The following is a 56237-nucleotide window of genomic DNA, read 5'->3' as shown; positions in this document are numbered from 1 at the left end:
ACGAACTAAGCAGAATAATTGCTCACCTTATTTTAGTTTTATATAATACCCCTACGAAGTATAGGTAATCTTTTAGAGATTTAATTGTTTACACGTAGACTGTTGCGGAAACAACAGTCTAGTTTATTAGTTATGTTTAGACCCTTGATTAAACAGGAATCGAGGGACCTTTTTATTTTGGCAAAAATTTCTGACTTAAAAATGAACTTTCTTATTAAGCTCAAAAGTGACAATGAGCAAAAAAAAAAACAAACCTTCTTCAGATTCGTAAGGAATAAGGGGCTTCACAATGGTACTCAATCAGTTCAAGTTACATTGTCTGTTGAAAACTATCCCCTATGACTCTGAGAAGTGTTTATCACTTCTGGAATCTTTTTGATTGATCGGTTTGAATTTATTTTATCTCTCCAATAAACTTTTCCATTATAGCTTTATATTTAGTGAAACTAAGGTACAACATACAGGAACATACGTTCTCTAAAAAAGACAAATAAACTCAGAAGGAATGTCCATATGTTTTCCCACGAAGAACGTGTAAAAGCAATTCAGTTATTTTTAAAATATGATTGTTCCTATGCTGCTACCATTAAGAAATTAGGTAATTTTTCCGTTGGAGCACTACACTAATGGTATAAGGAATATTTGGTATCTGGAGAGCTCCATCAGGAGTACCGAAAGAAGTTAAAGTATTCCGAAGAACAAAAACGAACAGCCGTGAATCATTATTTTGAATATGGGAAATGTTATGCCCGAACCATTCGGATGCTTGGTTACCCAAATAGAGAGCCATTACGGCAATGGTGTGAAGAACTTGCACCAGGTGCTAGAAAACTACGAAAAAGTACAGTAAAGTTAAACCAAGATCAAAAAGATGACGTGTTGAGAAAGTTCTATAAACCTCAAACCAATAGAAAAAGTTTAGCTGAAGCCGAAGGCATCAGTAGAGTTGCTCTATACCAATGGAAAAATACATGTCTTGGAAAGGATTTCCCATTGCGCATGACTTCAAAAAATCAAGGAAAACGAAAAGAATTCCTTTTAAAGAAAGTAGAAACAAGTACACCAATTACAGCTTGAGAAAGCATTACTCGAAGGGGCAGCTGAACTGCTAAAAAAAGAAAAAGGCATCAATCTTCTTCATCTATCAAATCAAGAAAAGACAATATTGATTGATGCCTTACGAAATCATTTTAACTTGAAAGAGCTTCTTCAACAGCTCCAGTTGTCTAAAAGTAGCTACTTTTATCAAAAACATCTACTTGATCAACCGGATAAGTATTTCGAAGAGCGACTATTAATTGTCACGATTTTCAACAGTAACTTCTGCGCTTATGGTTACCGCAGAATTCACCAAGCTTTAAAAAATATGGGTAAAATACTTTCTGAAAAAACCGTGCGTAGGTTGATGTTCGAGGAAAATCTAATTGTTAAATTATCTAACTGAAAAAAATACTCTTCATATGTTGGAGAGATTACTCCTGCACAACCAAATTTATTGAATCGTAACTTCAAAGCAAAAAATCCAAATGAAAAATAGCTAACAGATATTACCGAGTTTAGAATTCCCGCAGGGAAAATCTATTTGTCGCCACTTGTCGATTGCTATGATGGTGCGATCATTAGTTGGACCATTGGAACAAATCCTGATGCAGAATTAGTAAATTATATGTTGGATACTGGAATGACTATATCCATTGGTATAATAATTAACGGATCAAGTTATCTCTGGGAGGACTAAGTCCTCTTCAATATCGGAAGAAACAAGAATGTATTTGTTAAAAAAGGTCCAGAAAAACATCCGCACCCCTTTACTACATTTTATCGTGGCCCTTTACAGAATATGCAGTGTACACTATCATTAGCTACGATCTTAAAGGAAATAAAGAGACTTTAAAGGCGTGGTTAAATCAAACAGAATCTAAAAATCGATTGATACAATTATTTGATGAATTGAAATCTCGAGGTGTAGAAGATTTTTTTTTAATTCGATGGATGTTGTTTCTGTTCTCGAAAAAGGAGCGAAAGAAATCTTTCTGTCCGTCATTGTTCAACGTTATATTGTCCATCTTGTTCAAAATGTACTGAGTTATATTCCAACTAAAGATTACACAGAAATCTGCAGAGATAAGAAAAAATTTTATGGCATACCTTCTCTTAGGGCTGCCAACACCGCCTTCGATAGTTTTAAAATCGATGGTCATACTATTCTGATGCGGTAGATATTTAGAAATGAAACTTCGCTCATGTTGAATATTTATTTGATTACGGCAGTGCCATTCGAAAAATCATATACACAACGAGTGCTACAAAGATTGTCACTTCGAGCTTTAGAAAAGTCACCAAAAAAGGAGCATTCTCGTTGGAGAATGCTCCCAAAAAATTCCTCTATTTACTTATGAAAGAATTCCACACTAAATGGCCAGATGGTCGTATCCAAAACTGGGCTATGATTCTCAATCATCCTAACATCAACTCGTCTACTGCATGTTCGGTTTAAAGTTCATATATAACTTTGTTTATTGTTTGTTGACTGAGATTTTTAATAATCACTCCAACAGACTGGCCCGCGTTCTACAACAAAAGCAGCATCCAAACTCATTAACTTGTTCATATCAGAACATTCCAAGCGGCCTGCATCGTAAAGTCTTCTAAATGTCGTGGCACCAACAAAAACTGAGCTAAAATCCGACAAAGTCAAAGCGATTCTCAAACCAAAAGTCTTTTTCGTTTGTTCTATTCCAATATCACCATCTTTTATCACAATATTATATGTTTGATTCCTAGAACTCTCTATTAGTGTTAACGTAAAGCAAATGTTCTGATTGTTATATTTTCTGTGCTCTACATGCTTCAACATTAAAGGCAGATCCAGTATTTTATACATGTTCCCAATATATTGAGTATTCGTTTCAAAATAGCCATAATCTGTGGCATTCTCTGAGCAACTTAAGGGATTGGAGAATAAATAATGGAAGTCTTCTTCATAGGTTTTGATCTCAATCGTTTGCGCTTGATCGCCTTGGTTTGCAAAAAAACCAATTAATTTAGACAATACTTCCCGATTTGTATAAATTAACTCCCTCACTAGAATCTGTATTTTAGTATAATTGTCAGGATGTGTACTCTTGAATTTGAAAATAGCATAACCATCAGTCTCTCCTTGTTGATCAATACTTTTAATAAACAGATTTTCTGGATCAGCAAAATTATTCTCCCATTCATAGGACATCTTTTCTGCCATTCCATGTGTTTGGGCCATCATTTCTGAATGAGCTTTTTTCAGTTTAGATAAATCTTTCTTTGTGGCAAAATCACATGTGTTTTCACCTGCATATCTAGGCAAAACGCTAGTTTGCACAATGTATCTGTTCATTTTAGTGCCATAGCCATAGCCTTTGTTGTAATAAAAAGGAGGTGAAAAAGGAAGTAAGGCAACCAATGGAATTTTTTGATCTAAGAAATATTTTTCGCAGAAATCGATCATTTCACGAGCAATCCCCTGTTTCTTGTATAGTAAATGAACAGCTAACGATCCTAGTCCCCCTACTCGAATGGTTGCATTCAGAAAATTCATTTCAAAGATCAACAGTCTCATTTGAGCAATTAATTTTTTCCCTTCAAACATCCCATAAAATTTAATATCTGGATCATGCTTTCTTATAAAAAGCATTTCATGGATAAAACCCTTCTTTCCTTTATCAGAAAAATCCTTAAAGCTAGGGTAAGAATGAAAAGCTATCTCACAATATTGATCCATTTCAACGATTTTTATTTCTCTAATCTCCCTCATTTTTTAACACTCCCCCAATTCCAAATTTTTAATAAGGGCTTACATTTCGTGTTCAATTAGAATATACAAAATCAATATGTTTTTTTTCAATAAAAATGGCATACTTACTATTCCTTTTCTGTTTGGATAGAAGCTGAAAGTTTTGTTACCTTTCAAAATGTCAGATAAGTAAAATATTGGGAAGAAATTCGCTTCCTACGCGCTTTAAAGAAGAACTTTCTCTTCCCTCTATCTTGTACTGAGGAATAATATTTATTATTTTTAATCTTATTCATACTAGCCTTTTCAATCATTGCATGCCTATACATGAGTGTTTCTTTATACTATAATAAGAGTAATGTTAAAAAGTACTTTTGTTAATACTGTTTTTTTATGAGAATTATTTTCAGAAAAATTTTTGGAGGGAGATTATGGAGCTTCGTACATTGCAAACATTCCAAGTTGTCGCTGAAGAACTAAATTTTACCCGAGCTGCTATTAAATTGAATTATTCACAGCCAACAGTAACCAAGCACATCAGAAGTTTAGAAGAAGAAGTTGGTACCCTTTTATTAGAGAAACGTGGAGGAAAATATGTATTAACATACGCCGGAGAACAATTATATAAGCGTGCCATCAATATTTTAAAAGAAGTGAATCTTATAGAAGGAATTCCTAGTGAACACGGAAAGAATCATCTAATTCATCTTCAAGGTCACGACTACTATTGTTTTCACTATTTTTTACCTGCAATTCGTAAAATAAGCAAAAAAAATCCGACTGTTTCTTTTGAATTGCATGGTTCCAGCAATGAAGAGACAATCAGTCAGTTATTAAAAAATGAGATTGACATAGGGATTATTTCAGGTAATATCGCATCCTCTGATTTACGATACGATACGATTGATTATGAAAGCGTTGTCTTGTGCGTCAATTCAAACCATTACCAGCCTAACTTTCAGTTAGAGGACTATTTCGAACGCTATCCAATCGTTGTAGATCAATCCGAATATTATAATTATCATAATTCGTTTCAACAATCTCTCAACACACCTCAGATTATTGACTCTACCAGTGATGAGGTCGTACAAGAGGCCGTCTTAAACAACAGTATGTTAGGAATCGTTCGAATAGGAAGAATCCGCCATTTGATTGACTCAAAACAGATTTCAATAATTAAAGAACTCTCCACTAATGAACCAGTAAACGTAGTAATCAATAAAGCAAGCAGCAACCATGAAAGTATACAATATCTGTATTCGATTATTCGTCAGCAAAGTCAGATTCACTCAAAGACCGCCAAAGTCCAGTGGATCTAAATTACCTAATAGGATTAAAAAGATTGGGGAATCTTTTTAAAACAAAAAAGCCGCTTTGTTATGAGACAAAGCGGCTACTTTCATGGTTATATAGCCACTTTCTTACTCCCGAAAAAGTGATTGAGTACTCACGATGTTCCTGACTTAGACACGTTCGTCCTTACAGTTGCGGGTACAGTGTTGGACTTCCACCAACTTCCATCATAATCATTACGATTATTTACATACTCAATTGTATTAATCTACTATCAGTCTAACATAGAAGCGCTTTATTGAGAAGGAGTCAGGTTGGGATTTGTCCCTTCCGAAACCAACAAGTGTCCCAATGAATCTTCTAATAGATTTAACGCTGCATCTGGATATTTACATGCCAATACACCTAGAGAAGACATGATATAATCATGATCGATCAAAATCTTCGGAATACCTGTCGGTAATAATTTTGTTTCCGAATCTTCTTTTCTTATTTTTTTTAAAATATCCAGTCCATTATCCAAGCGTGTCAACGCTCCTCCGGTACCGATTACATATCGAATGTTTGAAAGGTCTTTTCCTTGAGCTAACGTGTCTCTTCCAGATGGTCCGTAAACATATCGAATCGCACCGACATGCCGATCAACTGCCGTCGTCACTGCTGCTTCTGTCATACGTTGGACGAATCTTTTTTCTGCATCATTCTTAGGAATGGAGTGATACTCTTGACGCAAACTGTTTAGATCATGTCCTTCTTTGATAAGCTGCTCTTCACCGATAATCTCAATAACATGCTCCATATTTACGAACATCCCCAAGTCACCTTCGACTGTCCGTTTTGCGACTGGTTCGGGTGCGACCTGAATCTTTGAAATAGCCTCTGTGCCTTCTGTTACTGAATAAACATCCGTTGTAGCACCACCCACGTCCACTACTAATACATCACCGATCTTTTCATATATCAATTGACTGATGTTCATCACTGCCGCTGGAGTCGGAGTGATCGTTTCATTAACTAAATCATGAATGTGCTCCATTCCAGGTGCATGAACTATATGCTTTTCAAAGGCATTTTGAACCACTTTTCGCGTCGGCTCAACATTTAATTCATCAATTTTTGGAAAAACGTTTTCGACAATATAGATTTCTTGCTGACTGTTTTCAAAAATCAGCTTAATTTCCTCATCGTTCTCAATATTTCCTGCATAAATAACTGGAATTGTCAGTCCTAAATCAACGATTTTTTCTGCATTATCTAGTGCAGTTTCGCGTTCACCATAGTCAACGCCTCCAGCAATAAGAATAATATTAGGAGAGGAATCGGCTATTTTTTTAATATCTGTTCGACGCAGCCTACCTGCTGTAACCATATGGACGATTGCACCCGCCCCTAGAGCAGCCTCTTTGGCTGCACGAGCAGTCATATCAAAAACTAATCCATGAACCGTCATTTTTAATCCGCCAGCAGCACTAGAAGTCGCAAACATTTCATCATAGGTTAAACTGTCGATTGCCAAGCGTTTTTGTAAATCTTTGATACTGTTTTCTAGACCAATCCGAACATCACCTTCTAGAACAGTTGTTGCTGCTTGACCTTGTCCTAAGAAGACTGGCTGTTCACAATGAATACCTTGAAAGGCATTGACTACGGTTGTCGTAGAGCCGATTTCTGCTACTAAGATATCAATTTTCATTAGCCTTCTTCTCTTTCCATTTCTCTCCTGCGTTCAACTAATGCCGTTGCAACGTTCGCTCCGTTACTTCCACGTCCGAAACCAGCGTCCATTCCATTTTGAACAGCGATCTCTGGGATAACTTGAGTTCCGCCTGCCATAATCATGATTTTTTCGCGAATTCCCTTCTCAATCGCTAGCTCATGGATACGTTTCATATTACGGTAATGAATATCATCATGACTGATAATCGTTGAAGCCAAAATGGCATCAGCATTTAATTCAATCGCTGCGTCAACTAATTTCTCGACTGGTACACTAGTTCCTAAGTAGTGAACTTCCATTCCGTATTTCTCAATTCCACCATGTTTAATATCGATGATTTCACGCAATCCGACAGAATGCTCGTCCTCACCTACTGTTCCAGCTACGAGCACCATTTTTTTACGCTTTACTTCTTCTCGAATCTCATCATCTGAAAGGATTTTTGGTTCTTCAGGAATCGTCAAAGTTGATTTATCAATCGTAAACGGTACACGACCTTTTAGCTCGATCCGCGTTCCTTCAGCAGCTTGCATTACTTCCTTATTGATGACTTCGCAGTCGACCATCCCCATCTTTTTGCCGATCTCCAATGCCGCGAATTCGGCTACGCGTTTTGATTCTGGAATCATCATCGTCAGCAGAATAATGCCATCACCCTGCCATTCTGCCTCTGGTTTGATTAGTTCGTTTTCACGCAGTTCCTTGTTTTCTTCCAACCGAACATTCACATTATCGTTTTCATCTAACTCATCAATAAAAATGATTTTCTCTGGTTTTTCAAACGTTGAACCGTCGATCAACTTAGATGGCTCTTCGATTGCAGTTTCATCATATTGAGCAACATTATTATAGCCATAATGTGCGGTAACTGGCGCCAAATAATCCTCATCCCGTTCATAAACTGTGTTGTCACCAACGCCTCCATTGATTTTACGAGAAATACCATCGTCATTTCGCTCTGGATAATTTCCAGAATCAACGAAAAAAGCATCTTCAACTGCTTGGAAGTATCCTCCTGCTTCAATGATTCCTTCGAAGAACAGGACAGCCCGTTCTTTGATTTCACGTGCAGTTTCACGCAATGGTCCATCATCAAGCAGTTTTACCATATCACCAAAACCGTCTAGTCCTTGAAATACTTGTTTAGCAGTATCTACAGCTTCAATATTGTAAATGTGCCACGGAACATTTCGACCCTCGTCTGGCGTGATTGTCGATTGAATATCTGCACTCGTCAATTTTGAGATTAACAAGTTCAAGACGTGCGTCACAGTCGCTTCACGAGTAGATGCTTCCATATATTTGGTGTTTTGCTGCGCACGCATCCGATAGTCACTGAAAAATTCCCGTAACGCTACGGCATATGGCAAGTCTAAATACATCGAAGGAGCAGGAGGTGCTGTCGGCGGTACTGTCGACAAACAAATATCAGCCTTTTCCATCCCCACTTTATAAGAGAAAATTGAATTGATCGCATGCTGAACCATTAATTCAGGCATTACCTTCCAAGCTTCTCTTGCAGTCGCATTGGCGTTATGAGCACCATCTATTTGAGCGATACCAGCCCAAGCCATTACTTTTTTTGATTCACAAGCATCAACAAATGAACGAATCATATTTATATTTCGATATAAAACGTTGTATTGCGGATCTTGGTGTGCACCGTTTACGCCTTCTTCAGCAAACATTACAGCAACCTCAGGTCCAGCTATACCAGAAACATAGCTATGATAATTAATTGGACGTCCTACTTCATCCTCAATAGCATCCAGAGCTTTCCTTTGCGCCCGTACTTGTTTTCGAGTAATCGGAATACCACCGATTCCTTGAGGTGTTCCTTCAATCAATCCTTCAAAATGAGATTGACCTGCTGTACGAATGACCATTAAATGATCTGCTCCATGCCATGCAGCCATTCGCATCCTACGAATATCATCTTCAAAGCGGCCAGAAGCAATTTCTGTCGTGATTGAAGAGGTTCCTTGAGGATCAATATTGTCAAAATATTTCGCTGAGGGTAATGGAACATATTTTTTTAAAGATTCTGCCATATCTTTATATTCAAAACTATGCATCTTATATCTCGGCACAGGTGTCCGCCAAGTCCACCCGCGGCGTCTCGGATGATAATTTGCTAAATCATCTAAGATCTCGTGAATATCTAACTTTTTATTTTCATCTAGTTTGATTTCTTTTGACATATTAGTTTGCCTCCTTGAAGATACTATCTACTTGATCCCAAAGCTCTCCGTCTGCTAATTTTAATCCAGCATCTCGGATGCTCATCGCATTTTCTTTAGCAATACGATAAACAATGTGTCCAGCCCCTTTGCCCATTAGCTCATGTGATAGCACACGCTTTACGATTTCAGTCGCTTCAATTGAGGAAAAACCCATACGCAGCAAAACAGATCGTTCAATGGATGGAGATGTATATTTTTTCCCCATCTCCAGCATCGGTTCAACCACTTCTTCAGCTAATTGCCAAAAACGATTTTTCAGTTCATCATCACTTAAAGAAGCCAGATGTTTTCTAGCCTCTTCAAACTTCACGTTCTTTACTTTATTTTCCAATTCCGTCACCTCTTATTTCAAATTTTCAATAATTTCTTTTACTTGTTCGACCGAACCGTTGATCTCTTCAGCTAAATAATTCAGTTCTATCTCTGATAACGGCTTATTAGTTGTTTTCAAAGCATTTTTTACAAGCGACTGTCTTAAATAAGAAAGGTCGATATCATTAACCGAGATTTTTGCTGGTGAAGAAGGTAAAACGATTGATTTACCAGGAATTTCCTCTTCTGGTTCCCCAAAATAGATATCGATTCCATTGTCTCTTGCAAAGGACAGTTGCGGCTGAACACTTTTCCCAGCTCCGGTATATTCAGTCTCTTGTACCAAAATGATCTGATCCTCCGGCATTTCCTGTGCTAGAACAAAAGCGGCTGCTAAAGAGGTGTTTCCAGCTGGACCCTTTTCCAGTCCCTCTATGTTTGCTAAGGCTTCCGTTATAAAGAACACTTCTCCTTGACGAATTTTTACGTAGCGATCCATGTAACGTAATGGTCGTGCCGCTGATCGTGGAACATCTGAACGATCCGGAGAAGTAGTAAACGGTACGCCAAATCCGGTGTGGCCAGTAGTAAACGATTTGCGATTGAAATCTAAGTCTGATGCCATGTGCAGCCCTTGCAGATCTACACTGGCACCAACGATTTTTGTTGTAGTATTTCCAGCTTTACGCATGCCGCGAGCAGTTCCTGTCAAATTCCCACCGCCAGCATTGGTTGCGACAACAACATCCGGCTGCTGTCCGATCTGCTTAAATTGCTGAACAATCTCATAGCCTAAGGTTTCCACACCAGCAATACCAAACGGTGTATATAATGAGGCATTGAAATACTGTGTCTTTTCGATTAATTTTAGAAATTGATAAAACAGCTCCGGTCCTACTGTTAACTGAACCACCTCTGCTCCTAAAGCTTCACACTTCCGCGCTTTTTCGACGATTTCTGGTTGTCCAATCCCTTTAGAATCAAAGCATTCTTGAACAACGATACATTTCAAACCGAATTTTGCTGCGTGACAAGCGACGGCTGCACCATAATTTCCGCTAGTCGCTGTAACCACCCCTTTGTAGCCTAATTTTTTGGCATGGTAAACAGAGATTGCTGCGCGTCGATCTTTAAAACTCCCTGATGCATTAGCTGCTTCATCCTTCACAAATATGCGAGCACCTCGTCCTTGCGGGGCATACTTTCGTGCTAATTTGGTCAAGTTTTTTAATTCAACGACCGGAGTATTCCCTACTCCTAATGATCGTTGAATCTCGATCATCTCTTCCATTGAATAGGCTGCTTCTGACATCATTTTTTCATAGTCAAAAGCAATACCCGGCAGCTCAAAATCTTCGTAGTTGATTTTTAGGGAGGCTTCCATCAATTCTCCACGTCGTGCCATAACTGCTTGATAACTATCATCTCTCACTAGGCTTCACCTCCATAAAGTTCCTTCTGCAACATTTGGTCTATTTCTAAGATTTCCGGTATAAATTTTCCAAAACTATGTGTAAACGCTGGTTCTACCTGAACCAATTTTCCTTTTTCCACTCGGCCTGTGATTGTTTTAATCTCGACCTCTTCACCTAGTTGTGCCTCTGCTGTTAAAAAACCTTTAACCAACATTTCTAGAGGAACATTTTTTGTACTTTCTGGTACTTGAGGAGCGCGTTCATTCGTTGTCAATACGACCGAATGTATCTGCACCCAGCTTCCTTTTTTCACCATATCTAAGAATCCTTCCTTATCTCTAAATGATTTTTGCCTCTTCATGGATTTGATCTCTGAAATCACCTAAAATAGCGTGAGGAATTGGTAAATCGATCATGCTGACTAGTCCTGGACGAGCGTTGATCGTCTGCGGTATCATATTGACGCACATCGCGATTGTTCCCACTCCGCCTTCGATTTCTGGTGAATTCACTAAATTTATTTGTGGATTTCCGTCAATAATCACATAATCACCAGTCTTTACTCCTACTTGCTCTGGCTCGATTTGTTGCGGATGATCCATCTCAATCAATTCTTTCCCATCTTTGATACCGCTCGCCTTCATTGAAACACCTGCAACAGACCCTGCTTTAGCTTCGCCATACGGAGCTGTACGCTCAACATCAGTAACGATCGCATCCATTGACTGCTTAATATTATCTAACTCGACACCCAAGGCTTTAGCGATCATTAAAATAGATTCTGGGAAACCTACATGTCCTGCTAAAGTACCGTCTTTTTTCCCTTGTTCAAATTCTTCTACGGAAATACCTATGCCTTGTTCTTCCATTACTGCTTTTCCAAATGGAGAAAGTGAATTTACTCGGCGAGAAGTAATATGGTTGATATCCTCACAGGCACCGGTCATCACCAATACTAAAACATCCATAATTAGACCAGGATTGATGCCAGTTCCGAGAATTGATACACCATTGTCTTTTGCCAATTTATCTAATTGTTCTGCTAACACTGGATTTTGAGCCATAGGAAAAGCCATTTCTTCAGCACTAGTAATCACATTGATTTTGTTTTCAACCACTTTCTTGATCTTGTCAAAGGCTTTAACTGTGAAAGAATCCGTACAAATCAAAACAATATCTGCTGCTTTTTCCTTTATAACTTCATCTGCTGTATTGATTTTTATATTTTCATTGTTTGGGAATTCTTCTCCCAGTACTTCAAAGATTGGTTTTCCAATTTTCTGTCCGATATCAATAGCTCCTACAACATCGACTCCTGTTTTTTTCATCAGCATTTTTGCCATGCCACTGCCCATAGCTCCCATTCCCCAAATAATAACTTTTACGTTTTTCAATTTAATTCCTCCTATTATTTTCTTTATACTAATCGTTTACCAATTTATTCAGCTGAGTCATCCGGTGCTTTCTCTTTTTTCTTCATATTTGCCCATAAAGTACTTCCCACAAATAATGCAATAAATACTGGTGCTCCCATAGTTAATGCTCCACGTTGTGTTGGTTCTAAAATCATTCCTGTAGCGACTAAGATACATAAAATGACCAATAGTATGGGCACGAATGGAAACAGCGGGATTCGGAATTTTAAATCGGAAATAGTATTGCCCGCTGCTAAAAAATGCTTTCGATGCTTCAGAGCACATAACCCGGTTATTGAGTAAACAACTAATTCTGCAGCCCCGATAAACGAAGTTAGAAATAGATATACAACATCTGGTGAGATAAAGCTTGATGCTACTGCAAATACAGTAAATATCATCGTTACAATCAGCGCATTCATCGGTACTTTTCGTTTATTGACTGTCTTTACAAAGCCTGGTGCCTGCTCATAATGTCCCATTGACCATAGTGTTCGTACAGCTGCAAACACGTGGGCATTAGCTGAAGATAGAGCAGATGTCACGACAACTAAGTTTATGATCATTTCTGCTGATGAAATACCTAATTTTCCGAATACATAAGCAAATGGACTACCCATTAAATCTGCTTCTCGCCATGGCAAAACAGCAATTAAGACAAACAAGGTCAATGCATAGCTGATAATGATACTTAGAGAACTGATCTTAATTGCCCGCGGAAGGTTTTTCTCAGGGTTTTCACTTTCTCCAGCGGCAGTTGCAAACATATCAGCTCCGCTGTATGCAAAAACTGCTGTCATCATCGACATCATTATCGGCTTAAAGCCCGTTGGAAATAACCCACCGTCATTAGTGTAATTGGCTAAACCAACACCATTGCCACCAACTCCTAAAATCATTCCAATACCGACTAATACAAACACAACTATTAAGATTACTTTGATACTACTGAAGAAAAAGGATGAGGAGCCATATTCTTCATTTGAACGAGAATTTAAGAAAAATAGTAATAAACCAAACCCAATGATCCAGACAAGTGATGGTACCTGTGGAATAATGTTTCTCATAATAATGGAAGAAGCCACTATCTGTGTTGGCACCGTTACCGCTAATTGCAGCCATTTCACCCATCCAACCGTAAAACCTGCTCCATATCCTAAAAACTGCGATGCATATGCCTGAACATTTCCTGCGACTGGAATTTGCACAAGCATTTCTCCCATACTAAGCATCATTAGAACCATAATTAATGCCCCGAACCCATATGCAATAAATGTTCCTCCTGGGCCAGATTGCTGTACAACATAACCTGTTCCTAAAAATAGTCCTGTTCCGATTGTTCCTCCGACACTAAGCATTGCAACGTGGTGGATTTTCATTCCCCGTTTTAAAGTTCCTGAATCCGTTGATGGGGTCTCTTGCTGTTCCTTGGTTGACATCGTTTTCCCTCCTATTATCGAATAAATTCTTTTTTTACGTATTTACTGGTAAACGTACTTAAAACTGAACCATAGGACATCAAAAATTCAATTTCATCGCCAACTTTATATTCCTGTTTAGTATGAGTCAGATCCAATAGCAAATGATCTGAGCTTGCTCCCAATAGTTCAATTGACTTATCTTTCGGAGCGATATCATCGAGTGCAACATCTTGTTGACCGATTGCTACGATACATCGCTTCATGTTTCCCTTATCAACGTAATGCGGCTTTTTACCGAAAGCGTCCACTCCAATTTCTCCGATTGGATAAGAAGGTTTTACCTTGATTTCAACGATTTCAGCTACCAAGGTAAAAGCATCTTGATGCATTTGCTCATATTCGCCTCCATATGCTGTCTCTCTTCCAAGTACAAAGCTTTCGCCGATTCTCAAGTTATTTATTCCCTTTGGAAGAATATCTTTTGGCGAGTCCAGCAAGTACAAAGAACTGGAATTGCCGCCAGATATCATCTCCAGAGTCAGGTCATAGTGTTGCTTGATTTCATTTTGAATATCAATCAAATTACCTAAATTTTTCGAGCTGGGAATAATTGCACCATAACAGGTTAAATTGACTCCCAAACCATAAATTTGAATATTTTCTAGCTTCAGAACTGCTTGAATACACTCATACAGTTCCTCTCGCTCAAAAAATCCTTCACGCAAATCACCCAAGTCAACCATCAAGACAATCTTATGTTTCTTCTTTTGCTTTTCTGCTTCTTGATCAAGTTGTTTTATCGTCTCCAGTTCAGAATTAAAACTGATATCCGCATATTGAACCACTTCAGGAATCTCACTAATCATTGGCAATCGAATCAATACTTTTTGCTTTTTCGAGTCCTGATAACTCATCAAATTCTCAATGCGTGAATCACCATAATATGAAATTTCAGGAAATTCATCGTACAAAGCGATCACTTGTGGATGTGCATTGAATACCTTTGTTACAGCCATGATCGAAAGTTCGTGATTCTTCAATTTTGAAGCAATAAATGAAATGTTCTCTCTCAACTTTGTCCGATCAACTACTATTCTCGGATTTTTCATAGCATTCGTCCTTTCTTTTTGTAAATCGCTTACAAAACAAATCATACGTTTTCTTTTGGACAAATTTTTCACAAATAAGCATAGTTACTATTCAAAAATCGACTATTTTAAATTTTTAATCTTTCCTTCGATAAATAATACAAATTAGCATAGTAAACATTCGTTTTTAGAATACTTATTCGTGAATGATCTGTTATTTTAAATGTATACGCTTCCTAAATTTTCTTAGAAAGGTTTTGGTGCAATGAAAGTTTATACTCGAAGTGGTGATAAAGGAAAAACTAGCGCTATTGGTAGACCTCGTCTTATGAAAAATTCCCCCCGTATTGAAGCATACGGAGAGGTGGACGAATTAAACTCACTAGTCGGCTTAATTATCAGTCAACTAGAAAAAGATCAAGAAATATCCAATAAATTAGCGATTGAACTTATCGAAATACGGCACTTGTTGTTCGATGTAGGAACGGACTTAGCCAATTTAGAGGAATGTTTCCCATTACGAATCACAGCAGATGCCACAAAATGGCTAGAAAACAAAATCGATTGGTACACAAAAGAGACCCCTGCCATTAAGAGATTCATATTACCTGGCGGAGATTCCTTAGCTTCTTGGTTACACTACGCGCGAGCAGTTTGTCGTAAAGTGGAGCGTCGTATTGTTACACTGATGGAGCAAGAAGAGATCAATACTCATGCATACGTTTTTATTAATCGTTTATCTGATTACCTTTTCATGATCGCACGTTACACAAATAACCAAAAAAGTGAAACTGAAGTATTCTATCGTAACAGTGACAATGTTTTCAAAAATTAAATAAATTTCAATCAGTGATTAGGAAAAAGGTGAAATACCTTTACAGCCCCTTTCTACTGTGAATGCTTAATGCAAAGTCAGAAACTAATCTTGATTGAGAAGAACAAGCAATATCAGGGTCGTTTGTTTCAAGCTATTTTTTGGACACCCTTCTATTTCAGGGTGTCCTTTTTAGTCAGCAACAAAGAAGGAGAATTGATGTGAAGAGAAAAGTTTTAGTTTTTACACTATTAATAAGTCTGCTGACATTTAGCGGCTGCAAGACAAATAAAGTAGATTCAACTGATAAATCAACGATCAAGGAAGAGGTATCCAATAGTAAGGAAGTCGAAAAGAAAACAACAATTACCTTATTAGATGAAGAAAGTGAGCTATCGAAAAGAGAAATAGTTTTTGAGGATGGTGAGAAGTTGTTTGATGTACTCAAGAAGAATTATGCGATTGAGGATAATGACGGTATGATAAGTTCAATTGATGGGCATGCACAAGATGATAAAAAAAATAAATATTGGGTATTTACGATAAATGATGAACAAGTAAATTCTGGAGCAAAAGATGTTGTGTTAAAGGATGGCGATCGCGTGGTGTTTAAGCTTGAACAATTCTAATAAGATCTATTCTATCTTTTCACTAAGTGTCAAAGAATTGAGTTTATTGTCTATGATGATTGCACTCTGTGTTGTAAGTCGTTCCTTTTTTCAATTTATTGTAAATGTCCAACCCGTTACAGCAATAATATTGATCATTACAATCTATTGGGGAGTCTATCAAGGGTTGATAGTCAGCATTCTCTCGATCTTGATAACAAATTTTTATATGGGCATGGGAATTTGGACAATTGCGCAAATCATTACCTATTTTTTGATCATCTTTTTGACAGGCGTGTTGAAACAGCTACCACAATTCAAAAATAGTATTATTTTACAAGCCATCTATGCAGGAATCACTGGTCTATTATTTGGTCTGTTTATTTCTGCTATTCAAGCTCCATTCTTTGGTATTGCTGCCTTCTTACCCTATTATCTGGCTGGTATTCCCACGGATGCTATGCATGCAATAGGCAACGTCATATTTTACATTCTACTAGCTCCTATTCTAGGAAAATTATTAGCTAAAACACTTCAGAAATGGCAACTATCAAGCTAAAAATCTGTTTAAAGATAATCAAATACAAAGATTTTTTAAGTGAAGTAAATTGATTTCGATCACGAATAAAGTTTGGCCATTCTATTTATCAAGTAAATTCCGTTACTACTTCACTTCGAGATACTTCTCCTTTTGTGAATATGTCATATTGGGATTCTTTACTGCATAGTCAATTGGTTTGTTCTTCTCATTTTTGAATTTCATAAGAAAGAATAAATCTCTAGGGTAAGATGGAATTTTACTTAAAAAAATAATTATATGAATCTAAAAGGAGGTTGTCATTTTGAATACCCAAAATTCTATGGATCTTTTCAAAATCATTCAAGATTCTTCATTTACATACATTGTAAATATAAAAGGAAAGGGATTTTCTGATCGGCTCAACTTCCCAATCTTTTGTCCGAAAATATGTTTGAAGCCAGAACTTAATACTCTTTGTCAACAATACACTTCAATTGAGCAAACGGACCTTTACCAAAATAGAAATTTCAGCATTAGTCGCAATCATGATGGACTTGAGGGTATTTCAATACCTGCTTTTCAAAACAATCAATTGATTGGATTCGTATCAATCGAACAGATAGAGTTAAAGAATGTTACTGAAGATATATTACCTCACTCATATCCAATCACTAATTGTTGGAAACCCTCTCCAGAATTATCTCAGTCAAAATCTACAGATAATAATTTTTCTAAAAATCAATTTGAATCTGACACATCCTTAGTTGAAACAACTATCGGCTATGATTTTAAGAATACGATTTTTCTTAATCAAATTAATTTAGATTTACTTACAAATAAAGAAGAAATACGGAATACTAGCATTTCAAAAAAAACGGATATTTCTGAAGCTCTTACCTATATAGATAAGAACTTCGCTTCTGATTTGACGATTAAAGATGTCGCGGATCATGTTTATCTTAGTCAGTTTCATTTTAGCCGTATGTTTAAAAAAGAGAGTGGTATAAATTTTAATACTTATTTGAACAAGAAAAGAATTGAAAAAGCAAAAATCCTTTTAACTCAATCTGACTTATGCATTAATATCATTTCAAAAAAAATAGGATACACTAGAACTAGTTATTTCTGTAAAGTCTTTCGTTCATTCGTTGGTATGACGCCAACTAAATATCGTAAAAACATTATGTGCTAGTCTTCTAATTGAAAAGTCAGTTTTGTTCAAAAAAAGGAGAAGCGAAAATATCGTTTCTCCTTAATCCCCTCAGTAAGAGTTTTAGAAAAATATAAGTGAAATTCATGGGACCTACAACACTTTAGTTAACAGCCGATTAGATTACTTATTTGGACGGGTTATAATACTATAGTCGACATCAAGTTAAGGGAATTTGAGGGGGATTTACTATGAAACACAGATCATTCACACAAGAATTCAAACGACAAGCTGCTTTACTTTCTTTAAATGAAAGCATACCAGTCCAAACTGTTACAAAAAAATTGGGAGTCCATTCTAATTCCATATACCGATGGATTCAAGAGTATGAAAAACACGGAGAAGGTGCCTTCCTGGGTTTGTCAACTAAACTGTAGAAGTTAATTAATTAAGTTTTCTAATAAATAGCCTCTCACAGTATTTTTAAGCAAGTAGTAGAAAACTGATTGAACGTATAGTTAAATAAACCTGCCCTTACGGAAGGTAAATGGCATACTTTTCAATTCGAGAAGAGAAGGTTTCGTTGACCATTAACTGATTGAGTACCATAGCCCAGTTTTGGATACGACCGCCAGCCCACTTCGTGTGTAACTCTTTCGTACGTAAATAAAGCAACTTAAGGAGCGCATTCTCATTGGAGAACGCTCCTTTTTTGGTGACTTTTCTAAAGCTGGAATGGACACTCTCCACGGCGTTTGTCGTGTACATGATTTTTCGAATGGCACTGCCATAATCAAACAATTGTTCAACATGGGCAAAGTTTCGTTTCCATACATCTACTGCACCAGAATATTGGGACCACCGATTTTTGAAACTATCAAAAGCGGCGTGTGCGGCATTAAGAGAAGACGCCCCATAAAATTTTTTCATATCCTTACAGACTTCCTTGTAATCCTTACTCGGAATGTATCGCAGCGCATTTCGAACAAGGTGAACAATACAACGTTGAACAATGACGGACGGGAAGATCGCTTTCGCCCCTTCTTCGAGACCAGAAACACCATCCATCGAAATGAAAAAGACATCTTCTACGCCACGAGATTTCAATTCATCAAATACTTGCATCCAGCGATTTTTAGATTCTGTTTGATGGAGCCATAAACCTAAGATCTCTTTGTTTCCTTTAAGGTCATAACCAAGAATCGTATACACCGCATATTCCTTGGCTTCATAGTTTTCACGTAAGGTGACATACATACAGTCAACGAATAAGAAGGCATAGCATTTAGCTAGTGGACGAGCTTGCCATTCTTCTAATTCAGGAAGTACGGCGTCTGTGATATCTGAAATCATTTCATGAGAGATATCAAAGCCATAGATATCTTCAATCGTTGCGGAAATATCTCGCTGGCTCATTCCACGAGCATACATCGAAAGAACTTTGCCTTCGATGTCGGAGACATCTCGCTTTCTCTTAGGAATCAGTTCAGGATCAAAAGAGGCATCACGATCTCTAGGGACATGAATATCTACTTCGCCAAAACTTGTTTTAAGTGTTTTATTCCCATAACCATTTCGGCGGTTTTCATGTTCTTTGGGTTCTTTCGAATGAGGGTCATATCCTAAATGGTTGTTTAATTCTCCCTGCAGCATTTTCTCAAATAAGGGTCCAAATACATCTTTTAAGGCATCTTGCATGTCTTCTACAGATTCAGGTTGATAAGCGTTTAAAATGGTTTCAGCTAGCTTTTCAGCATCAGGATTTCTTTTCTTTCTAGCCATAATAAAATCACCTCTTAGTTTCATTTTAGAAAAATAAAAACTGTGAAGCCACCACCTACCTAGGATTAGCGGTTACTTACACAGTTAATATTACACTCTCCCATAGCCCCTATAAAAGATAATTATTCTTTATTCCTCACTTTATTTATCGTTTGAATATTCACTTCCTAAATTGATAATATTAGTAACTTTCTCTGATTTGCTATTGTAAGTAATCTTAAAGATATTCATCCCTCTTATCCAATCTTGGTCGCTATGCTTACTTTTGTAATAGATAACAACTAAACCCTCTAGGTCATCTTGTTGAAGCCCTTTAGTGTATATATCTAGTGAGACCAATTTTGAGGTTGTATCATTTGCATCTTGATACGTCTTTCTATTTTCTCCAAAATATTCTTTACTCAATTCCTCAGACAAAAAGCCGGAAACTTCATTTTTTCTATCTACATAGTTTTCAGGTGTAAAGTTCAAATTTGCTGCAAATAACTTCGTCACTACATTTACAAATTCCGAATTCAAGTCCAAATTTGTTCCAGAGTTATTATATATTTGCCTTGTCTTTTTTAATATTTTCGAAGACTCTGAAACTTCATAAGATAAGCGTTCATTCTCAGAAATCAATCTATCGGTGCTTCTTTTAGAGACTTTTTGTTTTTCTTTCAAATTTGCTATTGTTTCCTCAAAAAAAACTGACTCTTGTTGCTGTCTAATATTCCAAAAACTTACACCTAGGATAATCAGTGTTAATACTAACTCAATCAACACACGTTTCCTCATCATCTCTCCCCATTCCATCAGTTTATTTCTTCGCTTCTAACGCTAGATTCCCAATTCCAGTTCGTATCTCTTGAGAATTAGAGACATTATTCGTTAAAACAACAATTGCATATGGTCTATTACTAAAAACAATTCCAACGTCATTTTCAACAGTTGGCAATTCACCTGTTTTGTTTGCTACGGGAACATCTAGTTGACTAGGTATTTTTGACCTTATCTGTTGTCTTTTCATGGTTTCCAACATAGCCGAATGCTTTGGATTGCCTTGATTCTCATAAAGCTTTCTGAGAAAATTCATACAATCTTGAAGTGAGGTATAATTTTCATTTCCTTGAGCCAACATTTTCCGCTGTAACTTCGTATTTGAATATCCTTTTTCCAAAAAGAATTGATTCAATGCTTCCATTCCAACATGGTCAATTAGTATATTGGTCGCGTCATTGTCACTTACAGTGATCATTCGTTCAATCAAACTTTGAACAGATTGACCTTCTGCAGTTTCACCTATTCTTCCTTTATCATAGAGGTATTCTATGATAAACACTTTTATGACTGAGGCTGAGATCATTGGATCATTATTGTTGTTCGATAAGTATTTTTTATCATTGAAATAGTAAATGCCGTAGGCTAATTTACCTGCAGACTTATTAAGTTGGTCCAACGATTTAAAGATGCCTTTTTGCCCTTTGCCGCTTCCTCCTGCTGGCGCACCAACAGCTCTTGCAAAACAAATATCACCTGCAAGTAGATAACCAAAAGAAGTATCTACTTGCCCTTCGTGAACAGAATCAGCACCATAACCACCCATTTCAATAATTTTAGTGGTGTTCCCATGCCAATTTTCTGTCAAAATTGCCGTGTGCCCATCATTTCCAAATCCAGCACCCAAATTTACCACGATCATATCTCCTGCCTTTGCCTCACTTTCTGGTATCTCTTGAAGATATTGCTTTGCTCCTCGTGCATCAGAAGTCATGGAGGGTGTTGCCCATGCTACTTGTGATGTCTTATAACCAGCTTTTGTGAGTACAAGCCAAACAAAACTTGAACAATCTGCCTGTCCACTCTTTTTTGGGTTCAGGGGATTACCAAATGAAGTTCTGTTCTCCTGAGAATAACTAAAATATCCTATTAAGCTCTTCGCCACTTCAAGAATGTCGCCACCATCGCCTGTAGTAGCAGACGCACATTCTGCAGCCAAACTCTCTAACTGTCCTTTTGCTGCATTTTCCATGGCAACACTAGAAATTGGATTGTTACTACCGAATTTTGCAAACCATTTATCTGCTCTAGCATTCCGTTCCTCGGAATGCCATTGAGAAGAATCTTGGCTAAGTCCTTCAAACCATAATAACCATTGATGTTGAGCCTCATGAACATCATTCAATTGCAGTGCTGTCTTCGCTTTGGCATAATAAGGATTTTCCAATTCCTTTTTTAGAAACTCCAATTGAACGCCCAAGTTGGACATTTCTTTTCCTTTTTCAGCCGCAAATGCTCGTAGTGCTTCCTTACGAGAACCTAACCATTGGGCTAACCCAAAGGCACCACTGGAAGAATTTTCAATCCCAGGATTAAATCCACCTGACTCAAAATCCATACATCCCATTGGTCCTGCAGCTCCTTGAGGTGTAGCATTCAGTTCACTTATAAAAAAATCATAGATCGCTTTGGCATTTTCTTCTGAGCCAGCATTGTCAATATCAACGGATACCATGCTAGATCTATCCTGACAATGATTCTCTTCATCCACGCCCATGATATACATGCTTAGCATGAAAAAAAATCCAACAATCAATAGAGGGATCAAGCACCCTAAACAACCACATCCACATCCTCTGTTTCTCTTCGTCTCTTCCATCCCAGCGTCCCTCCTACTAAATGAAAAAAGCCCTAGAGAGTATTTTCTCTAGGACTACAGATATTGTTATCTTTATTGTGGGCTTCTTCCTTCTGGTAAAGTGAAGTTTCTACCCAATTGTGCATCAATTGTTTTTCTTGGTGTCTTGCTGCTAGTAGAATCGATTGATCCTTGATTCGTCCCAACGGATTCATTTAGGCTATCAATCATTTTTATGTTTCGATCCTGTTGTGATAATGCATTTACTTGTTTCAATGACTTCATCCTGTTTTGATTTGTGATCAATGCTCGTGACTGTTTCAATTGAGTTACTTGTTGAGTCAATGAATCATTTGCAATCAATCTAGGAACATTTTTTGCAAAAGGAATGCTCTGTCCGGTATGTTTCCTAGATGGTTGAGCGATTGAAAATTTCCGCTCATTCTTTCCTTTTGTATTTCTTCCTTTAAGAAGTCGATCAATAGGTAAAGGAGAAGTTGTTAAGGGAATACTTCCATTGATTGCTGCTATTTTTTCATTTATCGACTCAGCAGTTTTCCTTGGACGTAATGCTGCAACAGTCGGATGTCTTGTTTGTGGCTGAGCATTGCTCACAAGAGACTTCTCATCAAAAGGTAATTGTTTCCTTCGACCATTCGCAATCTCTAATGGTCTCTCTTTAGGATTTCTAGCAGGCGTAGCTTTCTGTTGCTTTGTCCGTTGATACAACTGACTTGCTGCAAAAATACCTGGATGGATCTTCCCAGCAATATCAGTTCCTTTCAAAATGAGTTGTTCTGTCAATGCTTTGCCTCTACGAACAGTTTGAGTGACTTCTCTTTTGGTATTTTGTGCTTTTGTTTTTGCTTTTGATAATGTTCGATCCGCCTGTCCTAAACCTAGCTTCTCCAGAATGGCCTTCCGCTTTAGAAATACAATGAGCGAGACAAGCCCTCGAACAACCATATTGCCAATAAAACCAGCAACGGTATTCATAGGAATCAAATCATCAATAATATTGAAGACTAGAAAGGCCACCAATATCAGCACACTATAAATCGATTTTTGAAAGAGAAAGCCAACAAATGTTTTTATCCCTCGAAAAATCAGATAGTCCATCCCAGGGAAAAATGAGACAAACAGCATGAAGGCCAATGCCAGCAACATCAATAATGCGCCTAGCTGGAATAAGAACCGTACCATCCCGATCATTAAAATCGGAATTCCTAATGAGACATTTAAACTCGGACTCATGATCCCAACGATCATTTTATAAATGCTTTTCGTAGGTTGAATAAATGCACGATAAGTTTCTTTTTTGTCATCCTCATCTTTGGCTGCTTCTGTAACATCATTAGAAATATTTTTCATATCTTCACTTTTTATTGTTTTGGACAAAAATTCTGCAGGCTGTATTCCTACTTTCATTAATTCATCAATATCTGTTGTGCCATAGTTTAATAATAGATACGGCTCTACTACCGCTTTTTGATAATACATTTCCCGAACTTGTTTAATAGCATCCTCGCTCGTAGTTGAGATACTCAAATCTTCAATGCCATTTGTCGCTTCAAAAATCAAACCTTCGACTGCAGTAGAATAGGTGTTTAAATCTTTGGCCAACTTTTCCCCTTGACTAGCCACTGTACCATTGCCAAACCACAGGATGGAGAATCCTACTACACATAGAAAACGGACCAATGCCTTTTTTGCTTGATTGCTACTTTTGCATACCTTCAAATAGAAAATATAAACAACATATAATCCTGTTAGTCCCAACCCAACAACATTGAATAACTTATCGTAGATATTCTTGGAGAACTGAAAGAAGGTATGGATAAGTCCATCCATTGCGGCTCCTTTGTAGAGTTTTTCGATGATAAAATCAAAAACCTGCCAAACGATTTTATTCGAGCTAAACATCATATTGGTGATCATCTGAATAAAATCTGTCCCATTCTTCCCAAACAACATTTTTCCAAGCGAATATTCTGTATCCCCAATGTAAGAAGAGAAGGTGTCCAAGTGATAGTTTCCAACAATGTAAAGATTACTTTTATCAGACTTTGCATATACCGATACAGATAGAAACAACGCTAAAAAAGTAAAAAGCACGACAAACCATATCATTCGTTTGCTGGTTTTGATTTTTTTCAAATCATCCCTCTTCTCTTTTTTTTAGGCATCAAAAAAGAGCCTACTTCCAGACTCTCTTCCTAATTATTCTTTTGCTTCAAAAATCTTGTCAACACTATCTTGTTCAATTGCTTGCTTAAACTCTTTTTCAGATAAATCAATGGGAAAGTATCCTGAATCAAACTCATAGTCTTTTCTTTCTTCGTTATCTTTTTTATTGTACTTATTCTTAAAATCCATGACTGTATTTACAGCTTTTTTTGTACCATCATTCATTTTGCTCAACGAATTCCCACATCCGACCAGAACAAGAAAAAGTCCAAGTAAGACAACACCCAAACCAACTCTTTTCATTTCAAATCAACCTCTCTCAAATAGTTGACTAAAAGTATAGCAACAAATTATTTCATTTGCCCATAACAGTTTTTATTTAAACCACTTGTTCTTCCGCTTCACTATTACTGGTCTTCTCAGTCGTTTTCAATGCTTCCGTGAATTCTTCAAATAGACTATGAACATTCAATTTACCTACTCGACCATAGATATCACGCATCCAGCATTGACCCTTGATCATTCGTTTCATTTCTTTTCGATTCTCTTCATTACGCTCCAATCCTAGATGACTCAGAATTTTGTCTCGTTCACTGTCTTCATCAAAAGCAAAGACAACGCCATAATTTCCCTTTTCATCTTCTGTACCCAAATCATCAATAAACTGCGTATCAAGCACTAATTGATTCATTTGGGATCGGCCAACACGAGCAATCGAGGAAATGATCGCTCGACCTGAATTTGATTTATTGAATACCCAGGCCTCAGTGAAATAAACAGCGGTCTTTTTCTCAATATCCTTTTTTCCAAACATTTCACAGAAACGACCTAAACTGATCATCAGACACAAGGCTTTTCTATCAGCATCCGAATAGAGTTCTAGTGAAATATCGTCTTTTGGCAGTGTCAATCCTTGGATTTCCAACACGGTTGTTTTCTCTTTAAAATCTAGCCCATTATTTTCTCCATAAGAAAACCCTAATCGTAGGATAGAATCGGTAATACTCAATTGCAGGAATCGGCCATATTCATGAATTTTTTCATCTGAATGCTTTTCTAGCCAATCAACTACGTGCAGCAAGCCAACCTTTTCGCCTGCATCACGGCTGGTCAAAACTTTTTGGATACCTTCGAGTACTGCCCCTTTTAACTTATGGTTTGATCCTAATGGACTCAGTTCATCGATCATATCTTGAGCTACTTGTTTTGCCTCGATTCGATCCAAGTAAACAAACGGGTCCAATACGCCATAGTTTCTTTTCTTATTTACATTCAGTGTGACATAATTGATTCGATTAAGATGTTGGATAAATAATGGATAATTCTGTTGGTAATAGGGATCATTGACCAATTTCATGAACCATTTCTTTTTTTCGCCTTTGGGATCAATGAAAAGACTTTGAGCTTCTAAAAAAGAACTATAGAGAAAGATTAATCCAACAAGGAATGTCTTTCCTTTCCCTGTTTTTCCAGTAACCGCCATATGTGGTGCATCATATAAAGCTCCCTTGATCCCCTCTGCAATCGCCAAAGGATTCAAAAAAACATACTTGTTAGAGGCATAAATTAATTCTTCTAGTTCTGTCTTCTCACCTTTTGAGCCTTTCAACCCCACCACATCTTGTCGACCAATGTACCAACCCGAATCCATCCCTAATTCGGTAATGGTTCCAAAAAGAAGCTCGGCAATAGCAGCCACGTTCGTTCGTTGCTTCCAATGTGTTTGATTTCCAAGTGATTGACCCATTAATAATTTGTAAAACAGTTTGATTTGATCATTCTTTCCTCGGCAAACTTTCACACTTTGACTCAACAGTTTTATAATGGTTAAGCTGCGTTGCCGCACCTCTTGCCTAGTATTCCCATACACAACAAAACATCCCAACCAATCAATGATGGGTTCACCATTATTCATTCGCTCTCGCATATGCTTCAATAAATAGCGAATCGTCAGCACACGATCCGTTGGTTCATCCCCGTGTTTTTCTTGATCACTTTGTTCATCCTTAAACCGATTGTTCAACCATCCAGCTCGCATTTGAAGTCCTTGAGAACCCATCAATTCTGGATAATGAAGTTTCATTCGAAATTCTACAGGAAAATTCAAATTTTGAGCAAACTGAAAAATATTCATATTACTCATATTGTCTGGAAAATTTCCGATAGGTAGAATCGATAGATAACTTTCACCCAATTCATCCTCTATTTTTAGAATACCTTTTCCCTTTTTAATTGGACGAATCACTGCAGACTGAATATCCTCGATATCCTGCCAATGGTTTTCATCTTCGATTTTATGGCGCATTCCTCGAATATACTGCAGCCGATTCACATAGATCATTTCCTTTTCATCTAAGGGTCGGATTGAAAAAGAATAAAGTAATTGTGTCACCTCATTTGAAACTTCTATCATTCGATCCAATAATTCTTCACCATCAATCCACTCATACCCAGCAAAACCTAAAACTTCGTCGACCAATTCTGTCGTCAACTTGTTAAATAACTCTTTTAAACTTTCGGCTATATACTGATCTTTTATCTTCACACCCAACAAAAAAGAAGGCCGATAAATCGTACCTTCTCTTTCCAATAGATTAACGGTTTCGCTCGAATAGTACTCACCTAAATCTGGATTCTTCTTATCAAATCCCTCAGATAGTTTGGTGAACTTACTTGATAAATTCATTGTTCGAGGAAACATGATTAGTTCTACATCTTCATAAGGTGCAAGTAGCTGCATCAGATTTGCCATTTGTTCTTTGTTCTCTTGAATGGCATTCGGATTATTTTGGGTAATGGTTTTTGGTGATACTTGGAAATACGCCCAAATATTGTTATCACTTGTCAGTAAAAGATTATCCTTTATTGCAACAATAGGATTTTTTACAACTGTCATCCTTTCCCTCCTATTTTTATTTCATTTTCTAAATCAATTCTGAGTAAGTCATTTTTGTAGTATTATGTTGCAACAAATAACCCAGCCTTCATTTAACGATATCAAATAATATACTGCATTCCTTTGCTACCTACGTTTATCAAGTAATTCTTCTAAAAATGGAAAAGACATAACAGATTCATGAATCATAATAGTTTGATAATCTTTATCTTTACAAATTGATAAATATATTTCACCTACTACTCGTATAACATCATAAAAATTATTTCTCAGCTCATCCATGCCGTAACCCAAATCATCATTTTCGTGGACAATTTTATGTCTACTATTGAATAAAGATGAAATATTGTTCTGAAAATTTCTTTTATACTCTTTGGCTAAACAACCAAAAATGTCCTTTATTTGAAATTTTTTCTTGGAAATATCGTACAGGTTGCTGCTAATATTACTTAGATTTTGAAAACTAAAACTACTAGCAAGTACACTCTCAAAATCATTTTCTCCACTAATGAGGCCTTCCAGTTGATAACGTTCAAACTTCTTATCCCTGACAGATTTTGGTGTAATTTTTAAATCCAATAAGAAGTATTTCCACAGCTCTCTAAAAAAGATTTCCATGTTCGTAACTAGATTAACTTCTATCATGCTCAGCAACTTATCATTAACAGAGCTGCTATATGAATGGTTCTGCATTTTTTCCTCTTTAAAATCTCGTAACAACATATCAATTAAGACTGACTGATTAATAAACTTACTGAAACTGTTGTGAAATAGAATCTCCGATTGAGATTCACCAACCAAGCTTTCAATTGATGCTTGGTTTATACCTTTCATAAACCCTAATATCTCTCCGTGTAACACTTCTCTAAAATCTAAACAGAGCTGTTGAACGAAAATACTCATATTTTGAAACGGATGTCCTCCTGGATAAATGCTCAATATCAGCTTATCCTTTAATTCCAAAGAACAAATAATCTCCCCATCAAATCGAGTTTTATCTTTATAAATTAATTGATTTTCTTCACCATTTTCAGGTTTTTTAAACCCTCGTATCTCTAGAAATTTTATTATTTGTGATGGTTGCACACTTGATTGAAAAGCAACTTGAACAAATCCCATTGCTGGCATAAATACCGCTCCTTACTCATCTTTTTGTAATCATAACATAAATTTCAGGACTTAAATGAGTATTCAAAAGTTCCTTTAACCACTTCCTTTTCTCAAATTGGATTTGATATAATTAAGGAAACGGAGGAATCTATGAATACAATTATTGAAAAGACTCTTGATGTAATAATGAGAATGGCAAAGAAGATACCTAGAGGTCTCATGTATCTATTGATATTTACTCTTTTATTTCCATTACAGGCTAGTTTTATAATCAATAACAGTCTATCGCTTTTCTTTGCTGCACTACCGAATTCTATACAAGTATTTCTAGATAGAATATCAACTCAATATGTCATAAACTTTTTTGCAACCACACTTATTCTACTTGGTATTGCAATCATTTGGGACATAGCTTTTAAGGCGGATAGAGGAATTAAAAATATAGACCTTGATCCAGGTATCTTATTTGACATTAATAGCATTGGTCTAATATCTTTTTTGATATACAACAAGATTTCTAGTACCCCAATTACTATAGCCACTATAAACGAATCTCTTAATTTTTCTTTTTTTTATCTTGTATCAGTTCTATTTTCACTGCTTATTTTTCTATTGTTTTTTTCAATGACGCATCTCTTCTTTTTGTGGATTCCATTCAAAAAAATGACTAAAATTCAAAATCCGATTCTTCTGTTATTTATGATTATGATTTATCTTGTGGTCCTTAGCTTTTTAGTAAAATATATAAGTAAAGAAGCAACACAAGCTTTTATCACAGTTTCTTTAGCATCAGGGCTTTTTTAATGAAGAGTCCTTTTTTGTGATAGAACTTTATATCCCAGACCGACTTTTGCACTAATTACTAAAACTTATTTTTCCATCTATTTCTGAACGTTCATAGGATTTTCCATTATAGAAAACAATATCTCTTAATTGAATAGTCACGATATAAACTATCAAATCAAAAATATAGTAGTATATCTTTTTTCCGTCAGGTTGTACCTTGTTCATTAAAAGTACACTCCCTGCAGGTATTCCGATATAGCATAGGGCTGGAAAAAATGGGAGTGTCTCAGATATTCCTTGAATCATTTCACGAAATACTACCCACATCAGTCCCAAAATTAATAGGAAACTTCCAATATTTGCTGCAGCGATTGGTGCTGGTAATCGACCTAAATTTCCTAAGTCCTGGATTCGATAAGGTTCTTTGAAAGCCGCTGAGTAATTATAGGGTTCCCATTTCATAACTAGCCTCCAAACAGCTTTCCGATAATCGTTCCTATGCCATCAAATACTTTTTGTGGATCATTTAGGAAGAAATATGCTACTGCTCCTCCGACAAAAGCGGAAATAACTTGTACTACTTTGGATTTTGCAAAGTTCTTGGAAGCTAAATAGACCACCAACATAATGATGACATATTTCCCTTGTTCTAAAACAAAATCCGATAATCCCTTTAATCCCATGTTGTTCCTCCTAACTATTTACCATGTATGTGATAATTGTTGGACATAATACTTATCCGTCTTTTTTATTACTTGAATCGACATGTTTTCCTGCCAAATCAGGTTAGTGCCCTTATCCTTAAACTTAACTGCAGCCTTCACTAGTAAGTGATCTTTTTCTTGAAAGACTTGACCATTGACTTGATCCATAGTTGCTGAACCATTTAATCCTTCTGGATCATCCATCATGTAGCGCATATCTTCTGACGAATTTTCCGCATACTTTTCTAGAAACTCTTCGATATAGGCCATTACCCTCTCACGAGTTGTTGCATCGACAGAATCATACTCGCTGGGATCATAACCGAGAATTTTTGCTCGCTCCCTGTTCTCCTTTAGCGCCGTGAAATAAGGATAAGAAATGACTCGACTTCCTGCTTTGGTCGATTGAAAAGGGATATTCAATAATTGACTGACTGTCAATTCTTTCACTTGCTCCTCTTCATTTTTTGTTTCAATGATATAGGTCACTTTGTAGCTTGCTGTCGCAATACCATCTATTTTTTTCAACGAAGTAAAGGCGGCTGATTTAAGTGTTCGTTTTACAGAAAAAAAAGAATCCTCTTCCTTGATCCCTTTTGCATAATACTCTTTCAAGAGTGTTTCTTGCCGCAATTTCTGAGTCTCATTATCGTCTGAAACTGCCATATACAAAGCGATAAAGCGATTCATGAATGACTCAATCTCAGGAGTTAAAACCACTGAGTTGCTAGATTCCTTTTTATTTTCCTGCTGAATCGTGACTACTTCTTTATTGAGCGAACTCACTTTTAGTCGCAATCCCTGGGTTTGAAGAATCGCCAAAACGCCAGAAATACTCAAGAAAAAAATCCCTGCCCAGAAAATACGCCTCATTGTTTTAGTATGGATTTTTCTTACCTTAGGGATTTTTTCACTTGTTGTCCTTTCCTTTTTTCGAAGAGATTGTTTCTTCATTTTTCCGCCAACACCTCTCCAATAACCAACTTCATTCTATCGTTTAAACTTCCAGATCAAACCGATCATTGAAACCAATCCCATCCCTAAAATGGATAATCCATTTCCTACAGTTTCACCCGTATTAGGTAAAACTTTTGTGGAACCATCCGCAGCTTTTATAGAAATATTTCCGCCAGGCAAAGCGGTTACTGCACTATTAATGGGTGTTAATCCTGCTGGAGTTTCTTTATACGCTACACCATCTTTAACCGATACAATTTGTTCTCCCGTATCGGTTACTATAGGTGTTTCTGGCGTAGGTTGATGAATAATCTCTCCAGCCCCATTCTCAGGTGCTACCGGCTCTTTTGGTTTCTGTGATTCTTTCGGCTGCTCTGGTTGAATCGGTATTTCGGGTTGAGTCGGCTTTTCTGGCTCCTTGGGTGTTTCAGGAACTTCTGGTTCTATTGGGATTTCAGGTTCGACAGGAATTTCGGGTTCAGTCGGAATCTCTGGGTCCGTTGGTTCTTCTGGCAGCTCTGGATCAGTGGGTAATTCTGGATCAGTTGGTAACTCTCCGGGTAATTCTTCCTCCAATCCATCTGACGCTGGTAAACTCACCAGTGGTATTTCTGAGTCTGCAGTCGCTAAATTTTGCTCACTGGCATTTGCCATCTGACCTCCAAGCTGCAGCCCACACAAGGTCATACTTGTAATGGCTAATAAAGTAATCCTTCTTTTTTTCATATCTTGTTTTCTCCATTCATTAAAAATTTATTTCCAAAGAAAAATTCGTTATAGACTCATAATGATTCATAAATAATTGAGTTAATCCCGATACTATTTCCGCAACTAGTTGGACATGATCTTCATCAGGATAGATTTCTTTGCACTGCTCAATCACTTCTTTGGTACACCACCGCATAAATTGCTTTCTTTTTCGCTCTCGCTCATTGATATATCGAACTCGTTGCCGTACATATCGTTGATACATTTCTGGATCATCTTTAAAATGAATCTTCATTTCTTTTGGTAATCCAACAAATGGTTGAATTTTAGGTTTCATCGTTGCTAACACATCCTCAATCAAGTGTCGGAATTCTTGAAACTGAGAATGGTCATACAAAACCTGGAAATTTACAATACTATATGGGATCATCATTTCGCCATCTCAAGGGAACTCTTTGAGTTTCAATTTTGGTAATCTCGGAAGAATGGTAGTAAAAGACACGTCCATTTTCTTCTATTCCGACAAAAGAATGATCGCTGAATAATTTCGCTACTAAGTCTGCAGCTTGATAGTTTGTATAGTTGGCATAGAAGGTGTAACAAGCGAAACGGCCGTCTTCAAATTTTAGAAGCAACTCATAGCGATTTCTCTTGAATCCTCGTTTCCAAGACAGCTTGTCTTTCCCCTGCAGCCACACAAATTTTGATCCTAAAACATAGAAAATCACTTTCACTAAAGCAACCACAATCCCAAATAGAATAATGATTAGAATCATTTTCTCACTCCTCTAGATTTTTCTTCATATACACGGAGTAAAGATCAAGAAAGTCGTCGGCCAATTGCTGGATCACATAGTTCTGCAGAAATCGATTGTTCTGAATGCGCATCATCTCATAGCCCTCAGTAAAACGATCCTCCTCTTCATATCGTTTGATTGCTCGGTGTTGTTCACTTTGTAGCACAAAGGCAAAATCAGTCGATCCAAAAATTGTGACCGAAAGTAAGCCGTGTGACCGTAAAAGTCCAACATATCTTTCTGCAAAATGTTCCGCATTCATGATATTTTTTTCTCGCTCTTGAAACAGGCACTCACGAGCAATAACCGCATTGGTCACACTATCACTCAAAAACCGATAGTCAGGCGGCCTCTTTTGTTCGACTTCAAATTGTCGGTACAACAACCAGGCATAACGATACTCTGCTTGAAGATACTCTTTTTCTTTTGGAAAGAACTCATCAATCGAACACAACCGCCGAATGGCTGATTCAAACAAGTGCAGGTAATGTTCAATAAATTCCTCTTCTAAGATTGGCTCTCCAATAAACTCCATTTGTAGGTTCACCTCCACAAAAAAGTGCCTTAAATAAAGACTCGTTAAACAAATGATTCAGATTTAATTGCCAAATAACACGCTTTGCGGATCAATCAATAGGCTTTGAGAAAGGCTGTTATCCTTACAAAGTTCAAAATGAAGGTGGCTCCCTGTACTGTTGCCCGTACTTCCCACATAACCAATGATTTGCCCTTGTTCGACTTGATCCCCAGGCTGAACAATATACTGTTGCTGGTGGGCATAAAGAGTCGTCATGCCATCCTCGTGGTCAATGACAACGACATTGCCCCAACTGTAATGGTATTCTGCTTTTGTGACTCTGCCTTTTTTACTGACATGGATTGGTTCGCCTGGATTTGCAGCCATATCTAACCCTCGATGGAATTCTGAGCCACGGTTTCCATATGGACTTGAAATTGTGTACTGATTCAATGGAACTTTATAGCCTGCAGCACTAATCGGTGCACCTTGAATCTCTTTGTCATATGTGGTCAGATCATAGGTTTCAATCAATCCGTTTAGCTTTTGATTGTAGTGTGTATCTGTCGCATAACGGCCTGTCAGAAACTTTGTTGCCTCTTGGTAGGTAGCTGCATTCGATTTCCATACACCTGCATAATAATTTGAATCACCTGTAAGACCTTCTTTTAACAAAATGGCGTAGTCGTTGAAGCAATCTTCATAGTTCTCATAGACTCGAAAACCCGCTTGCGTCACATAAAGAGTGCCGTTCCCTAAGTCTTCTTGTGTTGCCATTGAAACAGATTTTCCGTTGTGTGTCCCCTTGATACCAAACAGATTATAGTTCGGTGCTTGGGCCAATTGGCTTTGACCAGAGGCCGATTCCAAGATTGCTTGAGCGATCATGACAGACGCATAAAGGCCTTTTTCCTGTCCAATTTTTCGAGCAGGCTCTCCGATTTTCCGAATAAAACTATCGACTGATTCATCCTTTTCAAAGTGAATCGCTCCATTTTGAGTGACACTCCTAGATGGTACAAAACGGGATAAATCGACTGTTGCTTCTTGATCAATTATCGTTTGTGGTGTTGGAACTTCTTGTGGACGTTGTTCAACCGCTGGCTCCTTCTGAGGAACACCCTGTTTTATATCTACTTTTGGTTTCTCTTTTTTCGGTGGTTCTTGGCTACTAGATGTTGTAGACTCTGAAGGTTCCGTCACGCTGCTAGAAGATTCAGCGCTTGATTGACTACTCGAAGTGGTGCTGCTTTCACTCGATTCTGCAGTAGAAGACTCACTGCTTGAATCGTTGCTATCTTCTGTTGACTCCGTTGTTTCGGTAGATTGCTCCACTTGTTCGGTTGTTTCTTGTATGGATAGACTTTCATGTGCTAACACATTCAATGGTATTGAAAGAAATGCCTGTAAACTAAGCATTAGTGCCGAAGCAATGGTTGAAAATTTCTTCATTTAATCATCCCCTCACTCAATCCTGTTGTTCATCATGTCATCATATTTCCCAACACTTAACATAGTCATTATTGCTGCACCTAATATCGTTCCTGCCATAAATGCTAAAATAATCCAAAGCATAATAATCTCCTCCTAATTTTTTAAAACTCAACCTGTTTGCGAGTTGCTATGTGTGTTGAAATAAGTAATCCCACTAAATAACTAATTCCCATCAAAAAAGGGAACTCATTTAATACAGTAAATAGATAAATACAAAGTGTTTGAATAGGTGAATACCTAGTTTTTTGTCTCTTCAACTTTGATTCTTTTTTCGCTTGTATGTGAGCTTTTGTTTTACTGGATTTGTTTTGTGAACTAATCAATGTATCATCAATGACTAAATGACTTTCAACTAATCCCAATCCAAGTTTGACCTCAGCACTTGCTTCACTCACTGGATAGTCCTTCAAAAATTCTCCTTGAACAACCGCTCGGTTGGACGTATTGTTCCCACCTTCACATCGAATAAGCGTAAGGACTGCAGGTTTATCACCCTCTGGAATAGCCAACAGATCACCCCGACTTGCTGGTACGACTTCATTTTTTGTCGCTTGATACTCATACACATTCGTAAAGTCAGTCGCATAAATGATTTCCTGCAAAGAAGTCTTTGGTAGGTTTCCAAGAGTTCCGCCTCCTTGAACCAGATTGTGAGCCAAGAGAACGTAATTATCTTTGGATAATTGTTGATCCTTGTAGTAGGTTCCAACACCGACCATCAAGTTTTGATTCGCCATCCCAGCCAGAATTTTTGAGTGAATATTTGCACTCGGAATAAACAAGGCACCTATGCCCCACTGATTCAGGATTTCTGTATAGTGCAATTGAGCTTTCGCATAGGTTTTTGGTGTAACGGGCTCAATTTGTCGTGGACAATAAACGGCATTCTTTATTTTTCGTTTCTGCTTTTCTTTCGTTTCACCATGGGATTCAATAGGATAGGTTAGTTGTTCTGCCTGCTCATTCGCATGAAGCAATAACTGATAGCCGAAATAGCTTGCCCCAAAAACAATGAGTCCCAAAAGAATCCATAAAAAAGGAACGATTCCCCATATCTTTTTCACGCTTTCCTCCTTAGAAAAAATCAAGCGCCCTAAAGAAAGGACGCTTTGAAAAATTCTTATTTCTTGTTTTGACGTTTCTTATTCACGACTACAAAAATGGTTCCTGCAATCAATACAAGACCTAAGACTAACCAGGTTGTTGCGTCCCCTAGTGATCCAGAAGTTTGAGGCAATGTATTTGTTGGGCTCATTGGTTTCGATGGCTCAACGGGTTTATTGATAGTAATAGTTTGGCCTTTGTTGTTGAAGTCTTTTTCAGAAGCCACAACCTCATCATTAGATGTTGTTTCCTCAAAAGCAACCAATTGAATCTTATTGTCCTTACCGAATAATTGTTGAACCGCCACATCTTCAATTGTGACCGTAACCGATCCCGTTGATTCTTTTGGTGTAAATTTGATGGTTGAAGTGAGTTCCTTTCCATCAATCATGACAGGTTGTTTTGTACGTGGGTCCATCCAAATGACTTTTTGTCCATACTCTACACCAAGCGTTAAATCTTCAAAGCCGACTTCATCTGTTAGGGTTACTTTACCATCAGTGGTTACTTCTACTTCACCATTGACCAGCGCCTTTGTCCCGATCTTAGGACTTCTTACTTTCCCTGTTTGTTTCTCATTATCAATCGTCTTTTCTTCCGCAATCGGTGTGTCATTGATTGAAAGCTGCTCATAAGCAACTAAGATTTTTCCATTCGCCGCAGACAAGTCCGCTTCAAATGGTACATCGATATAACCTTCTAGTAACTCAACCTCACTCAATGTTGAGAATTCCGTTGCGTCTTCTTGATCCTCTTCTGCTGCTGGGACTTCTGCATCCACAATTTCTTCTGCAGCCATAGGCTTAATCGCTTCTTTTGATTCATCCGAATCGTTGCTTTCTTCTTTCTCTTTTCCACTATCGGCTTCTTTTTCCGCTTCTTCTTTTGCTAGATTTTCATAGTATTCTTTTGCATTGATGGTAGAAGTCACTTCACCATCAACTCCTGCAACCACTGTAATTGATCCTGTAATGATCTCTCCATTCGGGTCTTGGAACTCTTTTTCCGTTTCACGATCCATCACAGATAAATCAAAGGTATAGGTTTGACCAGAAATCAAATACTTATAGAATACACGGTCAAAACCTTTCACTTTTTTCAATGGATCAGTCAATTTGGTTTCATTGCTGTTTTGATCATAGAAGAAAAACTCAGTATGAATCTCAGGAGCCACAAATTGAATCGACTCTGCTTCATTCTTCAAGTCATCATGGCGAGCCACTTCTTCCCATGACTCGGTGGAAGGATTGTAAAATTCTAATACGTTCGTCCAAACACCTTTTTTACCATTCATGCCTGTTGCGTCAAAGTCTAAATAAATATTCTTCACAAATACTGGTTGTTTCGCTTCGAACTCATTGACTTGCTTCAATGATTCTTCGCCCAATTGTTCACCTGTCCCAAATTCGACAAAATCACTCGTTAATCGTAATTTCGCATTGGTAGGTGCTTGGTTGGCTTGAATCATGACTTCATCCCGTAATTGTTGGCCCTTCATTGGATTGACAAATTGAGCGCCATCTTGATTACTCGCTTGAGAAGTCATCCCAAAGTTTAACGTTGGGTTATTCACATTAATGGTGTTCTCACCAGACTTAACCACTAAAGAACCTTTAGAGTGTTCAGGATTAATATAATGACCTTTAATCGTTTTCAGTTCTTCCCAATCGACTTTTGTATTGTGCTTCAAGTCATTGGTCACTTTGATCATCCCGTTTTTGTCCGTCTTCACTTTATGATCCTTGCCATTGTAATGAAGATTGAATTCCACGCCTTCTAAATTTTTCCCTTTATCGTTTTGTTTGATTAGGGTTAGATTGGCATATCGTGGATTGGTAACGTTGATTGTATTGGAACCAGATTTAACGACTAGCGATCCTTTGGCATTCGCAGTGTCAATATAATGACCAGCGATTGTGGCGGTTTCTTCCCAATCCACTTTTGTATTGTCCTTTAGCTGATTCAACACATTGATTTGACCGTTTTTGTCGGTCTTCACTTTATGCTCTTTCCCGTTATAGGTAAGTTTAAATTCAACACCCTCTAGGTTAGTGCCCGCATCGTTCTTTTTATTCAAGGTCAGATTGGCATAACGAGGATTTTTCACGGTAATCGTGTTTGTCCCTTCCTCAATTGTGACAGTTCCTTTGGAAGCAGAATCAATATAATGGCCTGCAATGGTAACTGTTTCTTCATAATGAAGTTCTGTTCCGACCTCATAATCAGGCGTAGTGAGTTCACCTTTATTATTGGTCTTACTCGTAGTCGCTTTTCCATTTGCAGTAAGCTTGAATTCAACACCTTCAAGTGCCTTACCAGTGTCATCGATTTTTTTCAACAGTACCTTTCCTTTTGGTACTTCTGGTGGTGCATTATGGAAAACATAGATTTTTTCTGCAGGGGATTTCGCTTTGATCTCAGAAATCATGTTGTCTCCTGGATCATAGCTATGCCAGAACTTGTTGTCACTTGAAGTGTTTCCCCAGAAAAAGCCAATATGGCAATCGTAATTCGTCACTGATTTATCGGGTTCAAAGTAGATAATATCGCCTTTACGCATCGTGCCACTTGCCAACATTTCAGATACTGAGTTGTAAGTATCCCCATAAGTCGTTGAACGTAACACATCACGCCAGTTATAGGCATTCGCAGCACCACCGAAACCAGAGCTGTTGTTGGTGATTCTTGAGATATCGCCACCAGCTCTACGAATAACTGTCGCCACAAATCCTGTACAGTTCATCCCAGGTCCATAACTTGTTGGTGCTCCGTTGGGACTCAAACAATAGGCTTCATCGGGGTTCAGATACAAACCACGGTAAGGTGTGCCCAAATAGAAGGAATCATTTTGATGGGCGGTCAATTCTGCAGTAATCGCATTTGTCGAAATACCAAAGAATGTTGGTAGATCAGGAGAAAGTGCTCTCGCTCTTGGAAAAAGCACTTGTTCTCCAGGAACGCCTGCACCAGAACCATAGACACTACCATCCAAGTCTACTTTTTCTTTTTCACTGTTGTCTTCACTAACAGATTCAATAGTCTCTTGTTCTTTAGAACTCTCAGGAACCTTTGATTTACTGGTGCTTTCGATAGTCTCCTTAACAGATTCACTTGTTGATTCAGGTAGCTCCTCTTTTGTCGAATCTGTGGTTTGTTGTTTCTCCTCATGCTTTTGTACTTGTGTTGTCTCAGTGCTTTCTGCATAAGCAGTAATCGCATTGAAGGGGATTATCTGAGTAAGCAGTGTCACGATCATTACAAGTGAAAAAATAATTCTACTGATTTTTCTTTTCATAAACGTTCCTCCATAATAGTTTTGTTGTTTTTTTCCTGTTGGAATGATTAAGGACTTCTATTTCTAATTCGATGAAAAGCAATCACCACCATTTTTAGACAAAAAAATAGCAACGTCTATGAATGGAATTCTTAGAACGTTGCTATGGATAATTTATTCTGTTTTATATATCTTTACTGCAATAAAAGAATCTTGTAGATCAACAAACCTATCTTATCGGAGATTATATAATTGGTTAGTATGCAAAATTAATTACAAATCTTTTAGTTCTTTTGAACAAATTAGAGACAAGAACTCTTCTGGGCCAGATTCATCTGTTTCAAATAATTTTACAGAAAACTCTCTCCACTTAATGCTTCCTTCCTCAACAAAATTTCTTCTTATGTTTCTAACTGTACCAATTGCTTTATGAGCAAACTGTATAATATTTTCTCTATTACAATAAAATAAATCTGTTGCATGAATTCTCGCTTTCTCATCAATACTAGAGGAATTTGAGATAAATAATGATATTACTTTAGTATCAGAACTAACACCTGGCTGATTTGCTTCTATCCAATTAATGTGACTTGCTGCTTGTCTAACATTATTGATTGAAATTTCCTGATCAATTGATTCGAAAATCTTACACTCTGTTACTATACAAAGCTTGTTTTCTAACATCCATCGAGGATCTGGATCACCACTATTCTCACTATTAATGCTCATATATCCTATTAACTTTCCAAGATTTACTAACCCTTTCTCAAATACCTTTCCGTCGGAACTACTTAAATCGCAAAATACCTGTGAAACTTGAGTTTCAAATTCTTCATTTTGCTTAAAAAGTTTCGTTGCTACTAGTTGTGATTCAATATTGCTAGCTGCAATTGTCGATAAATCTCTATTTTCAAGTTCTGTAGTAGAAGAAGTCAAGTATTTTTTCTGATTCCTAAACCATCGAATAGTACTTGATAATGTAGCGGCTTGCTCAAAAAGGCTATTAGCCTTTTTGATATATACCTCCACGTTATTTACTTGATAAATTAGCATATTTACAACACCACTCATATAAATCCAGTATGCTTTATACCCTTTTAGTTCGCCACCATCTAAAAGGGGAAGTATCCGATCTATCTCCTGTAGGGCTTCCTCATATTTTCCATTCCAAAGATGGTATTGAAAATTCACTTCATGAGTTGCCGACTTTCTAAGGCTTTCCATATATTTTTCTGTTGTCTTCCATTCATCGCTAACATCAGATAATAGTATTTCATCTCTTTCAGATATAATTTCCGATTCTAAATCTGACCAATCTTCTCCTTGTTGATATATCAAGTTAACGTTATCAATCAAATCCTGAATAGAAGACTGGTTCTGACTAATCATTTCAAATCCAACATTAATTTCTGCGGTTAGTTCTGGCGTAAATCCCTGAGTCATCTTTGAACTGAGAAGAGCATTTTCAAGATCATCTCCAAGAACCACCACTACCGAATAGTCAGTGTCTGATCTAGTACACCTACCTACAGCCTGTGTAATTCTTGTCTTTATTCTCTCCGTATAAAGAATCCCTGTGGCTAATTTTGACTTAAAAAATTTCTCTTGATAATTTACCGTAGTCGGCAAATTATACAACATTAACATACGGCATTTATCTCCACCAAGATCTATTCCATCAAAACGATTCGCAAGAACAGCCACTCCATTCTCCACGTTTTCGAATTCACTAAATGAATTTTTCAAATCTTCCTTCTGATAGATATTTTGTACTGCTTGTTCAATCAGCTTTTCACTAATATTCCTTACTTGCTCGTCACTTTCTGTGAGAATGAGGCTACGCGGTTGAGTCATGCTAAGTTTGGCCATAATTTCAAACTTTGATTCCTCGTTAAATGAGGCCCCAGGGAAAACAAAATATCTTCTACCAATTGTAGTTATGGAATCTTCTTTTTTTAAATTAAGTCTTTTTATTTTTGAAACACCCATCGATCTTTCAAGTTCTCCACTGTTCCCTAGAGTTGCTGACATATAAATCCTTTGCTTGGGATTTGAAAAGGTGTCCAAACTTTGAGTCGGAGGTACTACTGGTCTTATATATATGTCATTTTTACTCAAATAGACATTACATGCTAAAAGATTATTTCTGATTTTTGACCAAGAATAATACATATCAGTATCCTCAACATAGTTATCAATTTGAGTCTTTATTGAGGACTCAATTTCTTTCAACTGGAGTGCTGGAACCAAATCGCACCAATTTTTGTCCTCTTCTGTTAAATTTTCGCTCCACATCCTATCGTAATCTGATTCAGATATGATTGATTTCATGGTAGCTAGAAGTTGATAGAATAAATCTTTATCAATATAGCGATTAATATTTAAAGTCCAATTATTCGCTATATATCCATCTGCGCTATGGGTATCATCAAAAATTAATACGTCAGCATTTTGAAAATAACTATTTGCATTAAAAATAGAACTGTAATTTGTTACAGCCATACTTGTACTACGTAAGTATTCTGATTTGTCCTGTGGATTGTACTCCTTTTTTGAGCCAGTAAATGTTGTAACCGATATTCCATATTTTTCTTCTGCTGTTTCTGCAACTTGATTTACTAATTGATTATTAGGACAAACATAAACAACCTTCTCGTTATATTTTCTTCTTCTAAATTCTCCAATGAGAAGTCCAATTATTGTTTTTCCACTACCAGTAGGCAATTCAATAGCAACATCTTTACTCTTAAAGGCCGTCTGCATGTATATATCTATCATTTTTGACTGATATGCAAGAGGCCCTTCAATTTTTCTCTTTTTATTGTCTTTAAACATTTCTTGAGGTGTATTAAAATTTTTATTATCTTTATTTCTTGTGTTAAAAGCCATTCGTGTCCCTCATTTCAAGTCTTTTTAATCGTGCTACAAAATCATCAAAAACATTATATCACGATAGTTATGAAGGTTACATTAACTTTAACAAAGATATTTAAAAGTTATCTTATTACCTAAAAGTTAATTCAAATCCTATAAATTCAAAATCTTAAATTTAAATGCTCATTTGAATTGTAAAATGATTACAAAGTATTTATGAATTTTGATTCATTGATATTTGTTCAATTTACTAAAATTCAAGTGTTTTATGTTCTTTAGTTTACTTGATTAATTTTAATCAAAAAGAACTATCACTTGCTTTGCTTTAAAATCTTATTACATTCATCCATAATCACTATTCTCAAATGACATTTTTCTGCAAAATCAATTGGGATCAACTTTTCAGCATAAGCAGAATTGATTTCTATTACACGAATCTCTCCATATGCCCAAAGGCCTTCCCAAAATTGATCTGTTACCTGCCATTGTCTCTTTTTAACATAGTTCATGAAGTACGTCCGCTCTTGGTCCACCTCTCTCAATCGTTCAACTACTTGACCAAGTATCGGATCATAGACTTTCCTTTTGAAAATCCCATCCAACCACTCAAAGGTGACGGGATTATCTTGCTTTTTTAACTGTTCTCGTTCTTTGATATATAGGTTTCTGAATCGTTCGAAAAATGGTTCAAACGTTAAGTCTTTGAATGGATTGATTTCAAGATAGTTGGTTAATTTTGATTTGTACCAATGATAAATTTCACCAAAGAAAGCTTGGCATTCTTCTATAGTCTGCAATAAATCATTATTTCCTTGATGAAAAGAACCTACATAATTTATTCTTGTCATTTAGCTAAATACTCCTCTATTTCATAAAGCACCCCTCAGTAACATAGGTAATCTCTCCATTCATTCGGATATCTCGACCAAGAGCCTCCGTATCAATGTAATAGATTAATTCTTTTGGTACAGAAATCAGTCCCTCATCTACCCAATAACTACCTAGTTTTTCATCCGTATCCACATCTGGTAGAAAGGTCACATCCTCGTGATTTTCCAACAAGTCTTCTTCTGAAAAAAACAAATCACCAATGAGTATCTTTGCGTTATCACGTACTTCGCTTGGTAATTCCGAATACAATTCATAGCGTTCATTTAGATAATCCAAGCCATCGTATTCGTGTATCATAAATGGGGCTTCATAGTCTAAAATAATCGTTTCTTCTTCGGATTCGTTTAGCCCTAATTTACCTACAATTTCAGAATACTCCACTGGTAAATCAAACCAATCGCCTTGAATGGTTCCGCCAACATATTTGGAAAGATTCGCAATATAAATTTTTGCTTCTATCAGATTCACTCCCTCTCTATACGAAAGTATTTTCTATCAGTATGACCGATCCCTGGTAAAAGGATTCTTTCCCATACTTACCTAAATCAACTAATTCTTCTTGAATGCGATCTTCTGTTAGTTTATGTTGCGATTCCTCACAGACGGCTTGTCTCATTGTTTCTTGCACATCAAGTAGCGAAACCTTTTCACAACAGACCTTTTGATGATAAATTTCAGTAACGCAGTTTGCATAAACACCTAATGACTTTACGCCAATTTTTACCGCTACTAATGCCTGCACAGGCATAGCGAATGAATAAAACTCAATCAGACTCAAATCACTAGAAGTCACTTGCCAACGTAAGTTTTCCAATTCGAGTTCGTAACTTTTTCGCACCTCTAACAGACGGGTAATTTCTTGCCATGCTGGATCACCTTGGTGTTCTCCTCGCTTTAGCTTTCGTTCAATCAAACTCTTGGAATAATTGAACGTACTTAATTCCTTGATTCGTTCATCAATAGCCGTTAATTGTTTTTGATAATACTTGATTCCTGAATAAACATAAGCCTTCTTATCCTCCAATCAAATCACCTCCTGACGATTGAAACCAAGTGAGATAATTTTCCTTGTCTTCACTCAATTCCACATTTTCAATGGTGGCATTGACGAAATCACGTCCCGACAATTCATCCACTATTTTTAACAGCTTTAGCGTAGGAGCGACTTGTGTTTCAAACCAGCGCTCCGCTCGTTCAATGGAAAACTTCTCTGCTTTCATCGAAAAATTTAACTCTCTCACCGTTCGAAACATTTTGGCCCAGCGTTCATTGACAATTTTTGATTCGGAATCCAATAGATCAAAGACGGTTAATTTGTCATTGATTAGTCCAGCACCAATCTCACCAAGATTTGTCCCAGTAATAAATCGTTCTATGACATTCATGGCCTTTTCTGACGCACACCGCAGCTCATACCGATTGTAAATGCCATATTTCAATAAAGCTTCTTCCACTGATATCCGTTCACGATTCGCTATCTCATAGCGCTTCTCATAGAAGTTGAAGAATAATGGAGACTTTCTTGAACCAAAATAGAGGGACAGCCCTTTATTTCTAGCCATCCCTGATTCGGTATAATATCCGCCATAATTTTCAAATAGTTTGAAGCTGTCTTCGATCAGTCCTTTATGTTCTTTCTCCAAAATAGAGAATAAATCAAAATACTCTTCATCTTCACGCAGCCACATTTCATCAATGGCAATATCGAGTCGGCTGCATTGCACACGACCATAACAGCTTTCCATCCTTCCTTGTTTTTGCCAAAGCTGCAACAAATACTCTTGCCAATCTGTTTGTCGCTCCTTCAAGACAAGTTCGTATTCTCGACAACCTTGACCTGAAAATTGGACCAGCACATTTTTTGTTGTTTCCTTCGTATGCCAAAAGACCCAAATATTTCCACGTACAGAAACTTGGTCAAACATATAGAGTCCTGTTGAGCGAGTCTCAAATTCTAATTCATTCATCCCTAATACGGATTGAATCACGTCTTTTGGATCAGCCTCGAAAAAGGACAAACGCAAATAGTCAATCATCACTCGCATCTCTATGCCGTGTTTCATGTACACACGAAAATAGTCATCCAGCCTTTGTTTCACTTCTGTAGATATTGGACGCTTCCCTTGTTCCATTTTTTTGTAATAGGATAAAGAGATCGCCAATATCTGGGAAAATTTATGTTGTGAGACGGGTTTTACCTTTCCTGTTTGTTCATTGGATAACCCAAATTTATAGCGATAGTTTCGTAATTCTTTAGGCTCCAATTGTTCCACACCTTTTATAAATAACGAAATCATATTTTTCACAGTGATTGAAAAGGGTATTTAAACCCTTGATAGGACTTGTTTTTCATTTTTGTGTCCCTTCAAAATCATCAAAAAGGACACAAAACGTCATCTTCGATGAGCCTTGTCCTATCAATCTTTCTGACACTTTTTTCTTTTCGTTATTTTAATTCTACCCCCCCTATTAGATACTGGGGGGTAACGGTTTAGGGCAGGCGCACTCATGGCGTGAGCGTTTGCCCTTGACATAAGCGGCTGACGCCGCTGTCAGTGCAAACGCCACGCTCGATTGAGTGCATGGCTATGCTGGGCATAGTTCCCCACCAGTATCTATGTTGGCTAGTAGTTGGTTAAAAAATATTTCGTTCCATGGTTAATCGTTCATCGAGTTCTTCTGGTGACAAGAAGGTGGCGAAAATAGCCGCTGTTAACTCCTTCTTTTCCTTATTCCTCAATGAATACAATTTTTTCAGTAGTTGAATATCCTCTTCCTTCAATAAAATCTGAACAACAGGAATGCCATTTCGCAAAATACTCTTTCGTAAAAAATGATAGGTGGTTCGTTTTTCAACTTTTGCGATCCATGAATATAAGGTTCGAGCAGAAAAGTTTGGATCAATTAGTTTGGCAGCCGTTTTTACTCGGTAGTATTTTTCACTCACAGTCCGTCACCTCCTTGATACAGAACAACACAAGCTACTCGATCGTAATGTTTTCCAATTGGTTCAATCGTTCTTGTCTTTCCTTTTGATATTCTTCTGAAATCAGCTTTCTTGTCTGCAGCTCATCTTCCTCGTTATACATGGCATCCATCAATTCCTGATCCTTTTTCGTAATTCGCATCGCATCAAAATCAAGCTCGATCATTCGATCAAATTTATCGAACTCCGTTAAAAAATCAAAGTCATCGGGAACAAATGGACTGTACAATTCTTGAGGAATGCCTTTACCGATATCCAAATACCCTCTACCGACACCAGATTTATTAACGAAACTTTTATTTTTGTTGTCGTCGTAGGGTAAGTACCCAGCGCCTTGCTATATCTCTATAGCAGGTTTCCAAATACTCCCCTCCAAACCGTACGTACACCTCTCGATGTATACGGCTTTCCACTTGTTTAATCTAGCTTGCCAGCGTGCAATTTCACGTGACAGTTATGACAAAGAATCAGTGTTTTTCTCCTTCTTGCTATCATTACTTGTTCCCATTGTTTTTTTCCTTTTAAATTTTTCAGCTTCCTAACATGATGAACTTCCATTCTACCTTCGGTTTCTTTACACCATTCGCATCTGTTGGCAGTTAGCCGTTGGGTTAATTCCGTTCGTGACTTATAGATAATCGTATCTGGAAAGCTGTCAATTTTAGAGGATCTGTTTACTGTTTTCTTTTTGGGAAATCCCTCATTATATAACAAACGATAGTTTGTTCCTTGCCTCGTTTCATAAGGAATCATGAACTCGCCATTTTGCTTATATTTTCTAAGAATTTTAGCGATAGACGATTGATACTTTGCAGCTAATGTTTTAAATAAGCTATAGCGCATTACGTACATGAACGAATTTAGCACATTTGTATTGCTAGCTAGGCAAAAATAGTTGTAAATCCCACGAATTTCTGCATTGTAAGTACTTAAAATTTCAATATCACTTAAATAGATGAGTGTTGCTCGATGCTTTGGCATCCATGACCCATCTTGTCGGATTGTAATTGTCCCCAATTCTTTTAATTTGTTAATCCATGTTTCTTTAGGGATGTAGAGTTTACACTTATAGGAGTAATAGCGTTTTTTTATACCGTTTTTATCTCTCTTGACTGCTTTATCTCTACTTACGACTACGTGATAACCTAAAAATTTCGCAAACTTTCCAGAATGAGTAATCAATGTCTTTTCCATTGAAAGTTCTATTTTCAATTTTTCTTTTAAGAATCGTTGTATATCACTTTTGATAGTTTCTGCATCTTTTTTTGAACCTATCAGACCAATAATAAAATCATCGGCATATCGAACATATTTGATTCTTCGATAACTTTCATCAAAACTATCTGAATAAGGTAGTTGTATTAATTGATCATGCATAGCCTTCAACTGATCTATGATTACTTGTTTCTCTGTATTTGTTAGTTGCTCATTTTTTAGTTTTTTCCTTAGCCAATACATCTTCGATTCAAGCCGTTTATAGCTTTCATCTTTTCTCCGTTTTTTACCTAGTTCAAATGATGCTTTATATTCCTCCATGTACTTATCCAATTCATTCAAGTAAATGTTTGATAAGATTGGTGAAATGATTCCACCTTGCGGTGTTCCACTATAAGTTTTATTGAATTTCCAATCTTCTAAATAGCCTGCACGCAAAAACTTCCATAATAGACGTAAGAATCGATGATCATTAATCTTTTTGCTCAATAATTGAATGAGAATATGATGATCAATGTTGTCAAAGAAAGACGAAATGTCGCCCTCAATAAACCACTTACTTCCGTTAAATGTATTGGATATGTCTCCAAGTGCAGTATGGCAACTTCTATTAGGTCGAAATCCATGTGAGGAAGAACTAAATTCTCCTTCATAAATAGCTTCCAAAACCATGCGAATAACTTCTTGAAGAAGTTTATCTATAAAAGTAGGGATACCTAGTGGTCGTTTCTTTCCATTCTTCTTTGGAATGTAAATACGTTTCACTGGTTTAGGTTGATAGTTTTCTGATTTTAGAGATTCAATCAATTTTTCTATTTTTGTCAGATTAAAACCATCAATTGTTTCGCTAGAAACACCAGGTGTTAAGTTGCCACTTTTTGAAGCGATATTCCCATAAGCCATAATATAGAATTCTGGATTGTATAGATTTCTGTAGATTCTTTCAAACTTATAGTCTTTTTGCTTTGTTTTCTTTGCTAGATTGTTTAGAATAACTTCTGGATTTCTCATAGAGCCTCACGCTCCTTCCTTAATTATTTAAACGAAACAAGCTGATTCCCTTCGCCATGTACTAGGCTTTCCCTAGCTCAGACTACTACGAAATCTCCGTTACCTTATTGGATATTCAGTGCCATCGCTCTTGATTCCTCTTGAGCTTTATCACCATGACTGGCATTGCACATAGCTCTTACGAGCATTCCAACTTAGGTAATCCCCGTTTAGTGCCTGTAATAATAACTGCATAAAATTTCGGATGTGGGTTTCATCTGTATTCTTCTTTATAGAAGTTCTCGTTGTTAGAGATACGTATGTTATAGACTTCGGGCGATACCTATAACATCTAACAACATACAACGTATCTAACTATCTTTCGTTGTAGGGATGACTGACTCAGACAGACCACCATTCAAGCAGTATAGCTTTCATCCTTGTTTTTATTTTTTAACTTGCCAGCTCAGTCGTGGATAGATAGTTTTCCAACTTGCGGCTTTACCAACATGCTACACTCCCTGCTTAGTTTCCCTTGCAGATAAGTTGGTTGTTAATAGAGTAAAAATTCGTATCTTATTCTCTAGTGTGTTGTTAGCACACAATCATTACAGGCCCGTACGGGCGCACTCCGTAGGTCATCTTGTACCCAAGCTCAGATAATCGACCTAATGAAGCCTTTGCGAGTAGATTATCTCGTAGTCCATTGGGTAAATTTTGGGCATCTGGCCGCTGCAAAGCAATAATCATATAGACTCCTGCTTGACGACCTTGTAAGATCAATGGCATCAGTACCTTCAAGACTCGTTCCGTTTCTTTGTAGTCTAGGGTAGTAAAAAAGGCCGCCCATTCGTCCACGATCACAACGTATGGAGGCATCTTATAAAAAGCATAGTTTTTTCCCATAGTATAATTTTCATGTTCACGCATATATTTGTAGCGCTTGATCATCATTTCCAGACTGTCCTCTAACAAGCGGAAAATCTCTTCTTTTTCCATCACAACATGCCCTTTAAATGCAGGAAGTTCAGCTAAAACACCTAAGTCAGACCGTTTCGGATCAGCAATCTTTACCGTTCCAATTTCCATAAACACCTTGATTAATGTGTAAATGAAATAAGTCTTACCACCACCGATTCCTCCGCTTATCAGCATATTTGGCATTTTATCGTAGTCCCAAAAGACTCCTTTCATCAGCTCGATTGATCCATCTTTTGCTTTGACTTCTCGAATAGACATTCGGCGATCTTTTGTGTCCAATAACAGTTTATAAGTTACAAGCATAGGTACACGATCCACTTCAACTAGATCACCTAAAAACAATTCTTCTAGAATTGATCCCATTAATAGGAACTCCTTGTGGTGTTTTCCACCTAATTTGAATGTGAAACAATCCAGGGAATCTTTTCTTCGATAATAAACACTTGGTGTTTGAAGCAATTCTTGCGATCCGCTTTCTGTCTTTTTCTTTTTTATATCTACCAAATTATTTTCAATCAGATATTTCAGCAACCATTGGCATCTTTGAATCCTGCTGAAATAACCACCTTTCAATCTGGATTGCTTAATAACTGATATGGAAATACAGACATTTGAGAGTAGTAAAAACAAACCAAGTGTTCCTGCAATCGCTATTTGTTGAAAATATCGCTGATTCCCATTCACATAAGATATGATTTCTGCCTGCCTTGTCCAGCATAACCAAATAACCATAGCAAATGATGGAAGAGAAAAAAGAAAGGTGTACCATACATTTAAGTATTGATAATACAGCTGAAGTCTCTTTCCTTTGTAGGAAAACAAACTCATTTAATGATCACCTTCCTTTTCAATTGAACTCCACCTATTTTTTCTTTTTATTGTTTGAATTACTTTGGATTGTTTCCGCTGCTTTTTGATCCGATACTCTCTTCAATCCATCAGCATAAATATCTAGCTCATAGTACTCACGGTTTCCATCTTGAGCCGCAATGTAAGTTAAGTGAAATTCTGGATTTACCAGTTCAACAGCCTCACGCCATTTAAAATTTTCAATTTCAGCCGTTGGTGGAAATGTGACACGACTTGAAATCTTTCGTTTATCTCCAAAAATCAACTCTGCCCTTTTTTTAGTGATCTCACCAGTGCTTTGTCGGGTTTCTTCATCAAAGCCTAAAACGTGATCTTCTAATGAACTAAAACGGATCGCTCCCAAGCTAGAAACATCTAAAGCTGCAGTAATATTGTTGTTGTCCTTAAATTTTAATACCATACCTACACACCTTCCTTAACTGTTACGCCCGATAAATAAAGAGAGAAGTCTAAATAACCGTTTACTGAATTGATCATTCGACCATCATCATTGGTTTCTCGACTTGTAATACGAACTTTATCAGGGACTAAGTAAGCCTCTTCGAACTCGACTTCGACTTCTCCTTCTGGTAAAGCTGCGGCACTTTTATCAACGACAATTGGTAAAGCACCATGTTTTTCCGAATCACCATAAAATTTTACATAGCTACCAAGAACTCCATTTACCTCTTTTGGTGCTTCCTTGAACTGTGTACCTAGAATGAAGATTCTACCGACCCATTCTTTTTTCACTTTAATTTTAATTAACTTCAAATTTTTTCCTCTTTTCTTTTGTGTTGACCTAAATTAATTTTTCCAAACAAAAAAGAGAATCAGCTTTTCACCAATTCTCTTTCATCTTTATTTGAAATTTTTAGTTAATTTCTCAACTTTTATAGTTCTGTAATCAAAGCCTATCTCATTCATTAAATCTTCCCACGATTTACCTGTTCTTCGCATAATCGTATCTACAGAAGGTAAAGTTTCTGATTTGACTCTTTTTCTAAACTCAGTCATTGATAATGATTTTTCTAAACCTAATCTGACTATTTCTCGTCTCAGTTCAAAAAGAATCTCAAAATCGGAAATCGTCTCCTTAACTTGCCTTTTAAAAAGGGGCTTAATATCTCCAAACCTTTTTTTCAAAGTATCTAGTGAAGGAACATTCATGTTACCTGCACTTTTTCTTTCATATTCTCTTTGGGAACGAATTACCTCTGAGTTGATAAAATTTCTAACTATCTCTTCTAAATCTTGATCAGACATTTTTGACCAGCAATATCTTTCATTTCTACTTTCACCTAACTGGATCAACAATTTATCCCAAGAACCGAAACGTTCCTGAATACACCATACACTAGGAACTTCTTTAGGATGTTCTTTCAGCTTTTGCTGATATTTTCTGACTGAATCAATTTGATATTTTTCAATAAAACCGAGAATAATCTGCATTAGCTCCAAATCATTTTTCTGCTTCCAAATCACTCTCTTATCGTCTACTGTCATAATAAAATTTCCTCTCAACTATATTATAGAGAATATAGTCCTATCAACCTTTTCAGCAACCGCAAAGTATGCAATGGCTTTTGTCTCCCTTCTTAGCAAGCCAACCTCAGTACTTGCTAAATTCAGAGGTTCGTATTGGTATTTTCGTATGACTTTTGTCGTCAGTCAAATCTGTAAATTTAACCCTCTTTTGACTACATGTATCGTCAAAATGGGGCAATCTAGGACAATTACAGACAAAAACACCTGATTTTACGATTTTTAGGTATTCAGAGAAATAGAAAAAGCCCTTGATATACAAGGACTTTTCACATTCGAAATTTGATAGACAGAATTTTGCTTTCTTATCTTCTGATTTCTTTGATACGAGCTGCTTTTCCGTGTAATGCACGCAAGTAGTAAAGTTTTGCACGACGCACTTTACCGTAACGAACAACTTCGATTTTTGCAACACGTGGAGTGTGTAGTGGGAAAGTACGTTCCACACCAACACCGTTAGAGATTTTACGTACAGTGTAAGTTTCGCTGATGCCAGCTCCACGACGTTTGATTACAACGCCTTCGAATAACTGGATACGTTCGCGAGTTCCTTCGACAACTTTCGCGTGAACGCGAACAGTGTCCCCAGGACGGAAAGCTGGGATATCAGTACGTAATTGTTCTTGAGTTAGTTCTTGAATCAATGGATTCATTTTTATCATTCTCCTTATTCCAAACATTCTTAGGACAGCTGCCCCAGCGGAATATCGTATAATAGATGAGCTTTACACTCACCTGAATATTCTAACAGAGGATTTTCTATCTGTAAAGACAAAATTCTTGTCAGAAATACTTTATTTTAGTTTCCGCCGTGTCTTAATGAACTTATCTCCCGCAAGTTCAAAGGATTTTCCGCTAACATCAATAGCTAATCTGCGAGTGAGTACAGCATTTTCTGTAACATTTACTAGAAAATGGCGGCTGTTTCTTTCTATTAAATAATACTTACTCGCATCTCGCCAATGATCCTGAACTTCTTGAATCCCCGGAAATAATAAGAAATCCACCATGTTCTCTTTAGTCGTCATCTTCCTTCTGCGATACAATTCTCGAATGGCACCAGCATCTGGGAATTTTTCTAAAACTACTTGATCTTCTCTTAAGGCATTTCCTTTAGGCATAGGATATTGCTCGAGTTCAATCGGGAGTTTCATTACATGTTCTTGAATTGATTCTTCTTCACTTACTAGGTAATCAATACTCACTTCAAATAACTGGGCGATTCGTTTCAAATTTTCGATATCTGGGATACCGCGATTCGTCTCCCACTTCGCGATCGCTTGTCTGGATACTCCCAACTTTTCTGCTAACTCTTTTTGCGATAAATCATGTTCCGTTCTCATCATTTGAATTTTTTCTCCACTTAACATTTGCTTTCCTCCATCTGATTTCTTGATCCCATCATACAATGAAATCCACAGCAAAAGGAAGATTCTCTTTGTAGCAAGTGGGTTACGAAGCGTAACAACGTGATTTTCCAGCGGTTTTCTTACTAATGAACGGTAAAAAACAAGAATCGCAAAAAAGGAAGCCCCACTAATCAAGGACTTCCTTCAAAAATTATTGTTCTTCTTGCTTGATCTCTATTAAAAATTTTTCCATCTCTGGCGTTAATTCCAAGTTAGCCAGCATATCTGGCCGGCGTAAATACGTACGGCGCAATGATTCTTTTAATTGCCATTCCTCGATCAATCGATGATTGCCATTCATCAAAACTTCCGGCACACCCATGCCCTCAAATTCTGCGGGACGTGTGTACTGGGGATGTTCCAATAAACCGGTCGAATGCGAATCTGTTTTAGCAGATGTTTGATTGCCTAAAACATCTGGCAATAATCGAACAGTCGCATCGATCATGACCATCGCACCAAGCTCCCCGCCAGTCAACACATAATCTCCTAACGAGACTTCATCGGTCACTAATGAACGAATCCGTTCATCATAGCCTTCGTAATGTCCGCAAATAAACACCAGTTGTTCCTCTTGCGAAAATTCTTCCGCCATTTTTTGGTTGAAGGGCTTGCCTGCTGGATCAAGCAGGATCACACGTTTTTTCTGATTGCCGGTCTCCGCTTCGATCGCCTTCAAATTATCATAGATCGGTTGAACCTTCAGCAGCATGCCTGCGCCGCCGCCATAAGGATAATCGTCCACTTGTTTGTGCTTGTTGTCTGAATATTGACGGAAGTCATGGACATTGATCTCCAACAACTCTTTCTCAACAGCTTTTCCAATGATAGATTCACCTAATGGTCCCTCGATCATTTTTGGGAAAATGGTCAATACATCAATCCGCATCGTCCAACAACCCTTCTGGAATTTCCACGTGAACAACGCCTTCGGTCAAATCAATGTCCTTCACAACTGATTCAATGTAGGGAATCAATGCGTCTTTTTTGCCTTTACGCTTGACGACCCAAACATCGTTTGCCCCTGGAGATAGAATCTCAGTGATTTTGCCGATTTCCTTCTCCTCTTCGTCAACGACTGTCAGACCAATGATTTCATGATAATAATATTCATGCTCATTCAGTTCCCCTAATTGCTTTTCAGAGATTTTTAGAATCCCATCGCGAAAAGGTTCTACTAAATTGATATTCTCATAGCCTTCAAAGCTCAGTAAATCAAAATTTTTATGTCTGCGATAACTTGCGATCGTCAAAGTAAGAACATCCTGATTGTCACGGAACAAGAAAAGCTGCTCTCCGACTTGATAACGTTCTTCCGTAAAATCAGTAGTAGAAATCACGCGCACTTCCCCACGAATTCCGTGAGTATTAACGATCTTTCCGACTTTATAATAATTAGTCACGAATCTTCCTCTTTCTGTTTCAACTATTTTGCCATTGAGACAGCCATCTTCAGGCTGCTCATTGAATCACTGTTCATGATTGTATAAACGGTTTGATTATCTTGCCAAACCACACTATTTGATTGGAAATCGCCAGGTGCTACCCGTAATGAAATTTGTCCAGCATCTTTAGGAACCGGCAAGAAGGCACCTTCAAGGTATTCAACGGTTTGTTTTGCTAACGGAACAGGATCTTCTTGTTCAAGATTATTTGCCCGCACAGCTAAACTCCAATTGCCTTCTTTCCACATAATGAAGCTCGAACCAGCCCCAGCACTGCGATAGCCAGTAATGTTGTGCCCTAAATCAACCTGCTGACCATTTGGATCATAGGTTTGCCCAACTTCGTTTTGAGCTGTTTCCTTTGAATCAAACGCCTTGCGTTGGAATTGAGCAACTGGTGTTTGGTCATTTAGCGCCGGATCATTAAAAGGCGTCTCTTCATTCACAACATAATAATTGACCTTCAATGTTCCTTGCTCCTCTGAAGCAGTGATACCGATTTGTTTCCCTCCGCTGATTGTTGCAGGATCAGGAAATTTATCATTTGGATAATTGGCTTGCAGCTCATCCATCGCCGACATCGCATGATTGCCATGAGACGAATCTGTTTTTGTTGAACTGGTTTGCGTCTTTGTATTTGATGTAGTTGACGAATTTTTACTTGAACTATTTTCTGAAGTGGCTGTAGTTGCTTTCGAACTTGTTTTCTCAGTCGCTGCTGCAGTCGACTTCGTGGTGCTATCTTTTGAATCATTATTTCCCGAATTACAAGCAGCCAAAACAAACAATGCACTAAACAACAACAAATATTTTTTCATATTGGAACACCTCCACCCATAGTTTACCGTATTTCTAACGAAAAAACACCCGAATCAAACTGACTCGAGTGCTTTGCTTTATTTACCATCCACGATGTTAAGACGAACTTTTTTCGGTCCATTAGTCCGAACACTATACACGATCGTACGGATCGCTTTTGCAACTCGGCCTTGTTTCCCGATAATTCTGCCGATATCTTCAGGTGCAACCGTTAAGTTGTACTCTAAGAAATCTTTAGATTCTTCGATCTCTAATTTCACTTCATCAGGTTTTGTCACCAAAGGGTGGACAATGGTCAACACAAGGTTAGTTAAATCTTGCATATTTGATCACCTTATTTCTTAGCGAATTTAGCGTCGTGGTGTTTTTGCATGATGCCTTCTTTAGAAAGGATGTTACGAACTGTATCAGAAGGTTGTGCACCTTTTTGTAACCAGTTTAAAACATCTTCTTCTTTTAATACGACTTCTGCAGGGTCTTTCAAAGGATTGTAAGTACCCACAGTTTCGATAAAACGTCCATCACGAGGAGAACGAGAATCAGCAACAACGATACGGTAGAAAGGTTTCTTTTTAGAACCCATACGTTTCAAGCGAATTTTAACTGCCATTGTATAACTACACCTCCATATAATTAATCACAAGATGTAGTCTACCACGCTTTTGGGTAGCTGTAAAGAGTTTTTTCTTTACAGTCTGATTTTCCTCTCGAGTCGTATTGTTTGCAATGGTTACTTATTTTTTGTAAGCTATATTCATAGCATAACAAACGTAATGTTATTACACATTAGGAGGAAATATTATGACAAAAACAATTGGTATCTTAGTAGGCAGTCTTCGTAAAGACTCTTATAACAAAATCGTCGCAAAACAATTTGCAGAATTATTACCGGAAGGATTCGAAGCAAAATTTATTAAGATCGATGATCTTCCATTCTACAACGAGGATCTTGAAGTAGAAGGAGCTGCTCCTGAAGCTTGGACCCGCTTCCGTAAAGATATTAACGAAGTGGATGGTTTATTCTTTGTAACACCTGAATACAACCGCTCAGTTCCAGCCGCATTGAAAAATGCTTTAGATGTTGGCTCTCGTCCAATGGGCAGCAGCGTTTGGGGCGGCAAACCTGGTTTAGTAGTGACCGTTTCACCTGGCGGCCCTGGTGGATTTGGTGCAAACCATGCTTTACGTCAATCATTGGTCTTCTTAGATGTTCCAACTCTCCAACAGCCTGAAGCATATATTGGCGGTATCATGAACTTAGTTGACAATGATGGTCATATCGCTGACGGTACAGTCGAATTCTTCAAGACAATCACTGACAAATATATTGAGTTCTTCAATAAATTAACTAAATAATTAATGCTGAAAGTACCTGCAGAGATGCGGGTATTTTTTTGCTGTCCACTAATTTTACTTTACGCTCTGCTTCACAACAAAAAGACCTATCCGATCAAAGAGAAAATCTGTAGTGACCCCAAAAAGTTAGACTTTTTTCGGAGTGGAGAAATCCACTCTATTTTTTTGTTGCTTTTATT

At 37.3% G+C, this 56237-nt stretch carries 53 protein-coding genes, 2 pseudogenes and 1 riboswitch; of the genes and pseudogenes, 10 read left to right on the top strand and 45 right to left on the bottom strand.

Annotated features, from left to right (window positions below; all coding sequences use genetic code 11):
• Positions 1-513: 513 nt before the first annotated feature.
• Both FFR60_RS20095 and FFR60_RS23140 read left to right on the top strand, forming a co-directional pair.
• Positions 514-1779: pseudogene (locus FFR60_RS20095) on the top strand (IS3 family transposase).
• 57 nt (positions 1780-1836) lie between these two features.
• Positions 1837-2497, top strand: a pseudogene (locus tag FFR60_RS23140) (transposase); the annotation flags it as partial.
• 42 nt (positions 2498-2539) lie between these two features.
• Here the strand turns inward: FFR60_RS23140 and FFR60_RS20085 are convergent.
• Positions 2540-3790 (bottom strand): GNAT family N-acetyltransferase, encoded by a 1251-nt coding sequence (locus FFR60_RS20085; RefSeq protein ID WP_137665550.1) that lies wholly within the window; start codon positions 3788-3790, stop codon positions 2540-2542.
• A 410-nt stretch (positions 3791-4200) separates the two neighbouring features.
• On the opposite strand from FFR60_RS20085, the gene FFR60_RS20080 reads away from it, so the two are divergent.
• Complete coding sequence (locus tag FFR60_RS20080; protein WP_137665549.1) at positions 4201-5088, top strand: LysR family transcriptional regulator; 888 nt, start codon at positions 4201-4203, stop codon at positions 5086-5088.
• Between the two features lie 113 nt (positions 5089-5201).
• Positions 5202-5328: riboswitch (cobalamin riboswitch) on the bottom strand.
• A gap of 29 nt (positions 5329-5357) precedes the next feature.
• On the opposite strand, the gene FFR60_RS20075 is transcribed toward FFR60_RS20080, so the two are convergent.
• Genes FFR60_RS20075 through orr form a run of 8 tightly spaced genes read right to left on the bottom strand, consistent with a single transcriptional unit; the run spans position 5358 to position 14694 of the window.
• Positions 5358-6755 (bottom strand): GlmL-related ornithine degradation protein, encoded by a 1398-nt coding sequence (locus FFR60_RS20075; protein WP_137665548.1) that lies wholly within the window; start codon positions 6753-6755, stop codon positions 5358-5360.
• Complete coding sequence (gene oraE, locus FFR60_RS20070) at positions 6755-8980, bottom strand: D-ornithine 4,5-aminomutase subunit OraE (RefSeq protein ID WP_137665547.1); 2226 nt, start codon at positions 8978-8980, stop codon at positions 6755-6757. Before oraE ends, FFR60_RS20075 begins: the two co-directional genes overlap by 1 nt.
• 1 nt (position 8981) lies before the next feature.
• Entirely contained in the window at positions 8982-9353 is a 372-nt protein-coding gene (locus FFR60_RS20065) for an ornithine aminomutase subunit alpha (protein ID WP_137665546.1), read from the bottom strand.
• 12 nt (positions 9354-9365) lie between these two features.
• The gene (gene ortB, locus FFR60_RS20060; RefSeq protein WP_137665545.1) at positions 9366-10766 is read right to left on the bottom strand and encodes a 2-amino-4-oxopentanoate thiolase subunit OrtB; all 1401 of its coding nucleotides are present in this window, start codon (positions 10764-10766) and stop codon (positions 9366-9368) included.
• Complete coding sequence (gene ortA / locus FFR60_RS20055; protein ID WP_137665544.1) at positions 10766-11065, bottom strand: 2-amino-4-oxopentanoate thiolase subunit OrtA; 300 nt, start codon at positions 11063-11065, stop codon at positions 10766-10768. The genes ortB and ortA overlap by 1 nt, the downstream gene beginning before the upstream one ends.
• Before the next feature lie 22 nt (positions 11066-11087).
• Positions 11088-12143, bottom strand: coding sequence for a 2,4-diaminopentanoate dehydrogenase (gene ord / locus FFR60_RS20050; RefSeq protein WP_137665543.1), 1056 nt, complete (start codon positions 12141-12143; stop codon positions 11088-11090).
• A 44-nt stretch (positions 12144-12187) separates the two neighbouring features.
• Entirely contained in the window at positions 12188-13603 is a 1416-nt protein-coding gene (locus tag FFR60_RS20045; RefSeq protein ID WP_137665542.1) for an amino acid permease, read from the bottom strand.
• Between the two features lie 14 nt (positions 13604-13617).
• Positions 13618-14694, bottom strand: coding sequence for an ornithine racemase Orr (gene orr, locus FFR60_RS20040; protein WP_137665541.1), 1077 nt, complete (start codon positions 14692-14694; stop codon positions 13618-13620).
• Positions 14695-14938: 244 nt separating this feature from the next.
• Here orr and FFR60_RS20035 point away from each other — a divergent pair, with 244 nt between their 5' ends.
• The 5 genes from FFR60_RS20035 (at position 14939) to FFR60_RS23205 (ending at position 18202) form a co-directional block, all read left to right on the top strand.
• Positions 14939-15508 (top strand): cob(I)yrinic acid a,c-diamide adenosyltransferase, encoded by a 570-nt coding sequence (locus FFR60_RS20035; RefSeq protein ID WP_137665540.1) that lies wholly within the window; start codon positions 14939-14941, stop codon positions 15506-15508.
• A gap of 200 nt (positions 15509-15708) precedes the next feature.
• Positions 15709-16116 (top strand): DUF4430 domain-containing protein, encoded by a 408-nt coding sequence (locus FFR60_RS20030; RefSeq protein WP_137665539.1) that lies wholly within the window; start codon positions 15709-15711, stop codon positions 16114-16116.
• The gene (locus tag FFR60_RS20025; RefSeq protein WP_137665538.1) at positions 16079-16654 is read left to right on the top strand and encodes an ECF transporter S component; all 576 of its coding nucleotides are present in this window, start codon (positions 16079-16081) and stop codon (positions 16652-16654) included. Before FFR60_RS20030 ends, FFR60_RS20025 begins: the two co-directional genes overlap by 38 nt.
• Positions 16655-16937: 283 nt before the next feature.
• Positions 16938-17807 carry a helix-turn-helix domain-containing protein gene (locus FFR60_RS20020; RefSeq protein ID WP_137665537.1) on the top strand — a complete coding sequence of 290 codons (870 nt, stop codon included), beginning with the start codon at positions 16938-16940 and terminating at the stop codon, positions 17805-17807.
• 209 nt (positions 17808-18016) lie between these two features.
• Positions 18017-18202: a transposase gene (locus FFR60_RS23205; protein ID WP_137665536.1), complete on the top strand. Its 186-nt coding sequence runs from the start codon at positions 18017-18019 to the stop codon at positions 18200-18202.
• Positions 18203-18299: 97 nt separating this feature from the next.
• Here the strand turns inward: FFR60_RS23205 and FFR60_RS20010 are convergent, their stop codons facing one another.
• The 7 genes from FFR60_RS20010 to FFR60_RS19980 form a co-directional block, all read right to left on the bottom strand.
• Positions 18300-19547 carry an IS256 family transposase gene (locus FFR60_RS20010; protein WP_137665535.1) on the bottom strand — a complete coding sequence of 416 codons (1248 nt, stop codon included), beginning with the start codon at positions 19545-19547 and terminating at the stop codon, positions 18300-18302.
• 141 nt (positions 19548-19688) lie between these two features.
• Positions 19689-20342 (bottom strand): hypothetical protein, encoded by a 654-nt coding sequence (locus FFR60_RS20005; protein ID WP_242550648.1) that lies wholly within the window; start codon positions 20340-20342, stop codon positions 19689-19691.
• A 4-nt stretch (positions 20343-20346) separates the two neighbouring features.
• Complete coding sequence (locus FFR60_RS20000; protein ID WP_137665534.1) at positions 20347-22185, bottom strand: phage tail tip lysozyme; 1839 nt, start codon at positions 22183-22185, stop codon at positions 20347-20349.
• 72 nt (positions 22186-22257) lie between these two features.
• Positions 22258-24321 (bottom strand): CD3337/EF1877 family mobilome membrane protein, encoded by a 2064-nt coding sequence (locus FFR60_RS19995; protein ID WP_249355051.1) that lies wholly within the window; start codon positions 24319-24321, stop codon positions 22258-22260.
• 63 nt (positions 24322-24384) lie between these two features.
• Positions 24385-24654 carry a hypothetical protein gene (locus FFR60_RS19990; protein WP_137665533.1) on the bottom strand — a complete coding sequence of 90 codons (270 nt, stop codon included), beginning with the start codon at positions 24652-24654 and terminating at the stop codon, positions 24385-24387.
• Between the two features lie 76 nt (positions 24655-24730).
• A complete protein-coding gene (locus tag FFR60_RS19985) occupies positions 24731-27247 on the bottom strand; it encodes an ATP-binding protein (protein WP_137665532.1) in 2517 nt (838 codons plus the stop codon).
• Between the two features lie 126 nt (positions 27248-27373).
• The gene (locus FFR60_RS19980) at positions 27374-28375 is read right to left on the bottom strand and encodes a HEPN domain-containing protein (protein ID WP_137665531.1); all 1002 of its coding nucleotides are present in this window, start codon (positions 28373-28375) and stop codon (positions 27374-27376) included.
• A 132-nt stretch (positions 28376-28507) separates the two neighbouring features.
• Between FFR60_RS19980 and FFR60_RS19975 the strand changes: the two genes are divergently transcribed.
• Complete coding sequence (locus FFR60_RS19975) at positions 28508-29161, top strand: hypothetical protein (RefSeq protein WP_137665530.1); 654 nt, start codon at positions 28508-28510, stop codon at positions 29159-29161.
• A gap of 51 nt (positions 29162-29212) precedes the next feature.
• Here FFR60_RS19975 and FFR60_RS19970 read toward each other — a convergent pair whose 3' ends face one another.
• The 29 genes from FFR60_RS19970 to rpsP form a co-directional block, all read right to left on the bottom strand.
• The gene (locus FFR60_RS19970; RefSeq protein ID WP_137665529.1) at positions 29213-29605 is read right to left on the bottom strand and encodes a TcpE family conjugal transfer membrane protein; all 393 of its coding nucleotides are present in this window, start codon (positions 29603-29605) and stop codon (positions 29213-29215) included.
• 2 nt (positions 29606-29607) lie between these two features.
• Positions 29608-29826 carry a TcpD family membrane protein gene (locus FFR60_RS19965; RefSeq protein ID WP_137665528.1) on the bottom strand — a complete coding sequence of 73 codons (219 nt, stop codon included), beginning with the start codon at positions 29824-29826 and terminating at the stop codon, positions 29608-29610.
• Between the two features lie 18 nt (positions 29827-29844).
• Positions 29845-30801, bottom strand: coding sequence for a conjugal transfer protein (locus FFR60_RS19960; protein WP_137665527.1), 957 nt, complete (start codon positions 30799-30801; stop codon positions 29845-29847).
• Between the two features lie 36 nt (positions 30802-30837).
• Positions 30838-31530: an LPXTG cell wall anchor domain-containing protein gene (locus FFR60_RS19955; RefSeq protein WP_137665526.1), complete on the bottom strand. Its 693-nt coding sequence runs from the start codon at positions 31528-31530 to the stop codon at positions 30838-30840.
• Positions 31531-31549: 19 nt separating this feature from the next.
• Positions 31550-31945 (bottom strand): hypothetical protein, encoded by a 396-nt coding sequence (locus FFR60_RS19950; protein ID WP_249355050.1) that lies wholly within the window; start codon positions 31943-31945, stop codon positions 31550-31552.
• Entirely contained in the window at positions 31929-32288 is a 360-nt protein-coding gene (locus FFR60_RS19945; RefSeq protein WP_137665525.1) for a hypothetical protein, read from the bottom strand. The genes FFR60_RS19950 and FFR60_RS19945 overlap by 17 nt, the downstream gene beginning before the upstream one ends.
• Positions 32289-32292: 4 nt before the next feature.
• A complete protein-coding gene (locus FFR60_RS19940) occupies positions 32293-32844 on the bottom strand; it encodes a hypothetical protein (RefSeq protein ID WP_137665524.1) in 552 nt (183 codons plus the stop codon).
• A gap of 63 nt (positions 32845-32907) precedes the next feature.
• Positions 32908-34278 (bottom strand): glucosaminidase domain-containing protein, encoded by a 1371-nt coding sequence (locus tag FFR60_RS19935; RefSeq protein ID WP_137665523.1) that lies wholly within the window; start codon positions 34276-34278, stop codon positions 32908-32910.
• Positions 34279-34421: 143 nt separating this feature from the next.
• Complete coding sequence (locus tag FFR60_RS19930; RefSeq protein WP_137665522.1) at positions 34422-35384, bottom strand: class A sortase; 963 nt, start codon at positions 35382-35384, stop codon at positions 34422-34424.
• A gap of 56 nt (positions 35385-35440) precedes the next feature.
• The gene (locus FFR60_RS19925) at positions 35441-38719 is read right to left on the bottom strand and encodes a VaFE repeat-containing surface-anchored protein (RefSeq protein ID WP_137665521.1); all 3279 of its coding nucleotides are present in this window, start codon (positions 38717-38719) and stop codon (positions 35441-35443) included.
• 252 nt (positions 38720-38971) lie between these two features.
• Positions 38972-41587, bottom strand: a complete 2616-nt coding sequence (locus FFR60_RS19920; RefSeq protein ID WP_137665520.1) for a DEAD/DEAH box helicase family protein — start codon at positions 41585-41587, stop codon at positions 38972-38974.
• 296 nt (positions 41588-41883) lie between these two features.
• Positions 41884-42420, bottom strand: coding sequence for a hypothetical protein (locus FFR60_RS19915; protein WP_137665519.1), 537 nt, complete (start codon positions 42418-42420; stop codon positions 41884-41886).
• 16 nt (positions 42421-42436) lie between these two features.
• The gene (locus FFR60_RS19910) at positions 42437-42931 is read right to left on the bottom strand and encodes an antirestriction protein ArdA (RefSeq protein WP_249355049.1); all 495 of its coding nucleotides are present in this window, start codon (positions 42929-42931) and stop codon (positions 42437-42439) included.
• Positions 42932-42938: 7 nt separating this feature from the next.
• Complete coding sequence (locus FFR60_RS19905; protein ID WP_137665518.1) at positions 42939-43487, bottom strand: hypothetical protein; 549 nt, start codon at positions 43485-43487, stop codon at positions 42939-42941.
• Positions 43477-44736, bottom strand: coding sequence for a replication initiation factor domain-containing protein (locus FFR60_RS19900; protein WP_249355052.1), 1260 nt, complete (start codon positions 44734-44736; stop codon positions 43477-43479). Before FFR60_RS19900 ends, FFR60_RS19905 begins: the two co-directional genes overlap by 11 nt.
• A gap of 362 nt (positions 44737-45098) precedes the next feature.
• Positions 45099-45410, bottom strand: coding sequence for a hypothetical protein (locus FFR60_RS19895; RefSeq protein WP_137665516.1), 312 nt, complete (start codon positions 45408-45410; stop codon positions 45099-45101).
• Positions 45411-45444: 34 nt separating this feature from the next.
• Positions 45445-45708 carry a hypothetical protein gene (locus tag FFR60_RS19890; RefSeq protein WP_249355048.1) on the bottom strand — a complete coding sequence of 88 codons (264 nt, stop codon included), beginning with the start codon at positions 45706-45708 and terminating at the stop codon, positions 45445-45447.
• A gap of 158 nt (positions 45709-45866) precedes the next feature.
• Entirely contained in the window at positions 45867-47675 is a 1809-nt protein-coding gene (locus FFR60_RS19885; RefSeq protein WP_137665515.1) for a reverse transcriptase domain-containing protein, read from the bottom strand.
• A 573-nt stretch (positions 47676-48248) separates the two neighbouring features.
• Complete coding sequence (locus tag FFR60_RS23020) at positions 48249-48998, bottom strand: FtsK/SpoIIIE domain-containing protein (protein ID WP_249355047.1); 750 nt, start codon at positions 48996-48998, stop codon at positions 48249-48251.
• Between the two features lie 499 nt (positions 48999-49497).
• Positions 49498-49905 (bottom strand): DUF961 family protein, encoded by a 408-nt coding sequence (locus FFR60_RS19875; RefSeq protein WP_137665513.1) that lies wholly within the window; start codon positions 49903-49905, stop codon positions 49498-49500.
• A 2-nt stretch (positions 49906-49907) separates the two neighbouring features.
• Entirely contained in the window at positions 49908-50258 is a 351-nt protein-coding gene (locus FFR60_RS19870; protein ID WP_137665512.1) for a hypothetical protein, read from the bottom strand.
• 87 nt (positions 50259-50345) lie between these two features.
• Positions 50346-50990, bottom strand: coding sequence for a hypothetical protein (locus FFR60_RS19865; protein WP_137665511.1), 645 nt, complete (start codon positions 50988-50990; stop codon positions 50346-50348).
• Between the two features lie 344 nt (positions 50991-51334).
• Positions 51335-51682, bottom strand: a complete 348-nt coding sequence (rplS, locus tag FFR60_RS19860; protein ID WP_010746105.1) for a 50S ribosomal protein L19 — start codon at positions 51680-51682, stop codon at positions 51335-51337.
• A gap of 141 nt (positions 51683-51823) precedes the next feature.
• Positions 51824-52399 carry a helix-turn-helix transcriptional regulator gene (locus FFR60_RS19855; protein ID WP_137665509.1) on the bottom strand — a complete coding sequence of 192 codons (576 nt, stop codon included), beginning with the start codon at positions 52397-52399 and terminating at the stop codon, positions 51824-51826.
• A 190-nt stretch (positions 52400-52589) separates the two neighbouring features.
• On the bottom strand, positions 52590-53327 hold the full coding sequence (gene trmD, locus FFR60_RS19850) for a tRNA (guanosine(37)-N1)-methyltransferase TrmD (protein ID WP_137665508.1): 738 nt from the start codon (positions 53325-53327) through the stop codon (positions 52590-52592).
• Positions 53317-53841 carry a ribosome maturation factor RimM gene (rimM, locus tag FFR60_RS19845; RefSeq protein WP_088932885.1) on the bottom strand — a complete coding sequence of 175 codons (525 nt, stop codon included), beginning with the start codon at positions 53839-53841 and terminating at the stop codon, positions 53317-53319. The genes trmD and rimM overlap by 11 nt, the downstream gene beginning before the upstream one ends.
• Before the next feature lie 23 nt (positions 53842-53864).
• Positions 53865-54701 carry a membrane lipoprotein lipid attachment site-containing protein gene (locus FFR60_RS19840; RefSeq protein ID WP_137665507.1) on the bottom strand — a complete coding sequence of 279 codons (837 nt, stop codon included), beginning with the start codon at positions 54699-54701 and terminating at the stop codon, positions 53865-53867.
• Positions 54702-54779: 78 nt separating this feature from the next.
• Complete coding sequence (locus FFR60_RS19835; protein WP_086303600.1) at positions 54780-55025, bottom strand: KH domain-containing protein; 246 nt, start codon at positions 55023-55025, stop codon at positions 54780-54782.
• Positions 55026-55036: 11 nt separating this feature from the next.
• Positions 55037-55312, bottom strand: coding sequence for a 30S ribosomal protein S16 (rpsP, locus tag FFR60_RS19830; protein WP_088932887.1), 276 nt, complete (start codon positions 55310-55312; stop codon positions 55037-55039).
• A 191-nt stretch (positions 55313-55503) separates the two neighbouring features.
• Here rpsP and FFR60_RS19825 point away from each other — a divergent pair, with 191 nt between their 5' ends.
• On the top strand, positions 55504-56058 hold the full coding sequence (locus FFR60_RS19825; RefSeq protein ID WP_088932888.1) for an NADPH-dependent FMN reductase: 555 nt from the start codon (positions 55504-55506) through the stop codon (positions 56056-56058).
• Positions 56059-56237: the final 179 nt, after the last annotated feature.

It is taken from the genome of Enterococcus hulanensis, from assembly GCF_005405485.1.
Classification (GTDB): Bacteria; Bacillota; Bacilli; order Lactobacillales; family Enterococcaceae; genus Enterococcus_A; species Enterococcus_A hulanensis.
Note: the sequence above shows the minus strand (reverse complement) of the source record. Positions and strands in the feature narration are given on the sequence as shown.

What these genes read in the sequence shown, in the direction of transcription:
- FFR60_RS20085 (WP_137665550.1), bottom strand. Translation starts at nt 3,790, where the DNA reads ATGAGGGAGATTAGAGAAATAAAAATCGTTGAAATGGATCAATATTGT.
- FFR60_RS20080 (WP_137665549.1), top strand. Translation starts at nt 4,201, where the DNA reads ATGGAGCTTCGTACATTGCAAACATTCCAAGTTGTCGCTGAAGAACTA.
- FFR60_RS20075 (WP_137665548.1), bottom strand. Translation starts at nt 6,755, where the DNA reads ATGAAAATTGATATCTTAGTAGCAGAAATCGGCTCTACGACAACCGTA.
- oraE (WP_137665547.1), bottom strand. Translation starts at nt 8,980, where the DNA reads ATGTCAAAAGAAATCAAACTAGATGAAAATAAAAAGTTAGATATTCAC.
- ortA (WP_137665544.1), bottom strand. Translation starts at nt 11,065, where the DNA reads ATGGTGAAAAAAGGAAGCTGGGTGCAGATACATTCGGTCGTATTGACA.
- FFR60_RS20045 (WP_137665542.1), bottom strand. Translation starts at nt 13,603, where the DNA reads ATGTCAACCAAGGAACAGCAAGAGACCCCATCAACGGATTCAGGAACT.
- orr (WP_137665541.1), bottom strand. Translation starts at nt 14,694, where the DNA reads ATGAAAAATCCGAGAATAGTAGTTGATCGGACAAAGTTGAGAGAGAAC.
- FFR60_RS20035 (WP_137665540.1), top strand. Translation starts at nt 14,939, where the DNA reads ATGAAAGTTTATACTCGAAGTGGTGATAAAGGAAAAACTAGCGCTATT.
- FFR60_RS20025 (WP_137665538.1), top strand. Translation starts at nt 16,079, where the DNA reads ATGGCGATCGCGTGGTGTTTAAGCTTGAACAATTCTAATAAGATCTAT.
- FFR60_RS23205 (WP_137665536.1), top strand. Translation starts at nt 18,017, where the DNA reads ATGAAACACAGATCATTCACACAAGAATTCAAACGACAAGCTGCTTTA.
- FFR60_RS20010 (WP_137665535.1), bottom strand. Translation starts at nt 19,547, where the DNA reads ATGGCTAGAAAGAAAAGAAATCCTGATGCTGAAAAGCTAGCTGAAACC.
- FFR60_RS20005 (WP_242550648.1), bottom strand. Translation starts at nt 20,342, where the DNA reads ATGGAATGGGGAGAGATGATGAGGAAACGTGTGTTGATTGAGTTAGTA.
- FFR60_RS20000 (WP_137665534.1), bottom strand. Translation starts at nt 22,185, where the DNA reads ATGGAAGAGACGAAGAGAAACAGAGGATGTGGATGTGGTTGTTTAGGG.
- FFR60_RS19990 (WP_137665533.1), bottom strand. Translation starts at nt 24,654, where the DNA reads ATGAAAAGAGTTGGTTTGGGTGTTGTCTTACTTGGACTTTTTCTTGTT.
- FFR60_RS19985 (WP_137665532.1), bottom strand. Translation starts at nt 27,247, where the DNA reads ATGACAGTTGTAAAAAATCCTATTGTTGCAATAAAGGATAATCTTTTA.
- FFR60_RS19980 (WP_137665531.1), bottom strand. Translation starts at nt 28,375, where the DNA reads ATGCCAGCAATGGGATTTGTTCAAGTTGCTTTTCAATCAAGTGTGCAA.
- FFR60_RS19975 (WP_137665530.1), top strand. Translation starts at nt 28,508, where the DNA reads ATGAATACAATTATTGAAAAGACTCTTGATGTAATAATGAGAATGGCA.
- FFR60_RS19970 (WP_137665529.1), bottom strand. Translation starts at nt 29,605, where the DNA reads ATGAAATGGGAACCCTATAATTACTCAGCGGCTTTCAAAGAACCTTAT.
- FFR60_RS19965 (WP_137665528.1), bottom strand. Translation starts at nt 29,826, where the DNA reads ATGGGATTAAAGGGATTATCGGATTTTGTTTTAGAACAAGGGAAATAT.
- FFR60_RS19960 (WP_137665527.1), bottom strand. Translation starts at nt 30,801, where the DNA reads ATGAAGAAACAATCTCTTCGAAAAAAGGAAAGGACAACAAGTGAAAAA.
- FFR60_RS19955 (WP_137665526.1), bottom strand. Translation starts at nt 31,530, where the DNA reads ATGAAAAAAAGAAGGATTACTTTATTAGCCATTACAAGTATGACCTTG.
- FFR60_RS19950 (WP_249355050.1), bottom strand. Translation starts at nt 31,945, where the DNA reads ATGATGATCCCATATAGTATTGTAAATTTCCAGGTTTTGTATGACCAT.
- FFR60_RS19945 (WP_137665525.1), bottom strand. Translation starts at nt 32,288, where the DNA reads ATGATTCTAATCATTATTCTATTTGGGATTGTGGTTGCTTTAGTGAAA.
- FFR60_RS19940 (WP_137665524.1), bottom strand. Translation starts at nt 32,844, where the DNA reads ATGGAGTTTATTGGAGAGCCAATCTTAGAAGAGGAATTTATTGAACAT.
- FFR60_RS19935 (WP_137665523.1), bottom strand. Translation starts at nt 34,278, where the DNA reads ATGAAGAAATTTTCAACCATTGCTTCGGCACTAATGCTTAGTTTACAG.
- FFR60_RS19925 (WP_137665521.1), bottom strand. Translation starts at nt 38,719, where the DNA reads ATGAAAAGAAAAATCAGTAGAATTATTTTTTCACTTGTAATGATCGTG.
- FFR60_RS19920 (WP_137665520.1), bottom strand. Translation starts at nt 41,587, where the DNA reads ATGGCTTTTAACACAAGAAATAAAGATAATAAAAATTTTAATACACCT.
- FFR60_RS19915 (WP_137665519.1), bottom strand. Translation starts at nt 42,420, where the DNA reads ATGACAAGAATAAATTATGTAGGTTCTTTTCATCAAGGAAATAATGAT.
- FFR60_RS19885 (WP_137665515.1), bottom strand. Translation starts at nt 47,675, where the DNA reads ATGAGAAATCCAGAAGTTATTCTAAACAATCTAGCAAAGAAAACAAAG.
- FFR60_RS23020 (WP_249355047.1), bottom strand. Translation starts at nt 48,998, where the DNA reads ATGGGATCAATTCTAGAAGAATTGTTTTTAGGTGATCTAGTTGAAGTG.
- FFR60_RS19875 (WP_137665513.1), bottom strand. Translation starts at nt 49,905, where the DNA reads ATGGTATTAAAATTTAAGGACAACAACAATATTACTGCAGCTTTAGAT.
- FFR60_RS19865 (WP_137665511.1), bottom strand. Translation starts at nt 50,990, where the DNA reads ATGACAGTAGACGATAAGAGAGTGATTTGGAAGCAGAAAAATGATTTG.
- rplS (WP_010746105.1), bottom strand. Translation starts at nt 51,682, where the DNA reads ATGAATCCATTGATTCAAGAACTAACTCAAGAACAATTACGTACTGAT.
- FFR60_RS19855 (WP_137665509.1), bottom strand. Translation starts at nt 52,399, where the DNA reads ATGTTAAGTGGAGAAAAAATTCAAATGATGAGAACGGAACATGATTTA.
- trmD (WP_137665508.1), bottom strand. Translation starts at nt 53,327, where the DNA reads ATGCGGATTGATGTATTGACCATTTTCCCAAAAATGATCGAGGGACCA.
- FFR60_RS19840 (WP_137665507.1), bottom strand. Translation starts at nt 54,701, where the DNA reads ATGAAAAAATATTTGTTGTTGTTTAGTGCATTGTTTGTTTTGGCTGCT.
- FFR60_RS19835 (WP_086303600.1), bottom strand. Translation starts at nt 55,025, where the DNA reads ATGCAAGATTTAACTAACCTTGTGTTGACCATTGTCCACCCTTTGGTG.
- rpsP (WP_088932887.1), bottom strand. Translation starts at nt 55,312, where the DNA reads ATGGCAGTTAAAATTCGCTTGAAACGTATGGGTTCTAAAAAGAAACCT.
- FFR60_RS19825 (WP_088932888.1), top strand. Translation starts at nt 55,504, where the DNA reads ATGACAAAAACAATTGGTATCTTAGTAGGCAGTCTTCGTAAAGACTCT.